Genomic DNA, 57,020 nt, shown 5'->3' on the forward strand with positions numbered 1-57,020 from the left:
CTGCCAGTTCGAGTTCGCCTCGCAGCCGTGGCGGCTCGACCGCGCGACGCCGGGCAGCAGCATGGGTGCAGTCGCGACGACATGGCCTAGCACGCATGCGGTCACGGGTTCGGGCGCGGGCGTCGCGGGAGTCCCGGGAGCCGCGGCGCCGGGCGCTGCCCCCGGCTCGGCGGGCTCGGCCGGCTCAGTCACCCGAACCTCCTGAACCGCTTCCACCGCCTGCGCGGCCGGCAGGCAGCGCGCCACCGGCACGGCGCGCAGATTGCGGTGCCCCGCGGCGGTGAAGCCTTCCAGCAGAAAGCGGAACCAGCCGCGATCGATGGCCGCCACCACCTGGCGGCCGTCGGCCAGGCGCTTGGGATCGAGTGCCAGATGGCAGGTCTGCGCATCCTGGATCAGATGATCCTCGACCACGTTCGGCAGCGCCTGACGCAACCGCGGCCCCTTGAGCGGGGGCACCGTAGCGGCGAGCGTGAGCAGGTCGCGCGCGGCGATCATCAGGATGGTGGCCGAGGCCTTCGGCAGCAGCCCGAGCGCCGAACGGCCCGCGCGTTGCGTGTTGCCCGCCTTGTCGAGCAGCACGAACGGCAGTTCCGGCAGCTGCCATTCCTGCGAGTGGACCGCCGGGTCGCGGGGCGGCATGAGGACGATCAGCGTGCTCAAACGCACCTCTTTTCGATGTTGGTCGGGGACGGATTCATGGTTCGTCGCGAACGCGCACGATGCGCGTCGTATGAGTGAGCGGGTCGCGCCAGACTAGCGTCGTGCGGTCCACCTCGGCGCGCTCGTGCTGCACGCGCCCATGGACGAGAAAATAACTCGTGTTGACGTCGATCTGCGTCGTGTCGATCGAGGCCTGCTTTACGCCTACGCCTTCGAGCGCGAGCTGCACGTCGCTCACGTTGCGGAAAAACACGCTCTGGCGACGCGCGACGAGGGCCTGCGCATTCGACAGGCTCATGCCCGTTACGACGGAGGCGATCACCTCGGCGCTCGCCGTGTTCATGTTCACGGGCGTCACGGTGGGCAGGATCGTCACGAACGGGCGCAGCCGCGCAACGGCGTCGGGCGTGAAGCCGGGCACGTCGAGCAGCGAATCGACGCTCGTCATCAGGAGCGGCGCGACGCCGCTGTTGTTGTCGCTGTCAGAGAGGCCCGGGTTGTCGGTGTAGTTGCCGCCGCCAGTCGAGCCGCCGCCGGCGAGCACCTCGGTTTGCGAGGTGCCGCTCGTCGTGGCGGTTTGCGTCTGGAAGCGCGTTGCGGAGTAGGAGAGGCCCGAGCGCAGGTACACCGCGGTGTTCTTGGCGAGTTGCTGGTCGATGCCGAGAATCTGCAGCAGGCGCGCGAACGCTTCGATTTCGGTCAGGTTCAGCTGCAGCGAGCCCGGCGCGTTGGACGCCACGAGATCGCGCAGATTGAAGCGCGACTGAGCGTCTTCGATCGAGCCCGAGAGCCAGGTGTCCGTGCCCTGTTGCGCGCGCGCCTCGCCGATCTGCCCGAGAAAGTCGGACAGGCGCGTCCTCGCGAGCGGCACGCCCCACGCGCCGCCCAGATACGTGATGCCCGCCGACGTATCCGCTTCGGAGCGCAGCACGAGGCGCGTCCAGTCGAGCGAGGCGCGCGCGATCCATTGCGCCTGCGCGAGCAGACGCTGATTCTCGATGCGGCGCAGCTGCACCTGCTGGCGCCACAACATGCCCGCGACGAGGATCGCCGACAGCGCCACGACGAGCAGCGCGCTGATGATGGCCGCGCCGCGCCGTGCGCGCATAGAGCGGCTGAATCGTCCGGTTCGCCGAGTGGAGGTTCGTTGTGTACGCAACGTCATTCCCCCACCATGAATACGCGGGTCACCGGCCGCTCGAGCGAATGCGAACCCACGCTCACCTGCACGCCCGTCACCGCGCGCGGCAACGGGGCGTTGCCGAGCTGCGGCACCTTGAGATCGTTGTTGTAGCCGCTCACCTGCGAGCGCACGTCCTGCATGTTCGCCGTCCAGCCTGTCTTCGGCACGTACAGGCGCGCGTTGATGACGTCCACGCCGCTCATCATCGGCAACGCGCCCCAGTTGTCGCCTTCGCCGCCGCGCAGCGCGCGCCGCAGCTCGCCGAGATTGGCAAGCGGGGGCGACGCATAGCGCACCACCTGGCCGCCCGACACGCGGTAACGCACCACTTGCATTCGCGGCGCGGCGCCCGGCGGCACCGCGAACGCGCGCACGACCTGCAGCGCGCCGCCGTCGAGCGAGATCGCGACGCCGCCCGCTTCGTCATCGGAGGTCGCTGCGCGCAAGTCGATGCGCATCTGGTCGAACATCTGCGCGAACACGCGTTCCTCAGCCATCGAGCGCGTGATGGTTTCGCGCCCGCGCACGATTTCGTCGAGGCCGCGCCACGAGAGGATCGCGACCACGGCCATGATGGCGATCGCCACGAGCAGCTCGATCAGCGTGAAGCCGCGCGCTGACGCGGCGACGCGCGCGCGGTCACAACGAGCGGTTCGTCTCATTGGCGAGCACCGTGACGAGTTGCGCGAGATTGCCGGAACGGCCGGGCGTCGTCACCGACACCTCCACGCGCCGGAAGACGGGGTTGGGCGTCGTCGCGACCTGCTGCGTGCAGGTCAGCCGCAGATTGCCCTGCGAGCAGTCGAAGCTGCTCTCGCCAAGGTCCGGCCACGCGTGCGCGAGACGCAGCTGCGCAAGCGTGTTGTCCGCACTCCAGCCCGCGAGCAGGCGGTCGTGCAGATCAGCCTCGCTCGCGGCGAGACTGCCCACAGCGCGCAACGACGCGGCCAGCGCAATCGCGATGATTGCGAGCGCAACCAATACCTCGATCATCGTGAAACCGCGCTCGCGCAGCGGGCGAGCCGGACGATTCACGCGGGCACCGTGGCCGCGCTTTCCCCCATGCATCGAGCGCCGCATCTCAGCGCACCTCGAAGCGGCCAGTGCCGGTGCCGACGATCGTCGCCTGGCCGGCTGCCGAAAAGAGCGTGACCTGCACCGGCACGTCCACGGCTTCCGTGCCGAAAATGAGCCGGTTGGCCTGCGTGTCGTCGCTGCCGGGGTAGGTGATCGCCACGCCGGTCACGCCGCCTTCCCAGTTGCGCGGGCCGAGCAGATCGTCGCGCAGCGGACGCCAGCCGTCCTCGGTATGGACGTCGAAGCGAAACCCGCCCGCGAGCGGCTGCCATGCAATGGGCCGGGCACGCACCTGTGCCTCGTCGCCGGCCGATTCGAACAGGAGCGCGAGCCGCTGCGCTTCTTCGTTCAGGTCGGTGCGCGGATTGCGCGTGAGCGTGAGCGAAGCGAGCGAGATGAGAATCCCCGCGATCAGCAGCACCACGAGCATTTCGAGCAGCGTGAAGCCCGCCGCGCGCGAACGCATGCCCGCGCGCGAATTGCGCGCGGTGCGTGTCGATCGGCGGTCCCGGCAAGGGACGAGGCGGCTCGGTTGCATGGCTACGCCGTGGCGGACGACTTACTGCCAGGACCCGACGTCGGCGTCGTTGCCCTCGCCGCCGGGTTTGCCATCGGCGCCGTAGCTGAATACGTCGATCTCGCCGTGCACGCCCGGGTTCAGGTATTGGTACGCGTTGCCCCACGGGTCGTTGGGCAGACGCTCCAGATAGCCGCCGTCCTTCCAGTTGTTCGGCACGGGCTCGGTGGTCGGCTTTTGCACCAGCGCCTGCAGCCCCTGGTCCTGGGTCGGATAGCGGCCGTTGTCGAGGCGATAGAGCTTCATCGCCTGCATGATCGTGCCGATGTCCTGGCGCGCGGCGACGCGGCGCGCTTCATCCGGACGGCTCATGATCTTCGGCACGATCAACGCGGCCAGAATGCCGAGAATCGCGATCACGACCATGATTTCGATGAGCGTGAAGCCGCGTTGGCGGCGCGCGCGCGTGACTTCGATTTCGGCACGGCGTTTGGCCCACATGGACATGAGTTCTTTCCTCCCTCGCTAGATATGGTTGCGGTGCACGCCTGTGCGCCGCGCTTCGTCCCGCCTGCGATCGGACCCGCCGCTTGTATCGGCCGTGTCCTCGCACGCATGACGGGTCATTGTAATGTCACACGATGACGCCTTTCCGACGCCTTGCGGGCATGGCAAACGCGTACATCAAAAATTTCATAAACCTTCGTACAATGAGCGCATGAGCCCACTGCAAATCCGCCTTCTTTCCCTCGCCGCGTTTGCGGTGTTCTGCGCCACGGCCACGTGGTGGACGATCACCCTCGCCACCAACCGCGCGGCGCCGGTGCAGGCCGCCGCCGCCCGGGTGCCGGTTTCGCTCGATCAGGCCGGCACGCTGTTCGGCGGCAGACTCGAGCGCAACCCGGTGCAGGACATTCACCTGTTCGGCATCCTCTCGCTCGCGCAGGGCGCAGCGGCCATCGTCAGCGTGGGCGGCGAACCCCCGCGGGCCATTTCGCTCGGCGGCCCGATCGACCAGAACTCCAAACTCTTCGAAGTGCGCCCCCGCTCGATCCTCATCGACCGCCACGGCGTGCACTCCGAAATCTTCCTGCCGCCCAACGCAGCCGGTCCCACCATCTACGTGCGCTGAGTTCGGCGCGCCTGCCTTCACGCGACTTCGTGTGGTTCGTACGCCTTACTGCACGAGGTTGTTCAGCTCGATGATCGGCAGCATCACCGCGAGCACGATCACGAGCACCACGCCCCCCATCGCGAGGATCAGGAGCGGCTCCAGCAGGCTCGTGAGGAACATCGTGCGCCGCTCGAGTTCGCGCGCCTCGCCTTCGGCCGCGCGGTCGAGCATGGTCGTTACATCGCCGGTCGCCTCGCCCGAGCGGATCAGGTGCACGAGCACGGGCGGAAACGTCTTCGTGTTGCCAAGCGCCCGAGACAGCGACGTGCCTTCGCGCACCCGCACGATGGCTTCGTCGATGTTCGTGCGCATCGCCTTGTTCGAGAGCGTTTCGCCGGCCGCCTGCAGCGCGCGCAGGATCGGCACGCCCGCCGCGCTCAGAATGCCGAGCGTGCTCGCAAAGCGCACCGTGTTGTAGCCGCGCACGAGCTTGCCCGCGAGCGGCGCGGTGAGCATCCAGCGGTCGAATGCGAGACGCGGGCCGGGCCGGCGCAAGGTAGAGCGCACGATCCACGCGACCACGGCCACGGCGATCAGCACCGCCCACCACCACTGCCGCACGAAGCCCGAGAGCGCCATCATCACGATGGTGAGCAAGGGCAGTTGCTGCTTCGTGCTCGCAAACACGTTCACCACCTGCGGCACCACGTAGCTGAGCAGGAACGTGACGATGCCGAACGCGATGATCGTGACGATCGTCGGGTACGTGAAGGCGAGCACGATCTTCTGCTTGAGCGCGTTGCGCTGCTCGATGTAGTCGGCCAGGCGCGACAGCACGATGCCGAGCTTGCCGGTATGCTCGCCCGCGGCCACGAGCGCACGGTAGATGTCCGGGAAGTCGCGCGGGTGCTGCTCGAGGGCGCTGGCGAGCGAATGGCCGCCGAGCACCTCGGCGCGAATGGCCGCCATCAGTTCGCGGATGTAGTCGCGCTCGGACTGCTCGGTGAGCACCGCAAGCGCCTCGCCGAGCGGCAGTCCCGCCACCAGCAGGCTCGCGAGCTGGCGCGTGAGGATCGCCTGCTCGCGCTGCGAGAGCTTGCGCCCGAGCGCGAGCCGTTGCTGGCGCGCGCCGCGGGTGCGGCTCGCGGCGGGTTCGACCACGAGCGGCGTGAGGCCCTGGCCGCGCAGCAGCGCACGCGCGCCGCGTGCACTGTCCGCGTCGAGCACGCCTTTTTGCGCTTTGCCCGTGGCATCGATGGCTTCGAAGCGAAATGCCGGCATGTTGCTGATCGCCCTCGCTTTTATTGAGCGTCCATCTGGTGGTTCATCGTGCGGCCCGTCGTGCGGCGCATTACGCGCCGCCCGTCACGCGCAGCACTTCCTCGAGCGAGGTCCTGCCCGCTTCGACCCAACGCTCGCCGTCTTCACGCAGCGTGCGCATGCCTTGCGCGCGGCCGGCCGCGAAGATCTCCGCATCGGCGGCATTGCGGTGGATGAGGGCGCGAATCGGCTCGTCGATGAGCAGCAGTTCGTACACGCCGCGCCGTCCCGCGTAGCCCGAATGGCCGCAGCGGTCGCATCCCACCGGATGCCAGCGCTTTCTGCCGTCGTCTTCCACGCGTTCTTCCTTGCACACGGGGCAGAGCTGGCGCACGAGTCGCTGCGCGAGCACGCCGAGCAGGGACGACGCGAGCAGATACGGCTCGACGCCCATGTCGGTCAGTCGCGTCACCGCCGAGGCGGCGTCGTTGGTATGGAGCGTGGCGAGCACGAGGTGGCCCGTAAGCGACGCCTGCACGGCGATCTGCGCGGTTTCGAGGTCGCGGATTTCACCGATCATGATGATGTCCGGATCCTGACGCAGGATCGAGCGCAACGCGCGCGCAAACGTCATGCCGATGCGCTCGTTCACCTGGGTTTGTCCGATGCCCGAAAGGTCGTACTCGATCGGGTCTTCCACGGTCATGATGTTGGTCGTAGCCGTTTCGAGCCGCGACATCGAGGCGTAGAGCGTGGTCGTCTTGCCCGAGCCCGTCGGGCCGGTCACGAGCACGATGCCGTGCGGCTTCGCGATCAGCTGGTCGAACTTGCCGAGCGTGTCGCCGGCCATGCCGAGCGCTTCGAGGTTCAGGCGCTGCGCGTCTTTTTCCAGCAGACGCAGCACCGCGCGCTCGCCGTGGCCCGTGGGCAGCGTGGACACGCGCACGTCCACCGGACGCCCGCCCACGCGCAGCGTGATGCGGCCGTCCTGCGGCAGGCGTTTCTCGGCGATGTCGAGCTGCGCCATGATCTTGATACGCGAGATCAGCGCGCCATGCAGCGCCTTCTTCGGGCGCACGACATCGCGCAGCGTGCCGTCCACGCGAAAGCGCACGACCGATGCATTCTCGAACGGCTCGATATGAATGTCCGATGCCTGCTCGCGCGCGGCCTGCGTGAGGAGCGCGTTGATCATGCGGATGATCGGCGCGTCGTCTTCGGACTCGAGCAGGTCTTCCACTTCGGGAATGTCCTGCATGAGGCGCGAGAGATCGACTTCGCCTTCCACTTCGCCCACCACCTGCGCGGCGCTGCCGTCCTGGCGCGCGTACGCCTGGTTGATGGCCTGCGCGAGTTCGTCGGCCGGTACGCGCACGAGCGCGAACGCGCCGAAGTTGCGCGCGACCTCGGCGATGGCGGCCTGCGAGGTGCGCTCGCTGATCCACACTTCGAGGCCTTCGGCGCGCTGCTGGGCGACCAGAATCTGGCCGCTGCGCGCAAAGCCGTACGGCACGAGGCGCGCGGCAAGCGGCGAGGGCGGCTCGCGGTCCGCTCCGCCGTTGGCCGCAGGCGCGTGCGGCGTGCTCACGGCTGCACCCGCGTGGTGGCAGGCGCCGCCTGTTGCACCGGCGTGGTTTCGACCGGCGCCGTTTGCACGGGTGCGGCGGGCTGCATTTGCACGGCGCTTGCCGGATTCGCGGGCGCCGCGGGCTGCACGCCCAGCGCCTGTTGACGCCGCATCTGGTCGAGGTCGAACAGGTTCAGCGCGGAGCCGCCCTGGCTCGGGCCGACCGGCATCGGCGGCACGACCGGGTCGTCGCGATCCTTGATCAGGTTGTTGTCGGACTTGTATGCGCCCGTCACGCCCTGGATATAGTCGTAGCGATTCGACGTGACCGCCTGCGCCGTGTCGCGGTCGTTGATGATCACCGGACGCAGGAACACCATCAGGTTGGTCTTCTCGCGGGTCTTGTTTTCCGAGCGGAACAGCTGGCCGATCCACGGAATGTCGCCGAGCAGCGGCACCTTGCTGTTGGCGACCTGGTAGTTGTCCTGCATCAGGCCACCGAGCACTATGATCTCGCCGTTGTCGGCCAGCACCGTGGACTGGATCGAACGCTTGGTGAATTCGGGGCCGGCGGGATTGGTCGTCGCGTTGGTCGTGCCCGTCACGATCGCCGAGTCTTCCGTGTACAGCTGCAGCTTCAGGATGCCGCCGTCGGTGATCTGCGGCTTGATGTGCAGCGTCAGGCCCACGTCCACACGATCGTAGGTGTTGAACGCCGTGCTCGCCGTGCCGCTCGTGAGGTTCGAATACGACCCCGTCTGGATCGGCACGTTCGTACCGACGACGATCTTCGCTTCCTGGTTGTCGAGCGTAATGAGGTTAGGCGTGGACAGCACGTTGGCGTCGGCGGTTTGCGAGAGCGCCTGCAGCAAGGCGCCGAGACCCCGCACACCGAAGATGTTCTTGATCCAGCCCACGTTCAAGCCCTGCTGGAGGCCGGAAGCCCCGAGCGCGCTTGCAAGGCCGCCGGTGCTGGCGTCGGCGGCCGCAGCGGCCGTCAGGTTGATGATGCTGTTGCCGCTGCCGGTGGAAAGATTGGTGCCGGCGTACAAATTGCCATTCGCCACCTGCCACTGAATGCCCAGGTTGGCGTTGGTGGTCGAGTTCAGTTCGACGATCAGCGCCTCGATATAGACCTGCGCGCGCCGCGCATCGAGCTGGTTGATCACGGCGCGCAGGTTGCGGTACACCGCGTCCGGCGCCGTGATGATCAGCGAGTTGGTCGCCGCGTCGGCCTGGATCATGCCGCCCGGCTGGTTCTCGTCGCCCTTGTCCTTGTCGCCGCCGAGGAACGGGGCTTCGTTGCTGCCGCCACCGCCGCTGCCATACGAACTGCCTCCGCCCAGCGAACTGCCCGACGACGTACCGCCGCTGAGCGAGCTCGACGGCAGCGGCGGCGTGCCGGAGGTGCCGGTCGACATGCCGCCGCCGCCGCCGCTGTTGCCTGCCTGGTTGAAGCCGTTCGCATTGCCGGACGACGACGTATCGTTGCCGCCCTTGCCGAGCATGCCGCGCAGCGTCTTGGCGAGCTGCGTGGCGTCGGCATTGCGCAGCGGCACGACGTGAATGTTGCCCGGCATGCTGGTCGGCGCGTCGAGCTGCTTCGAGAGCTGGACCGCCGAGGCCAGGCGTTGCGCATTCGAGGCGCGCAGCATCAGCGAATTGGTGCGCGGGTCGGCGATGACCGAAACCTTCAGCGACGGGTCCGAGGCGCCGATCGCGCCCGGGTCGAGCATCTTCGCGATTTGCGGCGCGATGTCGAGCGCATTGGCGTTGTGCAGTGGTACCACCTGCACCTGCTGGCCGGCGGCCGAGTCCACACCCGCGATGATCGAGGCGATGCGGCGCACGTTGTCCGCATAATCGGTCACGATGAGCGTGTTGTTGGCCGGGTAGGCGGCGATGGTGTTGTTCGGCGAGATCAGCGGGCGCAGCACCGGCAGCAGGTTGTTCGCCGACTCGTGTCTGAGTGTGAACACCTGGGTTACCACCTGGTCGCCACGCGCGGTCGGCGCGTTGCCCACGTAGGTCGGCACGCCCTGCAGCTTGGCGTCGGCTTCCGGCACGACCTTCAGGACGCCGTGATCCTGCACGAGCGCGAAGCCTTGCATGCGCAGCGCCGACTGCAGGGTCTTGAGCGCCTGGTCTTCAGGTACGGGGTTTTCGGAGACGAGATTGAGCTGCCCCTTCACGCGGGGATCGACGATGATCGTTTTGCCGGTGGCGGCGCCAATTGCCTTCGCCACCTGATCGATGTCGGCGTTGACAAAATTGAGCGTGACCTGCGCATAGGCAAGCTGTGCCGTAATCAGTCCGCTCACGAGCAGCGCCGTGGCGACGCGACGCAAAGCCATACGATTTCTTCTCATGGGTGTCTTATCGAAGCCAGCGGCAGACGCGCGCGGCTATTCGTCCTCGACGTACGGCTGTGGGGCCGATTCGCCTGTGCTTTCCTGACTAGTGCCGACGCCGGCTCTCCTCGGCCCGGACGTCCGTCAGTCAACAAAAGATGAAACAGTAGCAGTTTTTCGTGTCGAATTTGTCACAAAAAATGGCTCTCCGGGGAATTCTTCTAATCGCCGAGCCGCGCCAGCCGGTAATCCCAAGCTGTTTGTAAGCATGCATGCCTCGCGAGCGAGAGCGCGTGGACTTCAATTGGCTCGAAGCGCTGCGCCTTGTCTGAGCAGCCAGCTTGACGCGTCATCAGTGACCGGTATCATACGAGCGGCCCGAAGGATGGCCAACGCGCGTTTCCCCCTGTCTTTATGTGGGAATTCCCGCATTGCGCGCCAGAAATCAGACCGGCTCGCGAGAGATTGCGTCATTCTGCAGGCTGTGCCGTTCGTCTCCGGGCTTGTCCTTTTGCTTGTCTTTTGCTTGCCCTTTTGTCAGTTTCCGCGCGAGTCGCCATGCCTAACGTCTGGTCCGCTACGCTTGCCGCCGCCGTGGTGCTCGTCACCGCGAGCGTCAGCACGCTCGCGCACGCGGATTGTTTCGACGAGGCCGCGCGCTACCAGAAGGTCAATCCGCTGATCCTGCGCGCCATTGCCTGGCAGGAGTCGCACAACCGTCCCGACGCAGTACACAGGAATGCGAACGGTTCGATCGACTACGGCGTCATGCAGATCAATTCGGTGCATCTGCCCGTGCTCTCGCAGTACGGCATTTCGCAAAGCACGCTCATGGAGCCGTGCAAGAACGTCTATATCGCCGCGTGGCATCTGCGCCAGAAGATGAACAAGTACGGCAACACGTGGGCTGCCGTCGGCGCTTACCATTCCGAAACGCCGACGCTGCGCGACCTCTACGCGCAGCAGATCGCCGACATTCTACGCAAGTGGCATCTCATGCAATAGCGCGCTTGAGCGCATGCTGAGCGCTCACAGCATGCTCGCGCCCTGAATGCGGCGGCACGCGTGCCCTGCGTGGCGCGCGCGCATGGTGCAAAATGCTGGCTGACGCCGCACCCTTACGAGGATTTCGATCCTTTCGCGCGGCGCGCCTCCCGACTCACTTTCTGCACCAAACTGCGATGAACCAGCCGCCACTGCCCGTCACCGTGCTCTCGGGTTTTCTGGGCGCGGGCAAGACCACGCTGCTCAACCATATCCTGTCGAACCGCGCAGGCCTGCGCGTGGCGGTGATCGTCAACGACCTCGCCTCGGTGAACATCGACGCCGCGCTCGTGCGTGACGCCTCGGCACTCTCGCGCGTGGAAGAGCGCGTGGTCGAATTGTCGAACGGCTGCATTTGCTGCACGCTGCGCGACGACCTGCTCACCGAGATCCAGCGCCTCGCCGATCCGGCTCGCGCCGGCCAGCGCTTCGACGCCATCGTGATCGAATCGACCGGCGTGGCCGAGCCCATGCCGATCGCGGAAACCTTCACGTTCGCCGGCGACGACGGTATCGCGCTCGATGAATTCGCGCGTCTCGACACGATGGTCACCGTCGTCGACGCATTCAACTTCCTGCGCGACTACGCGAGCGCCGACCTGCTCGCGCAGCGCGGCGTGGCAGCGAGCGAGGAAGACGACCGCGCGATCGTCGAACTGCTCGTCGATCAGGTGGAGTTCTGCGACGTGCTCGTGCTCAACAAGGCCGACCTCGTAAGCGACGACGAACTCGCACGCCTGCAGCACATTCTCGCGCGCATCAATCCGCGCGCGGTGCAGGTGGTGAGCCGCTTCGGCAACGTGCCGCTCGAGGAGGTGATCAACACCGGCCGCTTCGATTTCGATGCGGCATCGAGCGCGCCGGGCTGGCTCGCCTCGCTGCACGAGCATGACCATTGCGAAGACCCGGCGCATTGCCACGATCCGGCGCATACGCCGCGCAGCGAAGCCGATGAATACGGCATCAGCAACTTCGTGTATCGCGCACGCCGCCCGTTTCATCCCGAGCGCTTCTGGGCGCTGCTCAACCAGGAATGGAAGGGTGTGCTGCGCTCGAAGGGTTTCTTCTGGCTCGCCACGCGCAACGACGTGACGGGCACGCTCTCGCAGGCGGGCGGCGTGTGTCGTCACGGTCCCGCGGGCACGTGGTGGGCGGCGCTGCCGCGCGAGGAATGGCCGCAGGACGCCGAACTCGAAAAGGAAATCGCCGCCGACTGGCAAGGCGATCTCGACGACCCGAGCGTCGGCGACCGCCGCCAGGAGTTGGTGATGATCGGCATCGATCTCGAGCGCGACGCGTGGCGCGCGAAGCTCGATGCATGCCTTCTCAACGATGCGGAATACGCGGCAGGACCCGAAGCGTGGCTGGGCTACGCCGACCCGTTCCCGTCGTGGGAGCTCGACGACGACGATCACGATCACGATCATGATCACGGCGATCACGACGAGATCGTCCACCGTCCCGCCTGACCGGAACGACGCGCTCAACGAACAACGGCGCCGCAAAAATGCGGCGCCGTTTGCTTTTTCGCCAGCGATGCATGCACCTCGCAGGCGAAAAAAAACCCGCCAGGGGCGGGTGTCAACTTAAAGCGGCAATGCCTTAGCGCTTGTTGACGGCGTCCTTGAACGCCTTGCCAGCCGTGAACTTGACGGTCTTGGCAGCGGGAATCTTGATGGTTTCGCCGGTCTTCGGGTTACGGCCCGTACGGGCTGCGCGCTTGCCCGAACCGAAGCTGCCGAAGCCGATCAGCTGAACCGCATCACCTTTCGACACAGCCTTCTTGACCACTTCGAGGAGCGTGTCCAGCGTCTCGCCGGTTTGTGCCTTGCTAGCGCCCGTCTGTGCTGCGACGGCGTCGATCAGTTCCTGTTTATTCATTGAGAAGTTCCTTTCTGTGTTTAGGTTGACACGAACAGCGCGAACGCGCCGATTATACGGACGCGTGCCGCGCCGTCGAGCAGCGACGGACCCGGAGCACCCCGGCGTTTTCGCGTTGCGGCGACTAGCGTGTGTCTGATGCCGCAACGTCCGTGCTGCCGCTTCCCTGGGCGGCGCTTGCTATGATAGCGCAGCGCAAACCCAATAACGACAAGGGTTTCGAAGATTTCGCGCGGGAAATGCGGGTTTTTTGGAGCTTGTAGACCTTTTTGGGGTGTCCACCACCGCAAATCCCCCCGCCTGTGACGTTTTTCCCGCCGCACGCGTTGCGCCGCGCCAACGCAGCATGCGCGCAAACGCCGGCCCGGCAAGCGTTTGCGGCAACGCGATCCGCCTTCGTCACACGCTTTTTCCAGCCGCGCTGCTTGTCCGTTTTCTCCTCACCTCTGGCTTCGCGTTCCTCATGACCGCCACCCTGACACCCGCCACGCTCGCCTTCCGGGAAGACGGCACGCCGTTTTCGCCCATCTATGGCGACGTTTATCACAGCACTGCCGGCGCATTCGCACAGGCTCAGGCCGTCTTTCTGAAAGGCAACGCGCTGCCGCAGCGCTGGCAAGACAGGCGGATCTTCACCGTGGTCGAAACCGGCTTCGGCATGGGCGTGAACTTTCTCGCCACGTGGTCGGCATGGCGCGACGACCCGGCGCGCTGCGAACGCCTGCATTTCGTTTCGGTGGAAAAGCATCCGTTCGCGCGCAACGACCTGAAAAGTGCGCTCGACGCAGTCGTTGCACACGCACGCGAAGCGCCGCTCGCGCACGAACTCGTGAACGCCTGGCCGATGCTCGTGCCGGGCACCCATCGCCTCGAATTCGAGGGCGGACGCGTCACGCTCACGCTCGCTTTCGGCGATGCACTCGAGGTATTTCCCAAAATGTGGATGCGCGCCGATGCGATCTACCTCGACGGCTTCGCTCCGGCGAAGAATCCCGACCTCTGGTCGCCGGTCGTTTTCAAGGCGCTCGCGCGCATCGCCGGCGAGGACGCCACCTTCGCGACCTGGAGCAGTTCGGGCGACGTCAAGCGCGCGCTGGAGCAAAACGGCTTCGAATTCCGCAAGGTGGAAGGCTTCAACGGCAAGTGGGCGATGCTGGTCGGACGCTTCGCGCCGCGCTGGCGCGTGCGCCGCTACGAGCCGCCGCTGCCGCTTGCGCTGCGCGAGCGGCACGCCGTCGTCGTGGGAGCGGGACTCGCCGGCTGCGCGCTCGTCGAGCGGCTGGCCGTGCGCGGCTGGCGTGTGACGCTCGTCGAACGCAACGCCGCGCCCGCGCTCGAGGCATCGGGCAATCCAGCCGGCGTGTTTCATCCGCTGATTTCGCGTGACGACAGCAGCGCGTCGCGCATCACGCGCGCCGGGTTTCTCTACGCGCTGCAACGCTGGGCCGCGCTCGAAGCCGCCGGCCACGCGCCCAGGCGCTCGCACGCCGGCTTGCTCCATCTCGCCACTGACGACGAATCGCGCGCCGTCGCCGCCGCGCTGGAATCGTTCGGCTATCCCGAAGAATTCGTGCGCGCCGTCACGCGCGAGCAAGCCCAGGCGCTGGCCGGCGTCGCGCTCAATCAGGGCGGGTGGTTCTATCCGCAGGGCGGCGCAATCGACCCGGCAACGCTCTGCCGCGCCCAATGCGCCTTCGCCGCCGCGCTGCCCAGCGCGCAGGTCGAGACACGTTTCGGTGTGCGTATCGGTCACATCGCACGTGCCGGCGAACAGGAATCCGGTGAATGGCAGGTGTTCGACGACGCCGGACGGCTCGTCGCCCAGGCAGCCGCGGTGATCTTCGCCAACGCCCAGGACGCCTCGCGCGCCGCCGCGCTCGCGCATGCGCCCACCCGCATCGTGCGCGGCCAGCTCACGCTCGTCGATCCCAGCCCGCTCGCGAACCTGCGCGTACCCGTGATCGGCGAGGGCTATGCGGTGCCGCTCGACGGCGGCGTTACGCTCGCGGGCGCCACCTACGAAGTCGACGACGCCGACGACGCGCTGCGCGCCGCCGGCCATACCGAGAACATCGAACGTGTCGCGCACATGCTTCCCGGGCTTGCCGCGGCCCAGCGCGAGGGCGAGCGCGATTTCGCGGGCCGCGTGGCGTTCCGCTGCGTCACCAGCGACCGCATGCCGATGCTCGGCCCGCTCGCCGACGAAGACGCCGCCCGCCGCGACGCCCCGCGTCTGGCCGGCGCATGGCCCCTCGACCTGCCGCGCGCAAGCGGCCTCTACGGCGCGTACGCGTTTGGCTCGCGCGGGCTCGTTTGGGCGGGACTGGGGGCGGAGCTGATCGCGTCCCAGCTGGAAGGCGAGCCCTGGCCGCTGGAGCGGGAACTTGCGGACCAGCTGGATCCGGCGCGCTTCCTCCAGCGCGCCTTGCGCCAGCGCAGTCTTTGATCGCGGGAAAGCGCCGCCCAGGTTATCCACGCCAATCTGTGGATAACCGCGCGAGTTGCCAGCGAATCGAGTGTGGAAGCGGTGTGGACGTAAACGGGGTAACTCAGCACGCCCCGTTCCAGGCCCAAAAGTTACTCTTCGAAGTGCGCATCGACCGCACATGCTTTGCGCGCGGTTGTGCGAACGCCAACTCCCGGATTCCTATCAGTAAACCCCGGTTATCCACAGGAAATCCAGGCCCTTGTTAACTTCTACTACGTATACATACGGTAAACAGTAAACCCCAAGCTAGCGCCGTCGGTGTCGGCAAGGACGATCCAGCCCGGGCTTGAAAAACCAGACGAAAGCCGCCCGGCCAGGCGGTCATTTTTTCCGCATACGTCGCCAAAAGCGCACAATGAGGACGCTATTACCGTCTTTGTCGATGCTTTCGATGCGGTGGGGCAATTGCAAAAAAGCTATGGCACAATCGCCGTTCTTTCCGCGTCAAATGCCGCAGCAGACGGTCGACGCATCCAAGGAACGGTTGCCCCTCATCCTGAATCTGAGTGCTCAGGGTAGACGGCAGCGTTCGTTCATCCAACGCGGGCGCAGCCACACCACACGCAAGCGCCCGTACCGGCTGTTCGCCGCACCACCATGTGCCGGCTGCTTTGTCGCAGCGTTTTGCCGCACGGTTCGTCCGCACTCGCCGCAGGAAGCGCGTATTCGCGCCAGCTCGCCCAATCGTCATATCGTCGGGCCGGCCGGCTGCATCGATTGGCGCAGCGCCAGGCGCAGAGCAAGCCGACAACGGACGGGGAGTAGAGGTGTCGTTCGCCTCGTGCGGCACGCGGCTTGCCTGTTAGCCGGTCGTATGTCGATCCAACGTCGGACAGCCGGATTCGATCCCACGCAAGATGTCGTTGCCAAGGAGAAGCCACCACGATGAAGTCGGCGTTTTCGTTTTTTCCCGCCTGGCCGTTGCAGCTCGACGGAATTTTCTGGGCCGGGCTCGCGCTGCTCGCCGCCGGTTTGTGCGGCGAGCTTTGTTATCGGGCGTGGCGCTTGCCGCGGATCTCGGGCTATGGGGTGATCGGGCTCATTGCCGGATCGGCCGGGTTCGGCGTGATCGACGCCGATGTCGGCACGGCCGCGCGGCCGTTGCTCGACGTCGCGCTCGGCCTGCTGCTGTTCGAACTGGGCAGCCGTCTCGACCTGCGCTGGATCCGCCGCAATCCCTGGCTCATCCTGTCGAGCCTTGCCGAGTCCTCGCTCACCTTCGTGCTCGTGCTCGCGGTGCTGCTGTTCCTTTCCGTGCCGACGATGATCGCGCTCGTCGTGTCGGCGATCGCCATGGCGACGTCGCCTGCCATGGTGATCCAGCTCAAGACTGAGCTGCGCGCAGAAGGCCAGGTCACGCAGCGCCTGCTCACGCTCACGGCGCTCAACAGCATGTATGCGGTGATCGTGGAAAAGCTCGCCTCGACCTGGCTGCATCAGGAGATGTACGGCAACGTGTTCGCGACGATCCTGCAGCCGCTTTATCTGCTGATCGGCTCGCTGATTCTCGCGTTCGTGCTCGCCCGTGCTTGCACGCTGTTTTACCGTCGGCTGAGCCCGCAGGACGAGCACTCGTTCGTCGCGCTCTTCGGCCTCGTGCTGCTGGCGATCGCCATTGCGCACCTGCTCAAGCTCTCGACGATCCTGAGCCTGCTTGCCGCGGGCATCATCGTGAAGAATCTGGAGCCGCGTCCGCAGCTGTGGCCGCAGCATTTCGGCACGGCCGGATGGCTGCTCACGGTGATTCTGTTCGTGCTCACGCTCACCGCCTTCGAGTGGCACGACATTCTCGTGGGCGGCGCGGCGGCGGCGGGGCTGATCGTCGCCCGTGTCGCGGCCAAGCTCGTCGGCGTGCTGATGTTCGCGAAGCCGAGCGGGCTGCACTGGAAGCAGGGTGTGGCGCTCGGCCTTGCCTTGACGCCGATGTCGGCACTCGCGCTGCTGCTCGTCGAGGACACCTACGAGCTCTATCCGACGTTCGATCCGCGCCTGCGCGCGATCATTCTTTGCTCGATCGTCGTGCTGCAGCTCTTCGGACCCTGGGTGGTCTATCGCGCGCTCGCGCTCGTCGGCGAACGCGGCGAAAAATGAATCTCGCGGCGCGCGCGGCCGGCGGCTTGCGCGCGACGCCCCGACAGGAAACGCCATGTCACTTGAAACGTTTGTCGATTCGAAGCCGTTTACGTTCGGCGTCGAACTCGAAATGCAGATCGTCAACACGCACGACTACGATCTGACCAAGGCGGGGAGCGACCTCATGCGCCTCGTCAAAGATCAGGAGATTCCGGGCAACATCACGCCCGAAATCACCGAAAGCATGATCGAACTCTCCACCGGCATCTGCACGAATCACGAGCAGGCTGTGGCCGATCTGCGCAAGATTCGCGACACGCTTGTCGCCGCGGCCGATCGTCTCAACGTCGGCCTGTGCGGCGGCGGTACCCACGCGTTCCAGCAATGGAGCGACCGGCGCATCGTCGATACGCCGCGCTTTCAGTATCTGTCCGAACTGTACGGCTACCTGGCGAAGCAGTTCACGGTGTTCGGCCAGCACGTGCATATCGGCTGCCCGGATGCGGACAGCGCGCTCTTCCTGCTGCACTCGCTTTCGCGCTTCATCCCGCATTTCATCGCGCTCTCGGCGTCGTCGCCCTATGTCCAGGGGGTGGACACCGGATTTCATTCGGCACGACTGAATTCCGTGTTCGCGTTTCCGCTGTCGGGCCGCGCGCCGTTCGTGCTGAGCTGGGAGGAGTTCAAGGAGTACTTCTCGAAGATGGTGCACACGGGCGTTGTCAACAGCATGAAAGACTTCTACTGGGACATCCGCCCGAAACCCGGCTTCGGTACGATCGAGGTGCGCGTGATGGACACGCCGCTTTCGGTGGAGCGCGCCGCCGCGATCGCCTGCTACATCCAGACGCTCGCGCGCCATCTGCTCACCGATCGACCGATCGCGCCGCTCGAGGACGACTACCTCGTGTACACGTTCAACCGATTCCAGGCGTGCCGCTTCGGCCTCGCCGGCACCTGCGTGAATCCGCAAACGGGCGAGCGCCGCACGATTTCCGAAGACATCCTCGAAACGCTGGACCGGATCGCCCCGCACGGCGAAGTGCTCGGCTCGACGCGCGCGCTCACCGAAATCGGCACGATCGCCCGTGCGCAGAACAACGACGCCACGTGGCTGCGCAGCGTGGTGGCCGAGGAAAAATCGCTGCATGAAGCGGTGCGCCAGCAGTGCCTGCGCTGGCGCGCCTGATGGGAATCGAAAAGAGGGAGCCGGCGGACAGACAGGACCACTGACCGATTTTTGCGGGGGGCAGGAGGTGTCGGAAGCACGCCCCGCGCCGGCAAAACAGGATGCAAGGGCAGCTTTCGGGCTGCCCTTCCTGCTTTGGGGGACCGGAAAACCGGTAGGCAGCGTGTGAAAAGCGGGCCAAAAAAGGGTTGCGTTGGTTCCGCACGCCACTTTTTTCGAGGTGCACGAAAATTTTTTTGCCGCCTTCGAGGTACCTGGGGGTTCTTATTTTTTTGACCTGGGTCCCGACATGGTCCATATTCAAGGACAAATAGCCCAGGCCTTTGTGGGTAACCTTCGTTTTCCCTGCAAACTCAATGGACTACGTAATGATTGGTTAGGCCCGATCGGGCAGATTCCAGTTGCGTTCGAGACAGAAATCCGCGATAACCTGCATGGGTCGCGGGGCGACGACGGCGAGCAGCGAGGAACCTGTACACAAGGCAATAGCGTGCTTATCAACGGGTTATCCACAATTCACGTTGGATAAGTTAGCTGTGCGATTTGCCGCTCTCGCATAGAATGTCGGTTTGCTGCACTGGCGTCGGGACTTGAAGGATGTTTTCGGGGCCTGCGGCAAGAAACATGACAGTGCAACGCATACGATGACGTATGCGAAGCAGGATTTTTTGAGATGGTGCGGCGCTCGGGGAACCGGGCGCCAGCGTTCCCACAGGCCGTCGGTCAAAGCGGCGGCTGACGATGCAGCGCAAGCTGCCAATAACCAGCGAAAGACTATGAGCGAAGGCGTATACGGAGAGCAGGCAGCCGGGCGGGTGACCCATAGCCTGCTGCGACTTAGCACGGCAATGCGGAGCCAGGCGTGGGACTGGGCCGAAGGGGCAGGCCTCACGCCTACCCAGGGCGAAATTCTCGTGCTGCTGATGCAGCGTAAGGGGCCGATGCGCCTCGGCGAGATCGCGCGTGAAACGGCCCTCACGGCCGCGACCACCAGCGATGCGGTGAGCACGCTCGAAACCAAGGGGCTCGTCGAAAAGCGCCGTGCGCTCGACGACGGCCGCGCGCTCGCGGTGCGTCTCACCTCGCGCGGCCGCACGGCGGCGAAAAAGGCCTCGCAGTGGCCCGACTTCCTGTCGAAGGCGGTCGGCACGCTGAAGGCGGACGAGCAGTCCACGCTGTATCGCTCGCTGCTCAAGACGGTTTATCTGCTCGAATCGCAGGAAACCAGCCCGCAGCACCGCATGTGCCTGACCTGCTCGCATTTCGAGCCGAGCAAGAACCCGAAGAAGACGCCGCATCACTGCCAGCTCCTGAATATCGACATGGCTGACACGGATCTGCGTCTCGATTGCTCGGTCTACGAACAGGCCGACGTGACGACCCAGAAGAAAAACTGGAAGATCTTCGCGGTTTAAGGCCGAAGCTGCGCCGCCGCCCCCATGCGGGCGGCGCGCGCAACGCATGTAATGCACGGTAATGCAAAGCACCGCGCGGTCGTTGGCGTGCGGACTTTGCGTGCATCAAACGCGTGCATGGCAATTTGCGTAGTTCTCGCAAGTATTTGCCACAAGTTTTTGTCACGACCGTTGGCGCAAACGTTCGCAGGCGCCGTGAAAAAGCGGTGACGTGCATGCCGTCCACAGCCGACCCGGGAATGTGCCGATGAATCGCGAAGTATTGGCTGTGCGCCATGTCTATTTCGAGGACCTCGGCAGCTTCGAGCGCGTGCTCGGCGACCGCGGCCGCCCCGTGCGCTACGTCGATGTCGGCTTCGCCCGCGTCGGCGCGCTCAATCCCTTGTCGGCGTCGCTCATGGTCGTGCTCGGTGGGCCGATCAACGCGTGCGACGATGCGCGCTATCCCACCCTCGTTCCCCTTGCCGCGATGATCGAAAAGCGCATCGCGGCGGGTCTGCCTACGCTCGGCATCTGCCTCGGCGCGCAGCTCATTGCGCGCGTGCTCGGGGCGCGCGTGTATGCGGGACCCCAGCCCGAGATCGGCTGGACGCCGCTCACGCTCACCGACGCCGGCCGCGCCTCGCCGCTGCAGCACCTCGACGGCGCGGCGACCTCCATGCTGCACTGGCATGGCGATACCTTCGATCTGCCGCAGGGCGCCACGCGGCTCGCTTCCACGCCGCTCTGCGAGAACCAGGCGTTTGCCTGGAGCGATAACGTGCTCGGCCTGCAATGCCACCCCGAAGTGCGCGCCGACCGCTTCGAGCCCTGGCTGATCGGTCATGCCGCCGAAATCGCCGGCGCGGGCGTGGACGTGAACGCGCTGCGCGACGACACGGCGCGCCACGGGCCGCTCCTCGAAGCGCAGGCGAGCCGCATGTTCGGCGAATGGCTCGATGCCGTCGACGCCCAGATGGCCGCGCGCCAACCCTGACGCGCGCCTGAACCGAGCCTGATCCACTTCGCGCCGGCGCACGCGTCGTGTGCCTTGTCGAACGCGTGAAAAAAGCGCGTGCTATTCTCGGACGCTTCTGCCAACCGTCCGGGGACCTCCCATGAGCAAGCTCTTCAGTCCGCTCGAACTGCGTGGCGTGACGCTCCCCAATCGCATCGTCGTTTCGCCGATGTGCCAGTACTCCGCCGAGCGCGGCGAAGCCAACGACTGGCACATGATCCATCTCGGCCACCTGGCGCTTTCGGGCGCCGCGATGCTCTGCATCGAAGCGACGGCCGTCGAACCGGACGGCCGCATCACGCCGGGCTGTCTCGGCCTGTGGGACGACGTGACCGAAGCCGCACTCGAGCCCGTGATCGCCGCTATCCGCCGCCACTCGCCGATCCGCATCGCCATGCAGATCTCGCACGCGGGTCGCAAGGCGTCGAGTCATGTGCCCTGGGAGGGCGGCCAGCTGATTCCGGTCGCCGACGGCGGGTGGCTGCCGCACGCGCCTTCGGCGCTCGCGCACAAGGAAGGCGAGGCGCCGCCGCTCGCACTCGACGTCGCGGGTCTGAATCGCGTGCGCGATGCGTTCGTGGCCACGGCGCGCCGCGCTGCGCGTCTTGGCATCGACGCCCTCGAAATCCACGCGGCGCACGGCTATTTGCTGCACCAATTTCTCTCGCCGATCGCGAACCAGCGCAGCGACGAATACGGCGGCTCGCGCGAAAACCGCATGCGCTTTCCGCTCGAAGTGTTCGACGCGGTGCGCGCCGAATTTCCTGCCGATCGCCCGATCGGCGTGCGCGTTTCGGCAACGGATTGGGTCGATGGCGGCTGGACTCCCGAGGACACCGTCGTCCTCGCGCAGGCGCTCAAGGCGCGCGGCGCGGACTGGATCGACGTGTCGTCGGGCGGCGTGTCGCCGCTGCAGAAGATTCCGCTCGAGCCCGGCTATCAGGTGCCGTTCGCGCGCAAGGTGAAGGCCGAAACGGGCATGACGACGATTGCGGTGGGCCTCATCACCGACGCTCTGCAGGCCAATCAGATCATCGAAGACGGCGAAGCCGACATGATCGCGATGGCGCGCGCGATGCTCTACGATCCGCGCTGGCCATGGCACGCCGCGGCGCAGCTCGGCGCGAGCGTAAGCGCGCCGCCGCAATACTGGCGCTCGCAACCGCGCGAGTTGAAGAAGCTGTTCGGCGAGACGACGCTCGGCCAGCGCTGAGACACGCTGCGCGTGGCGGTTTCACACGGCGCATATGGGTTGAACGAAAGAGGCGCGAGCGTGTACGATGCCGTCTGTGGCGCGCCGGGCGTCGCATGAGCGCGGCGCCCAATCGGCGCCGCGTTTGCGTACGGAGCGCGACGAGCCGGGATGCAAGGGCCGATGCAAGGCCAGGCAGACCGCCAGGCACGGCTTCATGAGAGAGCCGCGGGCGGCGCGCGGAGGGACAGGTTCCACGCCGCCTGTCATGACCGGGACAGTCTCCCCCAGTACTTCACAAGGATTCATTCAATGAGTGAACGCAGGATCGTCGTGCGCCAGTCGGGCGTGCACGGCAAGGGCGTGTTTGCGGCGGTCCCCATTGCGACCGGCGAACGACTGATCGAATACAAGGGCGAGCGCATCTCCTGGAAGGAAGCGCTGCGGCGTCATCCGCATAATCCTGACGAACCGAATCACACGTTCTATTTCGCGCTGGACGACGGTGACGTGATCGACGGCAAGGTGAAGGGCAACAGCGCGCGCTGGATCAATCATTCGTGCGCGCCGAATTGCGAAGCCGAGGAAATCGAAGGACACGTCTATATTCATGCACTGCGCGATATCGCTGAAGGCGAGGAGCTTTTCTACGACTACGGCCTCGTGATCGACGCGAAGCAGACGAAGAAGCTCAAACGCGAATACGAATGCCGATGCGGCGCCCGCAAGTGTCGCGGCACGATGCTCGCGCCGCCCGACGACGACAAGTCCGGGAAGGGCGCGAAAGCGTCGAAAGGCAAGAGCAAAAAGAAGAAGTAAACGGCGCAGCGCGCGTCGCACCGTATCAAGCATAAGGGCCGCATGAGCGGCCCTTGTCGTTTTCCCGGCACCTGGAGCGTCAGAGATCGATGCTCGCCTGGTGGCTCGGTTTCTTCTCGCGCGGCGCCTCGCCGGCCTCGACCGTATGCAGGTGGGCGGCCTCGAAGGCGGCGGCCTCCTTGCTGTCACTGCGGTCTTTGGCGTCCTTGCCGCCAGGGATGCCGCGATGCGCGAGCGGCACACGCACGATGAAACGCGCGCCGCCTTCGGGGGCATCTTCGTAATGCACACTTCCCCGGTGCAGCGTCATGATGTCGTGCACGATCGCGAGGCCCAAGCCCGCGCCGCTATCGACACCGCTTTCGCTCTGACCGTCGCCGCGGAAGAAGCGCTTGAAGAGATCCGCCTGCTGCGAAGCGGGCACGCCGCCGCCGTTGTCTTCCACGACGATCTCGGCCATCGGCACGCCGTCCGCGGAGGACTGCGAAACGGTGACGGTGATGCGCGCGCCTTCGAGACGCACGGGCGGCAAATACTTGAGCGCGTTGTCGAGCAGATTCGCGATGACCTCGTGCAGCAGCACGGGGTTGCCGCGCACCATCAACGGCGTGTCGTTTTCGGGATCGTCGAGGCGCTGGAAGCCGAGGTCGACGTGGCTCGCCAGCGCCCGCGGCACCCACTCGGCGCCTGTTTCGAAGGCGAGCGCGGCCATGTCGATATCGACGAAGCGCGCAGCCTGTTCACCCGGCTCCGCACGCGCGAGCGAAAGCAGTTGATTGGACAGACGCACCGCGCGGTCGGCGGCCGCACGCAGCTCGCGCACCGCGTCGGTGACCTTCTGCGGCTCGCGCGCGTTCACGGCCTGCTCGGCGTGCAGCTTCACCGCCGTGAGCGGCGTACGCAGCTGATGGGCGGCGTCGGCGATGAACTTGCGCTGCGCGTCGAGCGCGGTCTTCAGGCGTCCGAGCAGCGCGTTCAGCGCGCCCGTGAGCGGACGGATCTCGACGGGCACGTAGGTCTCGTCCACCGGTTCGAGGGACGTGTGAGTCTGGCGGTTGAGCGAGTCGGCGAGCGCGGTGAGCGGGTTGAGCTGCTGGTTGACCACGCGCCACACGATGACCCAGCCGGCGAGCAGCAGAAGCAGCAACGGCATCATGATCGCGACGAGAAACTCGGCCGCGATGCGAAAGCGATGGTGCACCGGCTGACCGACTTCCACGACGATCGGATTGCCATGCGCCTGCGGCACGCGCACCTGGGCGACACGCACGGTTACGCCCTGATAGATCGTTTCGAACACGTACGCATAGTGCATGCGGCGCACGTTGGTGCCCTGCAGCGGCAGGTCATGGTCGCCCGCGATTTCCGTTTCGCCGTTGCTGATGCGATAGACGAGGTCCTCGACGGGGTCGGAAAACATCGCCTGGGCGAGCGGTGGGACGATATTGGCAGCATCGTCGCCGGCGATCTGGATCTGCCGGGAGATGGCCGTGGCGAGGTCCGCGAGTGAGCGGTCGACCACGTGCTGCGTGTACTGCCAGGCGAGCCAATAGGCGATCAGGCCGCTCATCAGCGCGAGCAGCGAAAGCGGGGCGGCGAGGCGCCGTAGCAGCGTGCGCCGCAGGCTCGTTGCGGCAGGTGAGGGCATGATGGCTTCGGGGCGAATGATGAATCGTAGGTGCGGCGGCGTGCGCGGCACGGGACCGATCCATTGTACGCGGGCCGCGGGCGTGGCGGCTGATGCGCCAGTGAGACGCCAGAAGCCGGCGCTTACAAGCGCAAACGGCGGCGGATTGCTCCGCCGCCGCTGGCTGCCCAGGAAAACGAGGCGGATCAGGCCGCCTGGCGGATTTCCTGCAGCAGATAGCCGAAGCCGCGCACCGTGACGATCTCGACACGGCAGTTCTCCAGCTTCTTGCGCACCCGGTGCACGTAGACTTCGATCGCGGTGTCGCCGAGGTCGCCGCCGAAGTGCGTGAGGTGGTCCTGCAGCTGCGCCTTGCTCACCACGCGGCCGTGACGCAGCAGCAGCATTTCGAGCACCGCGAACTCACGCGGCGAGAGTTCGAGCGGCTTGTCGTCGTTGAAGATGCGGCGATCGACGCCCGACAGGCGCACGCCGCCGAGCGACACTTCGGGGCGCGGCACGTCGCCGTGCGGCCCGCTGCGGCGCATCACGGCGCGAATGCGCGCTTCGAGCTCGGCCGGTTCGAACGGCTTGAGCATGTAGTCGTCGGCGCCGGAATTCAGGCCCTGGACGCGGTCGTTCAGTTCGTCGCGCGCGGTGAGCACGATCACGGGCGTATGCCGGTTGCTCTGGCGAAAGCGCGAAAGCAGCGTCATGCCGTCGATGCCCGGCAGCCCCAGATCGAGGATCACGAGCTCATGGCGATTTTGCGTGAGGGCCTGTTCGGCGAAGATGCCGTCGTGGACCATGTCGACCGTAAAGCCGGCTTGTTCGAGGCTGGACTGGATACCGCGTGCGATAGGGCGGTCGTCTTCGATCAGAAGGAGTCGCATGGGATTCGCTCAAGTACAATGGGTTTAGCGTTCAGGCACGCAGTTCGCGAAGCGTCGCTTGCTGGTCTCGAGGCACAGCCCGACGGTTGCGCGATCACGATCCACATGTCCGATATTTCAATCACCGAACTCGAAGCCGCGATCAACTTCTGGCGCAACCGCTCGCCTTCGATTGGCGATGAACTCGCGTTGTGCCAGGAGGCAAGTGCGCTCTCCAAGCCTTATGCGCTGCTGATTGTACAGCGTCAGAACACCATATCACCGGAACGTTTAGACCCGATTGCCCGCGCTGCCTGGGAGTCTTACGTATCCATCAAGAATAGCCTTCAAAGCTGAAGGTTTGAAGGCCCCGCACCCTGCATTATGCTTTCACGGCGCGCTGTGCGCTCGCTGTGTGCACTCGCCGTGCGCACAGCGTACGCATGATTAGTACCGCTGCTTATGCGCTGAGCGGCCCCGGCGCGATCGAGTCGATGAAGCGCGCGAGTTCGATGTCGCGCGAGGTGAGGCCGTCGGCTTCGTGGGTGGAAAGCGTGATCTCCACACGGTTGTAGACGTTGAACCACTCGGGGTGGTGGTTCATCTCCTGCGCCTTGATGGCGACGCGCGTCATGAAGCCGAACGCTTCGTTGAAGTCGGCGAAGCGGAAATGGCGCTGGATCGCATCGCGGCCGGCGACGGCCTGCCAGCCGCGCAGGTCGGCGAGTTCGGATGCGCGCTCTTCGGATGTGAGTCGGTTGATCATCATTGCACCTGTATTGAGCTTGAGGCCGGGCGTGCGCCGTGAGCCGATCAGCCATTTTTTCACGTATGGGGCACGCGTGCGAGCGCTCGCATCAAGGAACGCGCGCGTGCTGCGGCGCAAAGCCCGCATGTCGTTCAGACGTCGCCGTCGTCGAGCCAGCCCTCGCGCGTGCCGCGCGTGATGATCGTGTCGCTTTGCAGCACGTCGCCGGCTGCGTGCGGCTGCACCGCGATGAGCGCCGCCGGATCAGCCAGACGCGAAGCAATGCCCGCGCCCAGCGCGTCGAAAAGCTGCGCGAACGAGTCGATCACGAAGTAGGTCTTCTGGAACGTGTCGATGCGATAGCGCGTGCGCAGCACGCGGTCGAGGTCGAACGCGAGCCGGTTGGGCGCCGCGCTCTCCACGCTGTATAGCGTCTCGCCCTTGCTCGAGACGATGCCGGCGCCGTAGATCTTCACGCCGTAGGGTGCACTCGGGTCGCGCATCAAGCCGAACTCCACCGTGTACCAGTAGAGCCGCGCGAGCAACGGCAACGCGCGCTCCTCCACGGCGAGCGCAGCGCGGCCATAGGCGTGAATCGCATCGGCGAAAGTGGGGTCGGTGAGCAGAGGGACATGGCCGAACAGGTCGTGGAAGCAGTCGGGTTCCTCCAGATAGTCGAGCTGGTCGGGACGGCGCATCCACCAGGTGACCGGAAAGCGCCGGTTCGCCAGATGCTCGAAGAAGATGCGCTCGGGCACGAGACCCGGCACGGCCACGATGCGCCATCCGGTTGCAGCCATCAGGCGCTCGCTCACCTGCGCGAAGGACGGAACGTGGGCAACGTTCAGGCCGATGCGCAACGCGCCTTCCATGAAGGCGTCGCAGGCGCGGCCTTCGAGCAGGGCGCGCTGGCGCCGGTAGAGCTGGTCCCAGACGGCGTGATCGGCCGCGCCGTAGCGCTCGCGCGGCTGTTCGATCGTGAAATCGGGACGGGTGGTGAGACCCGCGTCGAACTGCTCCTGCAGTTTCGCGGTGGCGGCGACCATGTTCGTAACGCTCCACTAAAAAGGCTTGCTGTCATGCAAGTCTAGAGCGGATGGCGCGCGGCATGTGCGCGTACTCCATGGGTTACGGCTGGCGTATGCAATAATCGAGCGCAATACAGTCAATTAATGCGGACTCCATTCATGCTTGAACTCGACCATTTCGATCTGGCGCTGCTCGACGTGCTGCAGCGCTTTGGCCGCGCCACGCATCAGCAGCTTGGCGAGCAGGTGCCGCTCTCGCCCTCGCAGATCGGCAGGCGGCTGCAGCGCCTCGAGGCGTCAGGGGTGATCGACGGCTATCGCGTGGTGCTGCGGCCCGAAAAACTGGGGCTGGGCGTGACCGCGTTCACGAGCCTCAAGCTCAAGCATCATGGGGATTCGATCATCGAGCAGTTCCAGCAGCAGATCGACGTGCTGCCCGAAGTGCTCGAATGCCATGCCGTGGTGGGGGACGCCGATTATTTGCTGCGCATCGTCGCGCCCGATCTGAACGCGCTCTCGACCTTCGTCATGAAGAAGCTCATGCGCGTGCCCGGCGTGGACAGCGTGCGCTCGAACATCGTGCTCACCACGTTCAAGCGCAACGGGCCGCTGCCGCTCGGGCATCTGGAGCCGGGCGCGCCGGCGGCATGAGTGGCGTGGGAGGGAAGGCGTAGCAGGCCGCAAGGGCCCGCTATGCCAATTGCAGATGTCAGGCCGCGTTGGCCGTATTGAGCAGATCCACGTAAGCCACCGCGACGAGATCGCTTTCGTCCACACCGAGCTTCGCGAACACCGCGTGCGCTTCGGCTTCGCCGCCTTGCTCGTCGTCCTCGGGGCCGAGCACCACCTCCAGTTCGACGAAGTCGCCCAGACCATCCACGCGGTCTAGATGGATGCGCGTGCGGCCCGCCAGATACACGTGGCGCTCCTTCGAGACGATGCCGCGCGTGGTGAGCGCCGTGGCGAGCAGCGAGTGCATGGCCTCGGCATTGGTGACGGGGCTGCGCGTGTAGTACGAGGCCTTTGGGCCGTCGCGGTCGTCGCGCTGATAGAAGATCAGCTCGGGCGGGGTGCCGTCGTCGAACTGACGCAGCTTCAGGCGGCCGCGCGGTACGTCATAGAAGAAGTCCTGCTGGCGAAAGATCAGCGGCGCTTCGGTGGCGAGCTGGGAAGCGCGGTCGCGCAAGGCGTCGAATTGACGGGCGCGGGCTTTGATTTCGATGTTGCGGGCCATGCAAGGCTCCTGTCGAACGAAGAGAACAAGGGGAACGATGGGAGAAGCGGGGAAACGCGCCGCGCAGGGTGAACACACCCGTGGGCGTGCCGAAAACGCGGAGCGGATTCCCAATCTATCAAAACTTGGGCGACAGCGCTGTTACGCGACCAGGCCTGCGCTTACGTCAGACTGAACGGGGCGCGCGCGTCTTCATGAGCGCGGCTCATATCGCCCACTGCGTTTCGATCGACTTCAGTGCCGCCGCGATGGTGGGCTCGTCGCGCCGCGCGGCGAGCGTGATGAAGGTGAGTTCCGTGGGCACCGTCACGCCTTCGACGATGGTGAGCCCGTGCGCGTGGGCTTCGGCGAGGGCCGTGGAATCGCGTGCGAGCGTGAGGCCCACGCCCGACTTCACGAGATCGAGCATCGACGGCTCCTGGTCCACCTCCGCCACCTTCACCGGCTTGGCGTGCGCGGCCTCGAACAGCGTGGTCAGCAGGCGATTGTGCGCGGAGGCGGGCGGAGTCCAGATCCATGGCAGCGCGGCAAGTGCGCGCCAGTCGCGCGCATCCTTCACGCGGTCTTTCCAGCCTGCCGGCGCGAGCACGCGGTACTGGAAGCGCGTGAGCGTGATGGCGTGGAAGGTGTCGGGGTCGGGCACGGGCTGGCCGATGTAGTAGCCCACGTCGAGTTCGCGCGAGCGCACCTGGTCGAGCACCCAGCCCGACATACCGTGGCGCAGCGCCGTTTCGATCTGCGGCCAGGTTTCGACGAGCTGGCGCAGAAAGCCGCCGAGGCGCAGGAACGCCGGATCGAGAATGGTGCCGATGCGCAAGCGCCCGCGGACTTCGTGCCGCAGCGCAGCAGCGGCGCGCTGGACGTCGCCGGCGGCGGCGAGCGCGCGTTCGGCGTGCGGCAGCAGCGCCTGGCCGTCGCGCGTGAGCGCGAGCCCGTGCGAGGTGCGAGTGAAGAGCGCGATGCCCAGCGCCTCCTGCAAATGCTTGATCTGCAGGCTCACGGCCGGCTGCGTGAGATGCAAATGGGTGGCCGCGCGCGTGAGGTTGCCCTCGCGCGCAACCGTGACAAACGCTCGGAGCAAGGTCAGGTCCATATCCTGATATTAAACCGCCTTATATCGCTGATGAGCATTAATCATTGGATCGCGCCCCAGCCTCGCGATTACGCTAGTTGGATCGAGGCTTCACGACAAAAGAGGCACACCCATGGGCGAGACACATCGAAACGAAGCCGGCGTCCGCATGCTGACCCACTTCGTCAACGGCAAGCCGCTGGCGGGAACGAGCGAGCGTCATGGCGACGTTTTCAATCCGGCGTTCGGCAAAGTGAGCGCGCGCGTGCCGCTCGCCACCGTGGCGGAGGTCGACGCCGCCGTTGCCGCCGCGCAGGCAGCCTTTCCCGCGTGGGCGGAAATGGCGCCCATCAAGCGCGCGCGCATTCTCTTCAAGTTCAAGGATCTGCTCGACCAGCATCACGACGAACTCGCCGAACTCATTACGCGCGAACACGGCAAGGTGTTCTCCGACGCCAAGGGCGAGGTGATGCGCGGCATCGAGGTGGTCGAGTTCGCGTGCGGCATTCCCAATCTGCTGAAGACCGATTTCACCGACCAGATCGGCGGGGGCATCGACAACTGGAATCTGCGCCAGCCGCTGGGCGTCGTCGCCGGCATCACGCCGTTCAACTTCCCGATGATGGTGCCGTGCTGGATGTTCCCGATCGCGCTCGCTTGCGGCAACACGTTCGTGCTGAAGCCTTCGGAGCGCGATCCTTCCGCTTCGGTGCGGCTTGCCGAACTGCTCAAGGAAGCGGGGCTGCCCGACGGCGTGTTCAACGTCGTGCATGGCGACAAGGTGGCCGTGGACGCGCTGCTTGCGCATCCGGACGTCACCGCGCTGTCGTTCGTCGGCTCGACGCCGATCGCGGAGTACATCTACACGGAAGGCACGAGACACGGCAAGCGTGTGCAGGCGCTGGGCGGCGCGAAGAATCACCTCGTCGTGATGCCCGACGCGGACCTCGACCAGGCCGTCGACGCGCTGATCGGTGCGGCCTATGGCTCGGCCGGCGAGCGCTGCATGGCGATTTCGGTGGCGGTGGCCGTGGGCCATATCGCCGACGAACTCGTCGAGCGGCTCACGCCGCGCGTGAAGGCGCTGCAGATCGGCAGCGGCATGGACGGCGCCTCGGAAATGGGGCCGCTCGTCACGGGCGTACATCGCGCGAAAGTGCAGGGCTATATCGAGGCCGGCGTGGCGGCGGGCGCGAAGCTCGTCGTGGACGGGCGCGGCCACAAGGTGGATGGTCATGAGGAGGGCTTCTTCCTCGGCGGCACGCTGTTCGACGACGTGAAGACCGACATGACGATCTACAAGGAAGAGATCTTCGGTCCGGTGCTGTCGGTCGTGCGCGTGCCCGATTTCGCGAGCGCCGTCGAGTTGATCAACGCACACGAATTCGCCAACGGCGTGTCGTGCTACACCTCGGACGGCGGCGTCGCGCGCGCCTTCTCGCGCCAGATCAAGGTGGGCATGGTCGGCATCAACGTGCCGATTCCGGTGCCGATGGCGTGGCACTCGTTCGGCGGCTGGAAGCGCTCGCTGTTCGGCGACCACCATGCCTACGGCGAGGAAGGCGTGCGCTTCTACACGCGCTACAAGAGCATCATGCAACGCTGGCCCGACAGCATCGCCAAGGGCGCGGAGTTCACCATGCCGGTGGCGAAGTAGGCGGCCGGGAGCCGGGCGGTTCGAAAGGAATCCGAAGCGTTCGATGCCGTCCGGCGCAGTAATCGCAGTCCAAAAATACAACATAAAGAGAGCAGTCATCGCTGGAGACACATCATGCCTGCACCGAGCGAAGCTCAGGCCGCGCGCCGCCTCGAAGGCGAATTCGACTACGTGATCGTTGGCGCGGGCACCGCGGGCTGCGTGCTCGCCAATCGCCTGACCGAAGACGCGGACGTTTCCGTCCTGCTCATCGAGGCGGGCGGCGCGGACGACTATCACTGGATCCACATTCCCGTGGGCTACCTGTATTGCATCGGCAATCCGCGCACGGACTGGCTCTACAAGACCGCCGCCGAAAAAGGCCTCAACGGCCGCTCGCTTTCGTACCCGCGCGGGCGCGTGCTGGGCGGTTCGTCGTCGATCAACGGCATGATCTACATGCGCGGCCAGCGCGAAGACTACGACAACTGGGCGCGCGAGACCGGCGATTCCGGCTGGTCGTGGGACAGCGTGCTGCCCGTGTTCCGTCGCAGCGAAGATCATCACGGCGGCGCGAGCGAGTTTCACGGCGCGGGCGGCCAATGGCGCGTGGAGAAGCAGCGTCTGCACTGGCAGATTCTCGAATCGTTCGCGCGCGCCGCGCAGGAGCAGGGCATTGCCGCCACCGACGACTTCAATCGCGGCGACAACAGCGGCGTGGGCTATTTCGAAGTGAACCAGAAGCGCGGCGTGCGCTGGAATGCGTCGAAGGCGTTCTTGCGCGCGGCGATGAAGCGGCCCAACCTCACGGTCGTCACCGGCGCGCTCACGCAGCGGGTGATCTTCGAAGGCAAGCGCTGCGTGGGCGTGGAGTATCGCGGCGACGTCGACTACGTCGCGCGGGCACGTTGTGAAGTGATCCTCAGCGCCGGTGCCGTGAATTCGCCGCAATTGCTCGAGCTTTCCGGCATCGGCGACGCTGCCCGGCTCGCGCAGCTCGGCATTGGCGTCGTGCACGATCTGCGCGGTGTGGGCGAGAACCTTCAGGACCATCTGCAATTGCGCATGGCGTTTCGCGTGAACGGCGTGCGTACGCTCAACACGGCCTCCGCGCACTGGTGGGGCAAGCTGATGATCGGCATGCAGTACGCGTTCTTCCAGAGCGGGCCCATGTCGATGGCGCCCTCGCAGCTCGGTGCATTCGCGAAATCGGACCCGAGCGATCCCACGCTCACGCGGCCCGACCTCCAGTATCACGTGCAGCCGCTTTCGCTCGACCGCTTCGGCGAGCCGCTGCATCGCTTCAACGCGTTCACCGCCTCGGTGTGCAACCTGCGGCCCACGTCGCGCGGCAGCATCCACGCCGTGTCGGCGGACCCGTCGCAGCCGCCTGCGATCGCGCCCAATTATCTGTCGACCGATCGCGACCTGCGCGTGGCGGCCAACGCGATACGGCTCACGCGGCGCATCGCGGCTTCGGGCGCGCTCGCGCGCTACCAGCCGCATGAGATTCTGCCGGGGCTCGCGTTCCAGACTGAGGAGCAGCTGCGCGAGGCGGCGGGCAATGTCGGCACGACGATTTTTCATCCCGTCGGCACCTGCCGCATGGGCCGCGCCGACGACCCCGACGCCGTGGTCGACGCGCGCCTGCGTGTGCGCGGCGTGGAGGGCCTGCGTGTGGTGGACGCCTCGGTCATGCCGACCATTACCTCGGGAAACACGAATTCGCCGACGCTGATGATCGCGGAGCGCGCCGCCGAGATGCTGCGCGCCGACCGCCGCGAGGGTGCGCGTGCGCAAACGGAGGCCGCCGCCGGTGTCACGCTGACGACCGCCTGAGGGCATGGAGCGACGCGCAAGATGGCGTCGATTCGAAGACTATGTGGGACGAGAGCGCAAGCGCTTCCGCTCGCGTGCTTTTGTACGTCTGTGAGTTTCGGGTTTGCGGTGATCGTGCGCCTAACATGTGGGCATCTTTCTTCGTACTGTCGTCAACTTCCGGTTGTAATGTTCGCTGTCCTTGTGGCGCTCCCTTAAGTGCAAATCCCAATGATTGCGCTGCATCATTGGCGAGACAATGACGCGAAAGTCGGCAGGCGCGCGTTGCGCGCATCGGGAGGCGCGCCGCCACGTCCGCGCCGGACCTCACCGTGCACCACGAGTCACGGACGGTCTGCAGTGTTACGCCTTACCACGCTCGGAAGGGGACATGATTCTCGGCGACACGATTCTGGAGACGCGCGACCTCACGAAACAGTTCAAGGGCTTTACGGCCGTGAACGGCGTGAACCTGCGCGTGTGCCGCGGCTCGATCCATGCACTGATCGGACCGAACGGCGCAGGCAAGACCACCTGCTTCAATCTCCTCACCAAATTCCTCGTGCCCAGCGCGGGGCGCATCGTTTTCAACGGCATCGACATTACGCATGAGCGGCCCGCGCAGATCGCGCGGCGCGGCATCATCCGCTCGTTCCAGATTTCGGCCGTATTTCCGCACCTCACGGCGCTCCAGAACGTGCGCGTGGGGCTGCAGCGCTCGCTCGGCACCGCCTACCACTTCTGGAAGAGCGAACGCACGCTCGCTGAGCTCAACGATCGCGCGATGGATCTGCTCACGCAGGTGGGCCTCACCGATTTCGCCGATGTGCCCACGGTGGAGCTCGCCTATGGCCGCAAGCGCGCGTTGGAAATCGCCACGACGCTCGCGATGGAGCCCGAGCTGATGCTGCTCGACGAACCGACCCAGGGCATGGGCCACGAAGACGTGGACCGCGTGACGGCGCTCATCAAGAAAGTATCGAGCGGGCGCACGATCCTCATGGTCGAGCACAACATGAACGTGATTGCCGGCATCTCCGACACCATCACGGTGCTTCAGCGCGGCGAGGTGCTCGCCGAAGGCAGCTACGCCGAAGTCTCGAAGAACCCGCTCGTCGCCGAGGCCTATATGGGCAGTGCGGACGCTGCCCTTACGGGGGCGCACGCATGAATACGGTCACCGAACGCGAAACGACTGCGGCCGCCGGCGCGACCGAGAGCGCGAAGGCGCTGGAGATTACGGGGCTGCAGGCGTGGTATGGCGAGTCGCACATCCTGCACGGCGTGGATCTGTCCGTCGGGCGCGGCGAGGTCGTGACACTGCTCGGGCGCAACGGCGCGGGGCGCACGACGACGCTGCGCGCCATCATGGGGCTCACCGGCCGGCGCACGGGCTCGATCCGGATTGGCGGGCGCGAGACCATCCAGATGCCCACCTATCGCATCGCGCACTGCGGCGTGGGGTATTGCCCCGAGGAACGCGGCATTTTCGCGAGTCTCTCGTGCGAAGAGAATCTGCTCCTGCCGCCGCACATCGGCACGAAAGGGGCGAAGTTGGCGCAGGGCATGTCGCTCGACGAGATCTACGCGATGTTTCCCAATCTCGCCGAACGGCGCAACAGCCAGGGCACACGGCTTTCCGGTGGCGAGCAGCAGATGCTCGCCGTGGCGCGCATCCTGCGCACGGGCGCGAACCTGCTGCTGCTCGACGAGATATCCGAAGGGCTGGCGCCGGTGATCGTTCAAACGCTCGCGCGCATGATCCTCACGCTGAAGTCGCGCGGCTACACGATCGTGATGGTCGAGCAGAACTTCCGCTTTGCGGCGCCGCTCGCGGACCGCTTTTACGTGATGGAGCACGGGCGTATCGTCGAGCACTTCGGCACTGCCGAACTCGAGGGAAAGATGCCGGTGCTGCACGACCTGCTGGGCGTTTAATTTTTTGGTCTGGTTTTGCGCGCGACGTGAGCGTGAGATGAGCGCCGCGCGAATCGCTTTGCCTCCGATGTTCATGGAGTATTCCTGATAATTATGCAACCAAGGAAGGAGACTGCAATGAAGAAAACCACGTTCGCGCGGCTCGCGGGCCTTTTTGCCGCCTCGGCAGCTGCGATGGCGTTCAGCGCGGGGAGCGCGCAGGCCGCCGACGACGCGGTGAAGATCGGCTTCATCACGGACATGTCCGGCCTTTACGCCGACGACGACGGCCAGGGCGGCCTCACGGCGATCAAGATGGCGGTCGCGGACTTCGGCGGCAAGGTGCTCGGCAAGCCGATCCAGATCGAGTACGCCGATCACCAGAACAAGGCCGATATCGCCGCTTCGAAGGCGCGCGAATGGTTCGACCGTGACGGGCTCACCATGCTGCTCGGCGGCACGAACTCGGCGACGGCGCTGGCGATGAACCAGGTCGCGCAAGAGAAGAAGAAGGTGTACTTCAACACGGGCGCGGGCACGGACGCCCTGACGAACGAGCAGTGCACGCCGTACACGGTCCACTACGGCTATGACACGGTCGCGCTCGCGAAGGGCACGGGCCTCGCGGTGCTCAAGCAGGGCGGCAAGAGCTGGTTCTTCCTGACCGCAGACTACGCGTTCGGCAAGTCGCTCGAGAAGAACACCGCGGACGTCGTGAAGGCGAACGGCGGTCAGGTGCTCGGCGAAGTACGCCATCCGCTTTCGGCGTCGGACTTCTCGTCGTTCCTGCTGCAGGCGCAAGCCTCGAAGGCGCAGATCCTCGGCCTCGCGAACGCGGGTGGCGACACGGTCAACGCGATCAAGGCCGCGAAGGAATTCGGCATCAACAAGACGATGAAGACCGCGGCGCTGCTGATGTTCCTGCCCGACGTGCACAGCCTTGGGCTCGACACCACGCAGGGCCTCGTGCTGACGACCGGCTGGTACTGGGACCAGAACGACGACACGCGCAAGTGGGCGCAGCGCTACTTCGACCAGACGAAGAAGATGCCGTCCGAACTGCAGGCGGCTGACTATTCGGCGGTGACGAACTATCTGAAGGCGGTGCAGGCGGCCGGCACGACGGACTCCGACAAGGTCATGGAGCAGCTCAAGAAGACCAAGGTCAACGACTTCTATACCAAGGGCGGCTACATCCGCCAGGACGGCGTGCTGATCCACGACATGTATCTCGTCGAAGTGAAGAAGCCGTCGGAGTCGAAGAAGCCGTGGGACTACTACAAGGTGCTGCAGACGATCCCGGGCGAGCAGGCCTATACGACGAAGCAGGAGAGCAAGTGCGCGCTGTGGAAGTAAGCGCGAGCGCGTAAATGCTGCAGTCGGATGCCGCGCCCGGCGCCCCGAGGTGGGTGCGCCGGGCGCGGCATGATTGCGTAATCCGTTAATGCATTCATGGCGGCTCTCATGACGATTTTTGGCATTCCGCTTCCGGCAATGCTGAGCCAGTTGCTGCTCGGGCTCGTGAACGGCTCGTTCTACGCGATCTTGAGCCTCGGTCTCGCAGTGATCTTCGGCATGCTCAACGTGATCAACTTCGCCCACGGCGCGTTGTTCATGCTGGGCGCGATGCTCACGTGGATGGGGCTCGCGTACTTCGATCTGCCGTACTGGGCGATGCTCGTCGTCGCTCCACTCGTGGTCGGCCTCTTCGGCGTCGTGATCGAGCGCTCCATGCTGCGCTGGCTTTATAAGCTCGATCATCTGTACGGACTCCTGCTCACTTTCGGCCTCACGCTCGTGGTGGAGGGCGTGTTCCGCTCGATCTACGGCTCGTCGGGGCAGCCCTATGATGTGCCCGGCCTGCTCGCCGGCGCGACCAATCTCGGCTTCATGTATTTGCCCAACTACCGCGCCTGGGTGGTGGTGGCTTCGCTTGCCGTGTGTTTCGCGACCTGGTTCGTGATCGAAAAGACACGCCTTGGCGCGTATCTGCGCGCGGGCACGGAGAACCCCAAGCTCGTCGAGGCGTTCGGCATCAACGTGCCGCTCATGATCACGCTCACCTACGGCTTCGGCGTCGCACTCGCGGCGTTTGCGGGCGTGCTCGCCGCGCCCGTGATCCAGGTCTCGCCGCTCATGGGCCAGCCGATGATCATCACTGTATTCGCCGTGGTCGTGATCGGCGGCATGGGCTCGATCATGGGCTCGATCCTCACCGGCCTCATGCTCGGCGTGATCGAAGGCTTCACACGGGTCTTCTGGCCCGAGGCCTCTGCGACCGTGGTGTTCGTAATCATGGCGATCGTGCTGCTGATTCGCCCCGCTGGTCTCTTCGGCAAGGAACGATGATGCAAAGAAAAGCGCTCTATGGTTTGTTGCTGATCGGGCTGATCGTCGCGCCGTTCGCCGGCGCCTATCCGCTCTTCGTGATGAAGGTGCTCTGCTTCGCCCTGTTCGCCGCGGCGTTCAACCTGCTGATCGGCTACACGGGCCTGCTTTCGTTCGGCCATGCGATGTTTCTCGCGAGCGCGGGCTACACGGCTGGCTATGCGATCCAGTCGCTCAACTTCACGCCCGAGGTGGGCGTGCTCGCGGGCACGGCGGTGGCCACCGTCCTCGGGCTCGTGGTAGGCATTTTCGCGATTCGCCGGCAGGGCATCTACTTCTCCATGGTCACGCTCGCGCTCGCGCAAATGGTCTACTTCGTGTTCCTGCAGGCGCCGTTCACGCACGGCGAAGACGGTCTGCAAGGCGTGCCGCGCGGCAAGCTGTTCGGCGTGCTTTCGCTCGGTTCCGATCTCTCGCTCTACTACGTCGTGCTCGTCGTGATGGTGCTCGCGTTCGGTCTGATCGTGCGCATCGTGCATTCGCCGTTCGGGCAGGTACTCGTGGCGATCAAGGAGAACGAGCCGCGCGCCGTCTCGCTCGGCTACGACACCGACCGCTTCAAGCTGCTCGCGTTCGTGTTGTCGGCGGGGCTCGCGGGTCTGGCCGGCGCGCTCAAGGTGCTCGTACTCGGCTTCGAGACGCTCGGCGACGCGTACTGGACCATGTCCGGCCTCGTGATCCTCATGACGCTCGTGGGCGGCATGGGCACGCTGTTCGGGCCGCTGCTCGGCGCGACGCTGATCGTCGCGCTGGAGGACCGGCTGGGCGACATCGGCACGGCGCTCGCGAGAGGGACGGGCGTGGAGTGGTTCCGCTCACTCGGTGAGTCCACAACGATCGTCACGGGCATCATCTTCATTGCCTGCGTGCTGGCGTTCCGGCGCGGCATAGTCGGCGAGGTCGTGGCGCGCGTGCGGCCCTTGCGCGCTTGACGAACTGGCGTGCCAGGACTGCTCTGCACTGCGATAGAATGATCGCCGGTCGGCGCGAGCTGGCATAGCCCGCGCAAGGACGTCGCGCTGCGGCATCCCGCAGCGCCCCGTTGTGCGACAAACCTGTGGCGCCACGCCCCATTTCGGTGCCGCACTGCACCACTAGGGTAAATGCTAGTTGCTGCAGAGGGGGGTGAAGTTTAAAGTTGCGCTTAGTTCTGATGCACCGAATTTGCAGGTGGAGAACGAGGAGACAACTGAGGCACCAAGTGCCCGGACAAGGAAGCGCTGTTGGATGAGAGTCCAACAGCGCTTTTTATATTTCTACGCCTGTTTTCAACGGCGAGCCGATTATCTTTTTTCCGTTGCGAGGCATGCGACTTACGCTGCTTCGTACGCACCGATTATCCCTTCCCGTATTACGCAAACCAGCCGCGCGGCAGTACTTTGCCCACTGCACAAGCGTTTGCGCATTACGCAAAAGGCGCGCGCAATCCTGCTCATTGTAAGCAGATGGAAAGCGCTTGCCATCCGAATACGCAGACCGCTACACTCGCCAATCACCGACCATGCGGTCAGCATTTTTGCGTTGATTTCCCGCAGACGATTATCGGTTGGACTATGAGGTGATCGGCCGCGGTGCGCCACAAATCCGTAGCAATAAAGAAAACGAATATAGAAGGAGTGGAGATGCAGTTGGTTTTGCGTTGGATGGGGGCGGCTTGCGTCGCGACCGGGGTGCTCGCGGCGACGGCCGGCGGGGCGTATGCAGATGTGAAGATCGGAGTGACGCTGTCGGCGACGGGGCCGGCTGCCTCGCTCGGGATTCCGGAAAAGAACACGGTTGCGCTGCTGCCGAAGGAAATCGCGGGCCAGAAAGTCGATTACATCGTGCTCGACGACGCCACCGATTCCACGCAGGCGGTGAAGAACGCGCGCAAGCTCACAAGCGAAGATCACGTCGACGCCTTGATCGGCTCGACTGTCGTGCCGAACTCGCTCGCCATGATCGACGTGGCCGCGGAAACGTCCACGCCGATGATCTCGATGGCCGCAGCGGCATCCATCGTCGAACCGATGGATGCCAAGCGCTCATGGGTCTTCAAGACGCCGCAGAACGACGCGCTGATGGCCGGCGCCATCGCGCAGCACATGGCCGCGCACGGCGTGAAGACGGTGGCCTTCATCGGCTTCGCAGACGCCTATGGCGAGAGCTGGTACAAGGAATTCAGCGCGGCCGCTTCGAAACAGAACATCAAGGTCGTCGCGAACGAACGCTTCGCGCGTAACGATGCCTCGGTCACGGGCCAGGTGCTCAAGATGATCTCGCAGCACCCCGACGCGGTGCTCATCGCGGGTGCGGGCACGCCGGCCGCGCTGCCGCAGAAAACGCTCAAGGAGCGCGGCTACGCGGGCAAGTACTACCAGACCCACGGCGTGGCCAACAACGACTTCCTGCGCGTGTGCGGCAAGGACTGCGACGGCACATACCTACCGGCAGGGCCGCTGCTTGTCGCCGATCAATTGCCTGACTCGAATCCCGTGAAGCAATCGGCGCTTGCGTACAAGGCCGCGTATGAAAAGGCCTATGGCGCAGGCTCGATTTCGACGTTCGGCGGTCACGCGTGGGACGCGGGCCTCCTGCTCCAGCACGCGATTCCGGTCGCGCTGAAAGCGGGTCAGCCGGGCTCGAAGGCCTTCCGCGAAGCGCTGCGCGCCGCGCTTGAAAACTCGCACGACGTGGCAGGCGCGCACGGCATCTTCACCATGAGCGCGACGGATCACGCGGGTCTCGACCAGCGTGCCCGCGTGATGGTGGAGATCGTCGGCGGCAAGTGGAAACTCGCCGGCGATTGAGCGCCGGTTGAATGACGCACGAAACACGAAAAAGGCACGCTCGATCGAGGTGCCTTTTTTGTTGCCGTGACAACGGCTTTGCAGCAGTAGGGGAGCAGGCGACAAAGCGGAGAGCGCCCCCTGGCGCGCGGCGGCTTGTGCGGCGCCGCAGGCAGGGAAAACCATGCATTACACGCGCGATCCCGATTACTACACTCAAAGGCCGGCGCCGATTCACGAACATCCTAGTAATCGGCGCAGGATCAATCGACAACACGCAGACCAAGCGTTTGGAGACGCGCAATGAAAACGAAGAAGTGGGTATTGAGCTCGATTAGTGCCGGACTCGCAGCGGCGCTGATGGGCACGGCGGGCATCGCCGCCGCGCAGGTGAAGATTGGTGTGACGCTCTCGGCAACGGGGCCGGCCGCGTCGCTCGGCATTCCCGAGAAGAACACCATCGCGCTGCTGCCCAAGGAGATCGCGGGCAAGAGCGTGCAGTACATCGTGCTCGACGACGCCTCGGACACGAGCAAGGCCGTGCAGAACACGCACAAGCTGATCGACGAAGACCACGTGGACGCCATCATCGGCTCGTCGGTCACGCCGAACTCGCTCGCCATGCTCGACGTCGTCGCGCAGGGCAAGACGCCGATGATTTCGCTCGCCGCATCCGCCGCGATCGTCGAGCCGATCGACGCGAAGCGTCAGTGGGCCTTCAAGACGCCGCAGAACGACAGCCTGATGGCCGACGCGCTCGCGAGCTACATGGAGAAGCAGGGCGTGAAGACGGTGGGCTTCATCGGCTTCACCGACGCCTACGGCGACAGCTGGCTCAAGGAGTTCACCAGCGCGGCCGGCAAGCACAACCTCAGGATCGTGGCGAATGAGCGCTACAACCGCACCGACTCGTCGGTGACGGGCCAGGCGCTCAAGCTGATGTCGGCGAACCCCGATGCGATTCTGATCGCAGGTTCCGGTACGCCCGCGGCGCTGCCCGCGACCACGCTCAAGGATCGCGGCTACAAGGGCAAGATCTATCAGACGCACGGCGTGGCGAATAACGACTTCCTGCGCGTCTGCGGCAAGGATTGCGAAGGCGAGCTGCTGCCCGCAGGCCCGATTCTCGTGGCCGACCAGTTGCCCGATTCGAACCCCGTGAAGAAGTCGGCACTGGCCTACAAGACGGCCTATGAGAAGGCCTATGGCGTTGGCACAGTGGCGACCTTCGGCGGTCATGCATGGGACGCCGGCCAGTTGCTCCAGCGCGCGATTCCGGTCGCGCTGAAGGCGGGCCAGCCGGGCACCGAGGCGTTCCGCGTGGCGCTGCGCGCCGCGCTCGAAAACTCGCAGGACGCGGCGGGCGCGCACGGCATCTTCAACATGAGCTCGACGGATCATGCGGGCCTCGACCAGCGCGCACGCGTGATCGTCGAGATCGTCAACAACAAGTGGAAGCTGCAGAGCGAATAACGTGCGGCGCACGGGAAAGCGCAGTGCGTTTTCCCGTGGAACACGCGCGCGCGTTACAGCGTCATTCTGGCCACTGAGAATCACGTACGAGCATGACCGGTGCGCAGCTCCGTTGCTGCGCACCGGCTTTTCACAGCCGAAGGCCGAACCGCGCCTTCGGCGGTTCTTTCCCGCATTGCCGTTTTTCGACGCCGCTGTTTTTCCAGGTTCCAGAAGGTTTCAGGAAGAGGGGAGTATGGATTTATCGATCGCCGCGATCCTCGCGCAGGACGGCATCACCACCGGTGCGATCTATGCGCTGCTAGCGCTCGCCCTGGTGCTGGTGTTTTCCGTGACGCGGGTGATCTTCATTCCGCAGGGCGAATTCGTTTCATTTGGCGCGCTCACGCTCGCCGCGCTGCAATCGCAGAAGTTTCCGGCCACCTGCTGGCTGCTCGTCGCGCTCGGTGCGGCGTGCTTCCTGGTCGAGACCGCCGGGCTCGTGCGTCACGCCGAACGGCGGCGCCACGCGGCGCGCACGCTCGTGACGCTTGCCGGCAAGTATCTGCTCTTTCCCATCGCGCTCTATGCGGTCACGCGCGGCGTAGCGAGCCAGCAGTTGCCGATGCTCGTACAGATCGCGCTCACGCTTGCGATCGTGGTGCCGATGGGGCCGTTCATCTATCGCCTCGCCTATGAGCCCATCGCCGAGGCGACCACGCTGCTGCTGCTGATCGTAGCGGTGGCCGTGCACTTCGCGATGGTGGGCCTCGGGCTCGTGATGTTCGGCGCGGAAGGCTCGCGCACGAACGCGTTCTCCGACGCCACGTTCAACATCGGCAGCCTGTCGATCTCGGGCCAAAGCCTCTGGGTGATCGGCACGGCCGCCGTGTTGATCGTCGCGCTGTATCTCTATTTCGATCGCACGATCTCGGGCAAGGCGCTGCGCGCGACCTCGGTGAACCGGCTCGGCGCGCGGCTCGTCGGCATCGGCACCACGCAGGCCGGGCGGCTCGCGTTCACGCTCGCCGCGGGCCTCGGTGCGCTGTGCGGCATTCTCGTCTCGCCGCTCACCACCATCTACTACGACTCGGGCTTTCTGATCGGCCTCAAGGGCTTCGTAGGCGCCATTATCGGCGGCCTGGTGAGCTATCCGCTGGCTGCGGCAGGGTCCGTGCTCGTGGGCCTGCTGGAGTCTTACTCGTCGTTCTGGGCGAGCTCTTACAAGGAAGTGATCGTGTTCACGCTGATCATCCCGGTGCTGCTGTGGCGCTCGCTCTCGACGCCGCACGCCGAAGAGGAAGAGGAGTGACGCGATGAAACGATTCGTCATGCACAACCGCTTCTTCTGGCTGTTCCTCGTGGTGATGTTCGCGTTGCCGGTGCTGCCGCATCCGGTGCACGTGCCCGAGTACTGGATCACGCTGCTCAACTACATCGGCCTGTATTCGATCGTCGCGATCGGGCTCGTGCTGCTCACCGGCATCGGCGGGATGACGAGCTTCGGGCAGGCCGCGTTCGTCGGGCTCGGGGCTTACGCGACTGCTTATCTGACGACGCAGTACGGCGTTTCGCCCTGGTTGGCACTCATCGTCGGCGTGGTGATCACGGCGCTCGTGGCGCTCGTTCTGGGGCTCGTCACGATGCGTCTGTCGGGCCACTTCCTGCCGCTCGGCACGATCGCCTGGGGCCTCGCGCTGTTCTTCCTGTTCGGCAACCTCGACATGCTCGGCAAGTACGATGGCATCAACGGCATTCCCGTGCTGAACGTGCTGGGCATCGACCTCGAATCGGGCCGCCATATCTACTACCTGATCTGGGTCGTGGTGCTTGCGTCCGTGGTGTCCGTTCAGAATCTGCTTAATAGCCGCATGGGGCGCGCGATTCGCGCGCTGCGCGGCGGCGGCATGATGGCCGAGGCCATGGGCGTGAACACCGGCTGGATGCGTGTGGTGATCTTCGTCTATGCGGCCGTGCTCGCAGCCGTTTCGGGCTTCCTGTACGCGCACTTGCAGCGCGCGGTGAACCCGACGCCGTTCGGTCTGAATCACGGCATCGAATATCTCTTCATGGCCGTGGTGGGCGGCGTGGCGCACGTCTGGGGCGCAGTGCTGGGCGCGGCGATTCTCACCGTGCTGCAGGACTGGCTGCAAACCCTGCTGCCGAAGCTGCTTGGCGAGAACGGCAACTTCGAGATCATCGTGTTCGGCATTCTGATGGTGCTGCTGCTGCAATACGCGCGGCGCGGCGTCTGGCCATTCGTGGCCCGCTTCTTCCCGCGTGGTCCGCAGGCGCATGTGCCCGAGCATGCCGAGGCTTTGCCGCAGCGCAGCAAGCCGGCAACGGGAGAAATGCTGCTGACGGTGAACAAGGCGCGCAAGCAGTTCGGCGGTCTCGTGGCGGTGAACGACGTGAGCTTCGAAGTGAAGGCGGGGCAGATCATCGGCCTGATCGGTCCCAACGGTGCGGGCAAGTCGACGACCTTCAATCTCGTGACCGGCGTGCTTCAGCCGACCAGCGGCGAGATCACGTTCCGCGGCGGGCGCATTGATCGCCTCACTTCACGTGAAATCGTCGCGCGCGGTATTGGCCGCACGTTCCAGCACGTCAAGTTGCTGCCGACGATGACGGTGCTCGAGAACGTCGCCATCGGTGCGCATCTGCGGGGTCACGCAGGCGTGCTGCGCAGCGTGGCCAAACTCAATGCCACGGAAGAGGGCAGGCTCATGAGCGAGGCCGCAAAGCAGATCCGTCGCGTGGGCCTCGAACAGCATATGTATGACGAAGCGGGCAGCCTCGCGCTCGGTCAGCAACGCATCCTCGAGATCGCCCGCGCGCTGTGCTGCGATCCGACCTTGCTGCTGCTCGACGAGCCTGCGGCTGGCCTGCGTTACAAGGAAAAGCAACAGTTGGCGGCATTGCTGCGCAAGCTGAGAGAAGAGGGGATGAGCGTGCTGCTGGTCGAACACGACATGGATTTCGTGATGAATCTCACCGACCGCCTCGTGGTGATGGAGTTCGGCACGCGTATCGCGGAAGGTTTGCCGCAAGAGGTGCAGAAGGATCCGGCCGTTCTGGAAGCGTATCTGGGCGGGGTGGAATGATGACGGCACCCGTTCTGGAAGTTTCCGGACTCGCCGTTCGCTACGGCAAGATCGAGGCGCTGCACAAGGCGGCGATCAGGGTGGGCGCGGGGCAGATCGTCTCCGTGATCGGTCCCAACGGCGCGGGCAAGTCCACGCTGCTCAACGCCATCATGGGCGCGCTGCCCGTGACGGGACATGCGAGCGGCCGCATCGCTTATATGGGCGAGGAGATCGGCGCGCTGCCGATCGAGCGGCGCGTGGCGCGCGGCATGTGTCTCGTGCCGGAAAAGCGCGAGTTGTTCGCCTCGATGACGGTGGAGGACAACCTCGTGCTCGGCGCGTATCGCCGCAAGCGCGCCGGTGAGCGTAATTTCCTCGACCAGCTCGAACCCGTTTTCACGCTGTTTCCGCGCTTGAAAGAACGCCGCACACAGGCGGCAGGTACGCTTTCGGGCGGCGAGCGCCAGATGCTCGCAGTCGGCCGCGCCTTGATGGGCAAGCCCGATCTGCTGATGCTCGACGAGCCGAGCCTCGGTCTCGCACCGCTGATCGTGAAGGAAATCTTCCACATCATCAGCGCGCTGCGGCAAACGGGCGTCGCGACGCTGCTCATCGAGCAGAACGCGCGCGCTGCACTGCAGATTTCCGACTACGGCTACGTGCTGGAAACTGGCGACCTGGCGCTAGAAGGACCGGCGGGGGAGTTGGCGCAGAACCCGCGCGTGATCGAAACGTATCTCGGGTTGGCGAAGAAACCGGTCTGACTTCGTCTATCGCTGTAGAAATGAGCGGCGTGTTTCACGTGAAACACGGCGCTTTTTTTTGTTCAACGCCGGCGCGTCTGGGGAACAAAATTCGGGTGTGAACGGCCGAAAACCCGAAACCGTTATAATTCGCGCATACCACTTTTTCCGAGAAGGCTCACGCGGTCGTTTCGTCCTTGCGTGAGGTCCCGCCATGCTTTATCCCACAGAGTTTGACGTAATCGTCGTCGGCGGCGGTCACGCCGGAACCGAGGCTGCGCTTGCCGCCGCCCGCATGGGCGTCAAGACGCTCCTGCTCACGCACAACATCGAAACGCTGGGCCAGATGAGCTGCAATCCGTCGATTGGCGGCATTGGCAAGGGCCATCTGGTCAAGGAAGTCGATGCACTCGGCGGCGCCATGGCCGCTGCGACGGACGAGGGCGGGATCCAGTTCCGCATTCTCAATTCGTCCAAGGGCCCGGCGGTTCGGGCGACGCGCGCGCAGGCCGACCGCATTCTTTATAAGGCGGCGATCCGGCGACGTCTCGAGAATCAGCCGAATCTGTGGCTGTTCCAGCAGGCCGTGGAAGACCTGATGGTCGAAGGCGACCGCGTCGTAGGCGCCGTCACGCAGGTGGGCATCCGCTTCCGCAGTCGTGCAGTCGTGCTGACGGCGGGGACTTTCCTCGACGGCAAGATCCACGTGGGCCTGAACAACTACACGGGCGGCCGCGCTGGCGATCCCGCTGCCGTGACGCTCTCGTCGCGCCTGAAGGAGCTGAAGCTGCCGCAGGGCCGTCTCAAGACGGGCACGCCGCCGCGTATCGATGGCCGCACGATCGACTTTTCGGTGCTCGAAGAGCAGCCCGGCGACCTCGATCCGGTGCCGGTGTTCTCGTTTCTCGGCCGCGCGGAGCAGCATCCGCGCCAGATTCCGTGCTGGGTCACGCATACGAATGAGCGCACCCACGACATCATTCGCGGCGGTCTCGACCGCTCGCCGATGTACACGGGCGTGATCGAAGGGGTAGGGCCACGCTATTGCCCGTCCATCGAGGACAAGATTCATCGCTTCGCGTCCAAGGAATCGCACCAGATCTTCCTCGAACCGGAAGGCCTGACGACGAACGAGTTCTACCCCAACGGCATCTCCACGAGCCTGCCGTTCGATGTGCAGCTCGAGCTCGTGCACTCGATGCGCGGCCTCGAGCACGCGCACATCCTGCGTCCGGGCTACGCGATCGAATACGACTATTTCGACCCGCGCGGCCTCAAGGCTTCGCTCGAAACCAAGGTGATCAACGGCCTGTTTTTTGCGGGCCAGATCAACGGCACGACGGGCTATGAAGAAGCGGCAGCACAAGGCTTGCTCGCCGGCATGAACGCAGGCCTCCAGGTGCAGGGCAAGGACGCATGGTGCCCGCGCCGCGATCAGGCGTACCTCGGCGTGCTGGTCGACGATCTGGTGACGCGTGGCGTTTCCGAGCCGTATCGCATGTTCACGAGCCGAGCCGAATACCGCTTGAGCCTGCGTGAAGACAATGCGGATATGCGCCTGACGGAGATCGGCCGCGAACTGGGCGTGATTGACGACGTCCGTTGGGACGCCTTCTCCCGTAAGCGTGATGCTGTTTCACGTGAAACAGAGCGTCTGAAGTCGACGTGGGTGAACCCCAAGACGCTTTCGGCCGAAGAAGCGACGGCATTGCTCGGCAAGTCGATCGACCGCGAATACAACCTCGCGGACCTGCTGCGCCGCCCTGGTGTGAGCTATGACGGCGTTTGCGGTCTGCGCGAAGGCGCTTGTGCGCCGGAAACCCCGCTCGCCGACGACGAGGTTCTGCTAGCCCAGATCAAGGAACAGATCGAAATCGGCATCAAATATCAGGGCTATATCGATCGCCAAGCCGACGAGATCGAACGCAACGGCGCGCAGGAAAATACCCGTCTGCCTGAAGGCATCGATTACGCGGAAGTGCGTGGCCTGTCGTTCGAGGCGCGCCAGAAGCTGAGCCAGTTCCGCCCTGAAACGATCGGCCAGGCGTCGCGCATTTCGGGCATTACGCCCGCCGCGATTTCGTTGCTGATGGTTCACCTCAAGCGTGGCCTTGGCCGCCGTCGCCAGAATCCGGGTGCTGCAGACGAAAGCGGCATCGACTCGACGCCGGTGGCGCAATGACGGGGCGCTCGAGGCAACCCGGCATTGCGGACCGCGACGCGCTCGCTCGTCTGCTGAAAGAGGGCGCTCAGGCGCTTGGCGTCGAACTCACCGAGCGGCAGCACGAGCAGTTGCTCGACTACGTTGCGCTGCTCGCGAAGTGGAACGCCGTGTACAACCTCACGGCGATTCGCGATCCGCGCCAGATGCTGATCCAGCACATTCTCGATTCGCTCTCGATCGTGCCGCACCTGCCCGCGCGCGCCGACGCAACGGTGCTCGATGTCGGCTCCGGCGGCGGACTGCCGGGCATCGTGCTCGCGATCGTGCGTCCGGACTGGCAGGTCACGCTCAACGATATCGTGCAGAAGAAGTCGGCGTTCCAGTCGCAGGCGAAGGCTGAACTCGGACTCGCGAACCTCTCGGTGGTGACAGGTCGGGTCGAATCGCTGCGTCCCGGCATCGAAGTATCGAAAAAATTCGATTTGATCGTGTCTCGGGCATTCGCGGATCTCGCCGATTTCGTTACACTGGCCCGTCATCTCGTTGCCGAGGGTGGCGCGATCTGGGCCATGAAGGGTGTGCACCCCGAAGGCGAGATCGAGCGTCTGCCGGCCGGCACCCGGGCGCTGAACACGATCCGCCTGAGCGTGCCGATGCTCGATGCGGAGCGCCACTTGATCGAAGTGTCGGTTGAGTCGGTCGCCGGGGCCTGAGCCGATCCGGCGATGGCCAATCGGCCGAAAGGTGCGCGAAGCAGTTGCGTAATAACGTAAGCAAACTTCTTAAGGCAGTAAAAGGGACACACAAAAGATGGCAAAAATCTTCTGCGTTGCGAACCAGAAGGGCGGCGTCGGCAAGACGACGACAACGGTCAATCTCGCCGCGAGCCTCGCATCGCAGGGACAACGTGTCCTTCTCATCGACCTCGACCCGCAGGGCAACGCCACGATGGGCAGCGGCATCGACAAGGCCGCGTGCGAGAACACGGTCTACGAGGTGCTCGTCGACGGTGTCACGGTGAACGCCGCGCGCACGCGACCGGAACAGGTCGGCTACGACGTCCTGCCGGCCAACCGCGAGCTGGCCGGCGCCGAGGTCGAACTCGTGACGGTCGAGCAGCGCGAGCGGCGCCTGAAGGCCGCGCTCGCCGAAGTCGACGCCGATTACGACTTCGTCCTCATCGATTGCCCGCCGGCGCTTTCGCTGCTCACGCTCAACGGCCTGTGCGCCGCCCATGGCGTGGTGATCCCGATGCAGTGCGAATACTTCGCGCTCGAAGGTCTTTCGGATCTCATCAATACGATCAAGCAGGTCCACGCGAACATGAATCGCGACCTGAAAGTGATCGGCCTTCTGCGCGTGATGTTCGATCCGCGCATTACGCTGCAGCAGCAGGTTTCCGAGCAGTTGAAAGAGCACTTCGGCGACAAGGTCTTCGATGCCGTGATCCCGCGCAACGTCCGCCTCGCTGAAGCGCCGAGCTACGGCTTGCCGGGCGTGGTGTTCGATCGCGCCTCGCGCGGCGCACAGGCCTATGTGCAGTTCGGCGCGGAAATGATCGAGCGCGTGCGCGCACTCTGACGAGAGACTGGGGAAGCACGATGAATGCAGTAGCACGGAAGAAGGGGCTGGGCCGGGGGCTGGAAGCATTGCTCGGCGGCAGCGCGGACATCACCGAGGCGGTGAAGATCGACGGCGCGCCTAACACGCTGCCGCTCACGCAGATGCAGGCCGGCAAGTATCAGCCGCGCACGCGCATGGACGAGGGCGCGCTCCAGGAGCTGGCCGCGAGCATTCGCGCGCAGGGTCTGATGCAGCCGATTCTCGTGCGCCCGGTTGCGACGGGGCGCTACGAAATCATCGCGGGCGAGCGGCGCTTCCGTGCTGCGCACATCGCTGGCCTCACCGAAGTGCCGGTGCTCGTGAAGGATGTGCCCGACCAGGCCGCCGCCGCGATGGCACTGATCGAGAACATCCAGCGCGAGGACCTGAATCCGCTGGAAGAGGCGCAGGGCATCCAGCGCCTGCTCGACGAGTTCAGCTTCACGCACGAGCAGGCGGCCGAGTCGGTGGGACGCTCGCGCAGCGCGGTGTCGAACCTGCTGCGTTTGCTCAATCTCGCGGCGCCCGTGCAGACCATGCTGCTGGCCGGCGACCTCGACATGGGCCACGCCCGTGCGCTGCTCGCCGTGGACGCGGCCACGCAGATCACGCTGGCGAACCAGGTGGTCAACAAGCGGATGTCGGTGCGTGAAACGGAGAAGCTCGTTTCGGCCACCACGAAGGCCGCACCGGCAGTCAAGGCGAAGGCCGCGCACGATGGCGGGCGCGACACGCGCCGCCTCGAAGAGGAATTGTCGGACCTGCTCGCCGCATCGGTGAAGATCAAGCTCGGCCGACGCGGGCGAGGGCAGCTCACGGTCGACTTCGGCGACCTCGACGCGCTTGACGGCATCCTGCTGCGCCTGCGCGGCGAGACGGCAGCGTGATGGGCACGATGCGCGCCGCCGCGGCTAACGCGCGCGCCGGCGCATAAAGCCGGTGCGCGAATCGGAGCAGGGGGCGCCTGAGCCCTTGAGCCTGTTGCGCCGCATCGGCGCATTCGCCGTTTCGGAGCCGGTGCTCGCGATCCTCATCGTGGCGTTCGTGGCGTTGCAGATTTACGCACCTCGTCCCATCGCCTCGCTGCCCGCACTTGTCGACTGGCAAACGGTGATGACCCTCGCGGGTCTGCTCATTCTGACGAAGGGTATCGAATATTCAGGACTGCTGACCTGGCTCGCGCACAAGCTCGTCCACTACATTCACTCGGAGCGCGGGCTCGCGTTGCTGCTCGTCGCGCTGGCCGCGGTGCTGGCGATGATCGTGACCAACGATGTGGCGCTTTTCGTCGTGGTGCCGCTCGTGCTGTCGCTGCACAAGCTCACGCCGCTGCCGCTCAAGCGCCTCGTGATCGTCATCGCGCTTGCCGTGAACGCGGGGTCGGTGCTCACGCCGCTCGGCAACCCGCAGAACCTGTTTCTCTGGCAGGTGAGCGGGGTATCGTTCGGACGCTTCGTCGTGGGGCTCGCACCGCTTTGCGCGTTGCTCATGGCGATGCTCATCCTGCTCACGGCGTTTCTTTTCAAGACCGTACCGCTCGATCTCTCGAAAGACGCCGCGCCGCAGCGCGTCGACCGGGCGCTTGCGAGCGTGGCGGCTGTGCTCTTCGTCGCGTTCGTGCTGCTCGCCGATGCGCACCACGCAGGCGTTGCACTTGCCGCCGTCGCCGCGGGCTTTGTGATCTGGCGCATTCGCATCGTGCTCAAGATCGACTGGCTGCTGCTGCTGATCTTCGTGCTGATGTTCATCGTCCTGCGCAGCGTGGCCGCGCTGCCCGCCATCCATCACGCGCTGACGTCACTGTCGCTGCAAACGCCGATGCGCGCTTTTGCCGCAGGGGCGGTGCTGTCGCAAGTGATTAGCAATGTTCCGGCCGCCATTGTGCTCGCGGGTTTCACGCATGACTGGCGCGCGCTCGCGTTCGGCGTGAGCGTGGGGGGCTTCGGGGTGGCCATCGGCTCGCTGGCGAACCTCATCGCCGTGCGTCTGTCCGGCCAGCGCGGCGTGTGGTTGCTGTTTCACCTGGTCGCCGTGCCGTTCTGGATCGCGGCCTTTTTGGGCGGCGCGCTGCTGCTGCATCTGTTCTGACGGCACCCCGTCCCACATCCTGGCGCATAGCCCGGATTGCGCGCCAGATGGGCTCGAAATTACCTGGTCATCCTGATGATTGCGCGTTGCCTGCTGCATCCCTTACAGTTACCGGTCACACCCTCGCGGCGCTGAGTTTTCCGCATCATGAAGTCGCATTTCACGGGTGTTATTGAAGGGCCTAAAGTCTTGAATTGCCTGCAACTATCGCTTACAATCGCCCGGATTTATTTGGTTGGCGATGCCGTAAGTACGCTGTAATAAAACGCGTGCAAGGCGAATTTCCGGAATAAAGCGATGGTGGGTCAGAGGCCAGACGAAGCGCCACAGGCGCATGAAGGGCCCGATGTACCGCCGGGCGCAGCCGGAGCATCCAGCCGGGGGCAGGATGCAGCGGCAAGAACTTCCGGACGCGTTGTTTCCAAAGCGGATCACAACGCGCGCTGGGATGAACTGGACGCCAGCCAGCAAGATAACAACGACATCGTTCCGCTCACCCGGGCCGAAGCCGAGCAAATTTTCGGCGCACAGGTGAGTCGCCCATCGCGCGTCACGCCGTTTCGTGTCGTCGCGGCGCAAGTGGTTTTGTCCCTGGTTGCAACGTTGGCGTGGTGGCTGTTTTATAAGCCGCCGGGCAGTGCTGCGTTGTCGGCCTTCCTGGGCGGAGCGATCTGCTGGTTACCCGGTGCGCTGTTCGCGGCGCGCCTGAAGCAGTTGAGCAGGGCGGGCACCGTATTTAACTGGATGCTCGGTGAAGCCTTCAAGATGGGGGCGACGATTGCGATGTTCGTCGCCATCGCGTTCTGGTATCACGACGTGCTGTGGATTCCGCTGCTCGTCACGTACCTGATCGCACTAAAGACATACTGGATCGCGCTCGCGTGGCGCTGACCCGCCAACATCGCGCCGCCTCAAATCAGGGCGTCGAAGCGATGACGGTGGAAGTTAGCTGGCCGATGCGAAGCAGATAAGACACGATCCACGGCGGCGTGTTCCCGCAATACAGTATTGCGGCGGGAACGGCCGAAAACGATTTTCGACAATTTGGGTGGCTCTAACGATATGGCAGCTAGCGAAGGAACGAGCGGACCGGGTCCGTCCGAGTACATTGCTCACCACTTGCAGAACTTTGCGACCTCGCACCAGACGTCGATCGTCGACTTCAGCGTCTGGAACATCGACACGCTGTTCTGGTCGATTCTGTGCGGCGTCGTGACGATCCTCATCCTGCGCCTCGCTGCGCGCAAGGCGACCCCGGGCGTACCGGGCCGCTTCCAGTGCGCCATCGAAATGCTGGTCGAGATGGTCGAGGACCAGTCCAAGTCCATCGTCCATGGCAACCGCGCATTCATCGCACCGCTCGCGCTGACCGTGTTCATCTGGGTCGCGCTCATGAACTCGCTCGACTTCATTCCCGTCGACCTGCCCACGCGCGTGATCGGCTGGCTCGGCCTGTCCGAAGCACTGCCGCACCAGCGCATCGTCCCGACTGCCGACCTCAACGGCACGTTCGGCATCGCGCTCGGCGTGTTCGTGCTGATGATTTACTACAACCTCAAGATCAAGGGTCCTGGCGGCTTCGCACACGAGCTGCTCTCGGCCCCGTTCGGCGCGCATCCGCTGCTGTGGATCCCGAACCTTGCACTGAACATCATCGAGTTCGTCGCCAAGACGGTTTCGCTCGCCCTGCGGTTGTTCGGCAACATGTATGCAGGCGAGCTGCTGTTCCTGCTGATCGCGCTGCTGGGCGGTCTGTGGAGCTTCGGCGCGGACACGACGGTGCTTGGCTTCATCGGCCACGTGATTGCGGGCAGCGTCTGGGCGATCTTCCACATCCTGATCGTTCTGCTGCAGGCGTTCATTTTCATGATGCTGACGCTGGTGTACATCGGCCAGGCACACGACAAGCACTAAGTGCTCGTCAAACCAGATTTGCAGTTTTAAATCCCCAGTTCCAGAAAATCTCAATAAGGAGTGATCATGCAAGCTTTCATCGCCAACATCCAGGGTTTCACGGCCATCGGTATCGGCATCATCATCGGCCTGGGTGCAATCGGCGCCTGTATCGGTATCGGCCTGATGGGCGGCAAGTACATCGAAGCCTGCGCACGTCAGCCTGAACTGATGAACCCGCTGCAGACGAAGATGTTCCTGCTGGCTGGTCTGATCGATGCAGCGTTCCTGATTGGCGTTGGTGTTGCAATGCTGTTCGCGTTCGCTAACCCGCTGCTCTCGAAGCTCGCGGGCTAAGTTCCCTGGAAGGTTGCGCCTGACCTATAACGGGTAGTGGGCGCATGGCGGAACGGGAGACGAGGCGCTGATCGAGTTTCACAACCGATGAGCGCCTTGCCGTTTCAATTCCCCGGAATAGCAACGATTAAGGAAACACCGTGAATCTCAACGCAACCCTGTTTGCGCAAATGGTCGTGTTCCTGATCCTCGCGTGGTTCACGATGAAGTTCGTGTGGCCGCCGTTGATCAACGCCCTCGACGAGCGCTCGAAGAAGATCGCAGACGGCCTCGCCGCTGCGGAAAAGGGCAAGGCGGAACTCGAAGCGGCGCACAAGCGCGTCGGCGAAGAGCTCGCTACGGCCCGTAACGAGGGTCAAAGCCGTATCGCCGACGCTGAAAAGCGCGCACTGGCGGTCGCAGAAGAAATCAAGGCCCAGGCACACGCCGAAGCGGCACGCATCATCGCTCAGGCGAAGGCCGACGCCGACCAGCAGGTGGTCAAGGCACGCGAAGCCCTGCGCGCCGAAGTCGCCGCCCTCGCCGTGCAAGGCGCCGAGCAGATCCTGAAGCGCGAAGTCGATCAGTCGGCCCACGCCGAACTGCTGAATCAACTGAAAGCCGAGCTCTGATCATGGCCGAACTTGCAACCATCGCCCGCCCGTACGCAGAAGCATTGTTTGGCGTGGCCGAAGCTGGTGACACCGCCGCCTGGTCCACGCTCGTTTCGGAGCTGGCACAGGTTGCGGCCTTGCCCGAGGTGCAGTCGGTCGCGACGAGCCCGAAGGTGAGCCATGCCCAGGTCGCCGAGCTGCTGCTCGCGGCGGTGAAGTCGCCGGTCAAGGAATCGGCCGAGGTGAAGAACCTCGTGCAGATGCTGATCGAGAATCATCGCCTGGCGCTGCTGCCGGAAATCCAGACGCAGTTCGAAGCGCTCAAGAACGCCAAGGCAGGTGCTGCTGACGCAGTGATCGTCAGCGCGTTCCCGCTCGAAGGCGCCCAGTTGAACGACCTCGTCGCCAGCCTCGAACGCAAGTTCAAATGCAAGCTGAAGCCGACCGTCGAGATCGACAACTCGCTCATCGGCGGCGTGCGCGTCACGGTCGGCGACGAAGTGCTCGATACCTCGGTCCGCGCGCGGCTCGCCAGCATGCAGGCGGCGTTGACCGCCTGAGCGCCTCGATTGCAGAAATCGGGCGCGGCGGCTGGCACGCAACAGAATTGAACATCAGGAGCGAATAATGCAACTCAATCCCTCTGAGATCAGCGAGCTGATCAAGAGCCGGATCCAGGGCCTTGAAGCGAGCGCAGACGTTCGCAATCAGGGCACCGTGATCTCCGTGACCGACGGTATCGTGCGTATCCACGGCCTGTCGGACGTGATGCAGGGCGAAATGCTCGAATTCCCGGGCAATACCTTCGGCCTCGCGCTGAACCTCGAGCGCGACTCGGTCGGCGCCGTGATTCTGGGTGAGTACGAGCACATCTCGGAAGGCGACATCGTCAAGACGACGGGCCGCATTCTCGAAGTGCCGGTTGGCCCCGAACTGATCGGCCGCGTGGTCGACCCGCTCGGCAACCCGATCGACGGCAAGGGCCCGGTCAACGCGAAGATGACCGACGCGATCGAAAAGATCGCTCCGGGCGTGATCTGGCGTGAAGGCGTGTCGCAGCCGGTGCAAACGGGTCTGAAGTCGATCGACTCGATGGTGCCGATCGGCCGTGGCCAGCGTGAGCTGATCATCGGCGACCGTCAGTGCGGCAAGACCGCGGTGGCCGTCGACACGATCATCAATCAGAAGGGCAAGGACCTCATCTGTATCTACGTCGCCATCGGTCAGAAGGCTTCGTCGATCCAGAACGTGCTGCGCAAGCTCGAAGAAACGGGCGCGATCGAATACACGATCGTCGTTGCCGCTTCGGCTTCGGAATCGGCCGCGCTGCAGTACCTCGCGCCGTACGCCGGCTGCACGATGGGCGAATACTTCCGCGACCGCGGTCAAGACGCCCTGATCATCTATGACGACTTGACCAAGCAAGCCTGGGCATACCGTCAGATCTCGCTGCTGCTGCGCCGCCCGCCGGGCCGTGAAGCTTACCCCGGCGACGTGTTCTACCTCCACTCGCGTCTGCTCGAGCGCGCCGCGCGCGTGTCGGCCGATTACGTCGAGAAGTTCACGAACGGCGAAGTGAAGGGCAAGACGGGTTCGCTCACCGCACTGCCGATCATCGAAACGCAAGCCGGCGACGTGACCGCATTCGTTCCGACGAACGTGATCTCGATTACCGACGGCCAGATCTTCCTGGAAACCGACCTCTTCAACGCGGGCATCCGCCCGGCAATCAACGCCGGCGTGTCGGTGTCGCGTGTGGGTGGTGCGGCTCAAACGAAGGTCGTGAAGAAGCTGTCGGGCGGTATCCGTACCGACCTCGCGCAGTACCGTGAACTGGCTGCATTCGCCCAGTTCGCATCGGACCTCGACGAAGCGACCCGCAAGCAGCTCGAGCGCGGCCGCCGCGTGACGGAACTGCTCAAGCAGCCGCAGTATCAGCCGCTGCAAGTGTGGGAACTGGCTGTTGCGCTGTTCTCGGCGAACAACGGCTACCTCGACGACATCGACGTCAAGGACGTCCTGCCGTTCGAAAAGGGCCTGCGCGAATACCTGAAGTCGAAGCACGCTGACCTCGTCGCGCGCATCGAGGACAAGAAGGACCTGTCGAAGGACGACGAGAACGCGCTCCACGCGGCTCTCAAGGACTTCAAGAAGTCCGGCGCATATTGATCCGTCCGGGAATCAAACACGATAAACGGACTGGGACCCGGGTAAGTGCTGAATGAAGCGCTGACCCGGGTCGACAAAGGAGCAAAGCAATGGCTGGAATGAAGGAAATTCGCGGCAAGATCAAGAGCGTGCAAAACACGCGCAAGATCACCAAGGCGATGGAAATGGTCGCGGCGTCGAAAATGCGCCGTGCCCAGGAGCGCATGCGCGCCGCCCGCCCGTATGCCGACAAGGTCCGCGACATCGCTGCGCACATGAGCCGTGCGAACCCCGAGTACCGCCACCCGTTCATGGTGGAAAACACCGGTGCGAAGGTCGCAGGCGTGATTCTCGTCACGACCGACAAGGGTCTGTGCGGCGGGATGAACACCAACGTGCTGCGCGCGACGCTGCAGAAGTTCAAGGAGCTGGAAGCATCCGGCACGACGATCGAAGCAACTGCGATCGGCAGCAAGGGCCTCGGTTTCCTGAATCGTCTGCGCGCGAAGGTCGTCTCGAACGTTGTGCAACTCGGCGACACGCCGCACCTCGAAAAGCTGATCGGCGCGATCAAGGTGCAGCTCGACCAGTACTCGGAAGGCAAGCTTTCCGCCGTGTACCTCGCGTACACGCGCTTCGTCAACACGATGAAGCAGGAGCCTGTAATCGAGCAACTGCTGCCGCTGTCGGCCGAGCGTCTGGAAGCGGATGACGACGGCACGACGCCGAAGTCGGCGTGGGACTACATCTACGAGCCGGACGCGCAAACCGTCGTGGACGAACTGCTGGTGCGCTATGTCGAAGCTCTGGTCTATCAGGCCGTGGCGGAAAACATGGCTTCGGAGCAGTCGGCCCGTATGGTGGCGATGAAGGCGGCGTCGGACAACGCGAAGACGGTCATCAACGAACTGCAGCTCTCGTACAACAAGAGCCGCCAGGCCGCGATTACGAAGGAA

General features: G+C 64.8%; 52 protein-coding genes (1 of these 52 running past the window's edge). 36 read left to right on the forward strand and 16 right to left on the reverse strand.

The window, feature by feature from the left end:
• The 6 genes from gspL to gspG all read right to left on the reverse strand — a co-directional run.
• Positions 1-663 (reverse strand): type II secretion system protein GspL (gspL, locus tag AB4Y43_RS04695; RefSeq protein ID WP_368727195.1); only part of this gene is annotated, 663 nt, incomplete at its 3' end.
• A gap of 34 nt (positions 664-697) precedes the next feature.
• Complete coding sequence (gene gspK / locus AB4Y43_RS04700) at positions 698-1,771, reverse strand: type II secretion system minor pseudopilin GspK (protein ID WP_368727134.1); 1,074 nt, start codon at positions 1,769-1,771, stop codon at positions 698-700.
• A 53-nt stretch (positions 1,772-1,824) separates the two neighbouring features.
• Positions 1,825-2,508 carry a type II secretion system protein J gene (locus tag AB4Y43_RS04705; RefSeq protein WP_368727135.1) on the reverse strand — a complete coding sequence of 228 codons (684 nt, stop codon included), beginning with the start codon at positions 2,506-2,508 and terminating at the stop codon, positions 1,825-1,827.
• Complete coding sequence (gene gspI, locus AB4Y43_RS04710) at positions 2,486-2,914, reverse strand: type II secretion system minor pseudopilin GspI (RefSeq protein WP_342949250.1); 429 nt, start codon at positions 2,912-2,914, stop codon at positions 2,486-2,488. The genes AB4Y43_RS04705 and gspI overlap by 23 nt, the downstream gene beginning before the upstream one ends.
• 13 nt (positions 2,915-2,927) lie before the next feature.
• Entirely contained in the window at positions 2,928-3,461 is a 534-nt protein-coding gene (locus tag AB4Y43_RS04715) for a GspH/FimT family pseudopilin (protein ID WP_083245239.1), read from the reverse strand.
• Between the two features lie 21 nt (positions 3,462-3,482).
• Positions 3,483-3,947, reverse strand: a complete 465-nt coding sequence (gene gspG, locus AB4Y43_RS04720; protein WP_069264508.1) for a type II secretion system major pseudopilin GspG — start codon at positions 3,945-3,947, stop codon at positions 3,483-3,485.
• Positions 3,948-4,158: 211 nt separating this feature from the next.
• Here gspG and AB4Y43_RS04725 point away from each other — a divergent pair, with 211 nt between their 5' ends.
• Positions 4,159-4,572 carry a hypothetical protein gene (locus AB4Y43_RS04725; RefSeq protein ID WP_342949153.1) on the forward strand — a complete coding sequence of 138 codons (414 nt, stop codon included), beginning with the start codon at positions 4,159-4,161 and terminating at the stop codon, positions 4,570-4,572.
• Positions 4,573-4,617: 45 nt separating this feature from the next.
• Here AB4Y43_RS04725 and gspF read toward each other — a convergent pair whose 3' ends face one another.
• The 3 genes from gspF to gspD form a co-directional block, all read right to left on the reverse strand.
• Positions 4,618-5,835 (reverse strand): type II secretion system inner membrane protein GspF, encoded by a 1,218-nt coding sequence (gene gspF / locus AB4Y43_RS04730; RefSeq protein WP_028203270.1) that lies wholly within the window; start codon positions 5,833-5,835, stop codon positions 4,618-4,620.
• Between the two features lie 70 nt (positions 5,836-5,905).
• Positions 5,906-7,402 (reverse strand): type II secretion system ATPase GspE, encoded by a 1,497-nt coding sequence (gspE, locus tag AB4Y43_RS04735; RefSeq protein ID WP_368603739.1) that lies wholly within the window; start codon positions 7,400-7,402, stop codon positions 5,906-5,908.
• Positions 7,399-9,735: a type II secretion system secretin GspD gene (gene gspD / locus AB4Y43_RS04740; RefSeq protein ID WP_368727136.1), complete on the reverse strand. Its 2,337-nt coding sequence runs from the start codon at positions 9,733-9,735 to the stop codon at positions 7,399-7,401. The genes gspE and gspD overlap by 4 nt, the downstream gene beginning before the upstream one ends.
• Before the next feature lie 555 nt (positions 9,736-10,290).
• Here gspD and AB4Y43_RS04745 point away from each other — a divergent pair.
• Both AB4Y43_RS04745 and AB4Y43_RS04750 read left to right on the forward strand, forming a co-directional pair.
• The gene (locus AB4Y43_RS04745) at positions 10,291-10,737 is read left to right on the forward strand and encodes a lytic transglycosylase domain-containing protein (protein ID WP_069264500.1); all 447 of its coding nucleotides are present in this window, start codon (positions 10,291-10,293) and stop codon (positions 10,735-10,737) included.
• 176 nt (positions 10,738-10,913) lie between these two features.
• Complete coding sequence (locus tag AB4Y43_RS04750) at positions 10,914-12,245, forward strand: GTP-binding protein (RefSeq protein ID WP_368727137.1); 1,332 nt, start codon at positions 10,914-10,916, stop codon at positions 12,243-12,245.
• A 133-nt stretch (positions 12,246-12,378) separates the two neighbouring features.
• On the opposite strand, the gene AB4Y43_RS04755 is transcribed toward AB4Y43_RS04750, so the two are convergent.
• Positions 12,379-12,657, reverse strand: coding sequence for an HU family DNA-binding protein (locus AB4Y43_RS04755; RefSeq protein WP_027815965.1), 279 nt, complete (start codon positions 12,655-12,657; stop codon positions 12,379-12,381).
• 463 nt (positions 12,658-13,120) lie between these two features.
• Here AB4Y43_RS04755 and mnmC point away from each other — a divergent pair, with 463 nt between their 5' ends.
• The 7 genes from mnmC to AB4Y43_RS04790 all read left to right on the forward strand — a co-directional run bounded on the left by mnmC (position 13,121) and on the right by AB4Y43_RS04790 (position 22,830).
• On the forward strand, positions 13,121-15,103 hold the full coding sequence (gene mnmC / locus AB4Y43_RS04760; RefSeq protein WP_368727138.1) for a bifunctional tRNA (5-methylaminomethyl-2-thiouridine)(34)-methyltransferase MnmD/FAD-dependent 5-carboxymethylaminomethyl-2-thiouridine(34) oxidoreductase MnmC: 1,983 nt from the start codon (positions 13,121-13,123) through the stop codon (positions 15,101-15,103).
• A 927-nt stretch (positions 15,104-16,030) separates the two neighbouring features.
• Positions 16,031-17,236, forward strand: coding sequence for a cation:proton antiporter (locus tag AB4Y43_RS04765; RefSeq protein WP_069264496.1), 1,206 nt, complete (start codon positions 16,031-16,033; stop codon positions 17,234-17,236).
• A 55-nt stretch (positions 17,237-17,291) separates the two neighbouring features.
• A complete protein-coding gene (locus AB4Y43_RS04770; protein WP_069264494.1) occupies positions 17,292-18,407 on the forward strand; it encodes a YbdK family carboxylate-amine ligase in 1,116 nt (371 codons plus the stop codon).
• A 776-nt stretch (positions 18,408-19,183) separates the two neighbouring features.
• Positions 19,184-19,822: a MarR family winged helix-turn-helix transcriptional regulator gene (locus AB4Y43_RS04775; protein WP_069264492.1), complete on the forward strand. Its 639-nt coding sequence runs from the start codon at positions 19,184-19,186 to the stop codon at positions 19,820-19,822.
• Between the two features lie 247 nt (positions 19,823-20,069).
• On the forward strand, positions 20,070-20,798 hold the full coding sequence (locus AB4Y43_RS04780) for a glutamine amidotransferase (protein WP_342949157.1): 729 nt from the start codon (positions 20,070-20,072) through the stop codon (positions 20,796-20,798).
• 121 nt (positions 20,799-20,919) lie between these two features.
• The gene (locus tag AB4Y43_RS04785) at positions 20,920-22,032 is read left to right on the forward strand and encodes an NADH:flavin oxidoreductase/NADH oxidase (RefSeq protein ID WP_368727139.1); all 1,113 of its coding nucleotides are present in this window, start codon (positions 20,920-20,922) and stop codon (positions 22,030-22,032) included.
• Positions 22,033-22,323: 291 nt separating this feature from the next.
• Complete coding sequence (locus tag AB4Y43_RS04790; RefSeq protein WP_069264486.1) at positions 22,324-22,830, forward strand: SET domain-containing protein; 507 nt, start codon at positions 22,324-22,326, stop codon at positions 22,828-22,830.
• A gap of 79 nt (positions 22,831-22,909) precedes the next feature.
• Here the strand turns inward: AB4Y43_RS04790 and AB4Y43_RS04795 are convergent, their stop codons facing one another.
• Together AB4Y43_RS04795 and AB4Y43_RS04800 are read right to left on the reverse strand one after the other, a co-directional pair.
• Positions 22,910-24,478, reverse strand: coding sequence for a sensor histidine kinase N-terminal domain-containing protein (locus tag AB4Y43_RS04795; RefSeq protein ID WP_342949159.1), 1,569 nt, complete (start codon positions 24,476-24,478; stop codon positions 22,910-22,912).
• 185 nt (positions 24,479-24,663) lie between these two features.
• Positions 24,664-25,350 (reverse strand): response regulator transcription factor, encoded by a 687-nt coding sequence (locus AB4Y43_RS04800; RefSeq protein ID WP_027815974.1) that lies wholly within the window; start codon positions 25,348-25,350, stop codon positions 24,664-24,666.
• A gap of 105 nt (positions 25,351-25,455) precedes the next feature.
• On the opposite strand from AB4Y43_RS04800, the gene AB4Y43_RS04805 reads away from it, so the two are divergent.
• On the forward strand, positions 25,456-25,686 hold the full coding sequence (locus AB4Y43_RS04805; RefSeq protein ID WP_069264749.1) for a DUF3717 domain-containing protein: 231 nt from the start codon (positions 25,456-25,458) through the stop codon (positions 25,684-25,686).
• Positions 25,687-25,789: 103 nt separating this feature from the next.
• Here the strand turns inward: AB4Y43_RS04805 and AB4Y43_RS04810 are convergent, their stop codons facing one another.
• Complete coding sequence (locus AB4Y43_RS04810) at positions 25,790-26,143, reverse strand: 4a-hydroxytetrahydrobiopterin dehydratase (protein WP_256094713.1); 354 nt, start codon at positions 26,141-26,143, stop codon at positions 25,790-25,792.
• An 86-nt stretch (positions 26,144-26,229) separates the two neighbouring features.
• On the reverse strand, positions 26,230-27,123 hold the full coding sequence (phhA, locus tag AB4Y43_RS04815) for a phenylalanine 4-monooxygenase (RefSeq protein WP_368727140.1): 894 nt from the start codon (positions 27,121-27,123) through the stop codon (positions 26,230-26,232).
• 141 nt (positions 27,124-27,264) lie between these two features.
• Between phhA and AB4Y43_RS04820 the strand changes: the two genes are divergently transcribed.
• Complete coding sequence (locus AB4Y43_RS04820) at positions 27,265-27,756, forward strand: Lrp/AsnC family transcriptional regulator (protein WP_028203286.1); 492 nt, start codon at positions 27,265-27,267, stop codon at positions 27,754-27,756.
• Between the two features lie 58 nt (positions 27,757-27,814).
• Here AB4Y43_RS04820 and AB4Y43_RS04825 read toward each other — a convergent pair whose 3' ends face one another.
• Both AB4Y43_RS04825 and AB4Y43_RS04830 read right to left on the reverse strand, forming a co-directional pair.
• Complete coding sequence (locus AB4Y43_RS04825; RefSeq protein ID WP_069264482.1) at positions 27,815-28,339, reverse strand: class IV adenylate cyclase; 525 nt, start codon at positions 28,337-28,339, stop codon at positions 27,815-27,817.
• 205 nt (positions 28,340-28,544) lie between these two features.
• Positions 28,545-29,432, reverse strand: a complete 888-nt coding sequence (locus tag AB4Y43_RS04830; RefSeq protein ID WP_368603732.1) for a LysR family transcriptional regulator — start codon at positions 29,430-29,432, stop codon at positions 28,545-28,547.
• A 112-nt stretch (positions 29,433-29,544) separates the two neighbouring features.
• On the opposite strand from AB4Y43_RS04830, the gene AB4Y43_RS04835 reads away from it, so the two are divergent.
• From AB4Y43_RS04835 to atpG, 24 genes are all read left to right on the forward strand, one after another.
• Positions 29,545-31,068 (forward strand): CoA-acylating methylmalonate-semialdehyde dehydrogenase, encoded by a 1,524-nt coding sequence (locus AB4Y43_RS04835; RefSeq protein ID WP_368727141.1) that lies wholly within the window; start codon positions 29,545-29,547, stop codon positions 31,066-31,068.
• A gap of 114 nt (positions 31,069-31,182) precedes the next feature.
• Positions 31,183-32,886, forward strand: a complete 1,704-nt coding sequence (locus AB4Y43_RS04840) for a GMC family oxidoreductase (protein WP_368727142.1) — start codon at positions 31,183-31,185, stop codon at positions 32,884-32,886.
• Between the two features lie 370 nt (positions 32,887-33,256).
• Entirely contained in the window at positions 33,257-34,036 is a 780-nt protein-coding gene (locus tag AB4Y43_RS04845) for an ABC transporter ATP-binding protein (RefSeq protein WP_028203291.1), read from the forward strand.
• Positions 34,033-34,803, forward strand: coding sequence for an ABC transporter ATP-binding protein (locus AB4Y43_RS04850; protein ID WP_368618557.1), 771 nt, complete (start codon positions 34,033-34,035; stop codon positions 34,801-34,803). Before AB4Y43_RS04845 ends, AB4Y43_RS04850 begins: the two co-directional genes overlap by 4 nt.
• A 117-nt stretch (positions 34,804-34,920) precedes the next feature.
• The gene (locus tag AB4Y43_RS04855; protein WP_069264469.1) at positions 34,921-36,138 is read left to right on the forward strand and encodes an ABC transporter substrate-binding protein; all 1,218 of its coding nucleotides are present in this window, start codon (positions 34,921-34,923) and stop codon (positions 36,136-36,138) included.
• Positions 36,139-36,246: 108 nt separating this feature from the next.
• Positions 36,247-37,131, forward strand: a complete 885-nt coding sequence (locus AB4Y43_RS04860; protein WP_368603729.1) for a branched-chain amino acid ABC transporter permease — start codon at positions 36,247-36,249, stop codon at positions 37,129-37,131.
• Positions 37,131-38,102 carry a branched-chain amino acid ABC transporter permease gene (locus AB4Y43_RS04865; RefSeq protein WP_069264465.1) on the forward strand — a complete coding sequence of 324 codons (972 nt, stop codon included), beginning with the start codon at positions 37,131-37,133 and terminating at the stop codon, positions 38,100-38,102. The genes AB4Y43_RS04860 and AB4Y43_RS04865 overlap by 1 nt, the downstream gene beginning before the upstream one ends.
• 690 nt (positions 38,103-38,792) lie before the next feature.
• The gene (locus AB4Y43_RS04870) at positions 38,793-39,959 is read left to right on the forward strand and encodes an ABC transporter substrate-binding protein (protein WP_368727143.1); all 1,167 of its coding nucleotides are present in this window, start codon (positions 38,793-38,795) and stop codon (positions 39,957-39,959) included.
• A 282-nt stretch (positions 39,960-40,241) separates the two neighbouring features.
• Positions 40,242-41,411: an ABC transporter substrate-binding protein gene (locus AB4Y43_RS04875; protein WP_368727144.1), complete on the forward strand. Its 1,170-nt coding sequence runs from the start codon at positions 40,242-40,244 to the stop codon at positions 41,409-41,411.
• A gap of 235 nt (positions 41,412-41,646) precedes the next feature.
• Positions 41,647-42,702: a branched-chain amino acid ABC transporter permease gene (locus AB4Y43_RS04880; protein WP_368727145.1), complete on the forward strand. Its 1,056-nt coding sequence runs from the start codon at positions 41,647-41,649 to the stop codon at positions 42,700-42,702.
• Between the two features lie 4 nt (positions 42,703-42,706).
• Entirely contained in the window at positions 42,707-44,494 is a 1,788-nt protein-coding gene (locus AB4Y43_RS04885) for an ATP-binding cassette domain-containing protein (RefSeq protein ID WP_368727146.1), read from the forward strand.
• Entirely contained in the window at positions 44,491-45,240 is a 750-nt protein-coding gene (locus AB4Y43_RS04890) for an ABC transporter ATP-binding protein (RefSeq protein WP_368727147.1), read from the forward strand. Before AB4Y43_RS04885 ends, AB4Y43_RS04890 begins: the two co-directional genes overlap by 4 nt.
• A 193-nt stretch (positions 45,241-45,433) precedes the next feature.
• Positions 45,434-47,401 (forward strand): tRNA uridine-5-carboxymethylaminomethyl(34) synthesis enzyme MnmG, encoded by a 1,968-nt coding sequence (gene mnmG, locus AB4Y43_RS04895; RefSeq protein WP_342949167.1) that lies wholly within the window; start codon positions 45,434-45,436, stop codon positions 47,399-47,401.
• A complete protein-coding gene (rsmG, locus tag AB4Y43_RS04900; RefSeq protein WP_368727148.1) occupies positions 47,398-48,096 on the forward strand; it encodes a 16S rRNA (guanine(527)-N(7))-methyltransferase RsmG in 699 nt (232 codons plus the stop codon). Before mnmG ends, rsmG begins: the two co-directional genes overlap by 4 nt.
• 97 nt (positions 48,097-48,193) lie before the next feature.
• On the forward strand, positions 48,194-48,964 hold the full coding sequence (locus AB4Y43_RS04905; RefSeq protein WP_069264452.1) for a ParA family protein: 771 nt from the start codon (positions 48,194-48,196) through the stop codon (positions 48,962-48,964).
• A 20-nt stretch (positions 48,965-48,984) separates the two neighbouring features.
• Positions 48,985-49,872 (forward strand): ParB/RepB/Spo0J family partition protein, encoded by an 888-nt coding sequence (locus AB4Y43_RS04910; RefSeq protein ID WP_042265990.1) that lies wholly within the window; start codon positions 48,985-48,987, stop codon positions 49,870-49,872.
• Between the two features lie 85 nt (positions 49,873-49,957).
• A complete protein-coding gene (locus tag AB4Y43_RS04915; RefSeq protein WP_256094702.1) occupies positions 49,958-51,073 on the forward strand; it encodes an SLC13 family permease in 1,116 nt (371 codons plus the stop codon).
• A 297-nt stretch (positions 51,074-51,370) separates the two neighbouring features.
• Positions 51,371-51,964 (forward strand): ATP synthase subunit I, encoded by a 594-nt coding sequence (locus AB4Y43_RS04920; protein WP_083245236.1) that lies wholly within the window; start codon positions 51,371-51,373, stop codon positions 51,962-51,964.
• A gap of 171 nt (positions 51,965-52,135) precedes the next feature.
• On the forward strand, positions 52,136-52,987 hold the full coding sequence (gene atpB / locus AB4Y43_RS04925; protein ID WP_069264450.1) for a F0F1 ATP synthase subunit A: 852 nt from the start codon (positions 52,136-52,138) through the stop codon (positions 52,985-52,987).
• 66 nt (positions 52,988-53,053) lie between these two features.
• The gene (gene atpE / locus AB4Y43_RS04930; protein ID WP_028203308.1) at positions 53,054-53,323 is read left to right on the forward strand and encodes a F0F1 ATP synthase subunit C; all 270 of its coding nucleotides are present in this window, start codon (positions 53,054-53,056) and stop codon (positions 53,321-53,323) included.
• 140 nt (positions 53,324-53,463) lie between these two features.
• Positions 53,464-53,934: a F0F1 ATP synthase subunit B gene (locus tag AB4Y43_RS04935; RefSeq protein WP_028213229.1), complete on the forward strand. Its 471-nt coding sequence runs from the start codon at positions 53,464-53,466 to the stop codon at positions 53,932-53,934.
• Positions 53,935-53,936: 2 nt separating this feature from the next.
• Complete coding sequence (locus AB4Y43_RS04940) at positions 53,937-54,476, forward strand: F0F1 ATP synthase subunit delta (RefSeq protein WP_028203310.1); 540 nt, start codon at positions 53,937-53,939, stop codon at positions 54,474-54,476.
• Between the two features lie 67 nt (positions 54,477-54,543).
• The gene (gene atpA, locus AB4Y43_RS04945) at positions 54,544-56,085 is read left to right on the forward strand and encodes a F0F1 ATP synthase subunit alpha (protein ID WP_069264448.1); all 1,542 of its coding nucleotides are present in this window, start codon (positions 54,544-54,546) and stop codon (positions 56,083-56,085) included.
• Between the two features lie 89 nt (positions 56,086-56,174).
• A protein-coding gene (gene atpG / locus AB4Y43_RS04950) for a F0F1 ATP synthase subunit gamma (protein ID WP_069264446.1) crosses the window boundary here: on the forward strand, positions 56,175-57,020 show its 5' portion. The gene runs 36 nt beyond the window's last position; only the first 846 of its 882 coding nucleotides appear in the window; it begins with the start codon at positions 56,175-56,177; its stop codon lies off the right edge, out of view.

Origin of the sequence: Paraburkholderia sp. BR10872 (genome assembly GCF_040965835.1) — a bacterium.
Taxonomy (GTDB): Bacteria; Pseudomonadota; Gammaproteobacteria; order Burkholderiales; family Burkholderiaceae; genus Paraburkholderia; species Paraburkholderia nodosa_A.

Coding starts and splice junctions, on each gene's coding strand:
- gspK (WP_368727134.1), bottom strand. CDS start 1,771: ATGCGCGCACGGCGCGGCGCGGCCATCATCAGCGCGCTGCTCGTCGTG.
- AB4Y43_RS04705 (WP_368727135.1), bottom strand. CDS start 2,508: ATGAGACGAACCGCTCGTTGTGACCGCGCGCGCGTCGCCGCGTCAGCG.
- gspI (WP_342949250.1), bottom strand. CDS start 2,914: ATGCATGGGGGAAAGCGCGGCCACGGTGCCCGCGTGAATCGTCCGGCT.
- AB4Y43_RS04715 (WP_083245239.1), bottom strand. CDS start 3,461: ATGCAACCGAGCCGCCTCGTCCCTTGCCGGGACCGCCGATCGACACGC.
- gspG (WP_069264508.1), bottom strand. CDS start 3,947: ATGTCCATGTGGGCCAAACGCCGTGCCGAAATCGAAGTCACGCGCGCG.
- AB4Y43_RS04725 (WP_342949153.1), top strand. CDS start 4,159: ATGAGCCCACTGCAAATCCGCCTTCTTTCCCTCGCCGCGTTTGCGGTG.
- gspF (WP_028203270.1), bottom strand. CDS start 5,835: ATGCCGGCATTTCGCTTCGAAGCCATCGATGCCACGGGCAAAGCGCAA.
- gspD (WP_368727136.1), bottom strand. CDS start 9,735: ATGGCTTTGCGTCGCGTCGCCACGGCGCTGCTCGTGAGCGGACTGATT.
- AB4Y43_RS04745 (WP_069264500.1), top strand. CDS start 10,291: ATGCCTAACGTCTGGTCCGCTACGCTTGCCGCCGCCGTGGTGCTCGTC.
- AB4Y43_RS04750 (WP_368727137.1), top strand. CDS start 10,914: ATGAACCAGCCGCCACTGCCCGTCACCGTGCTCTCGGGTTTTCTGGGC.
- AB4Y43_RS04755 (WP_027815965.1), bottom strand. CDS start 12,657: ATGAATAAACAGGAACTGATCGACGCCGTCGCAGCACAGACGGGCGCT.
- mnmC (WP_368727138.1), top strand. CDS start 13,121: ATGACCGCCACCCTGACACCCGCCACGCTCGCCTTCCGGGAAGACGGC.
- AB4Y43_RS04765 (WP_069264496.1), top strand. CDS start 16,031: ATGAAGTCGGCGTTTTCGTTTTTTCCCGCCTGGCCGTTGCAGCTCGAC.
- AB4Y43_RS04770 (WP_069264494.1), top strand. CDS start 17,292: ATGTCACTTGAAACGTTTGTCGATTCGAAGCCGTTTACGTTCGGCGTC.
- AB4Y43_RS04775 (WP_069264492.1), top strand. CDS start 19,184: ATGAGCGAAGGCGTATACGGAGAGCAGGCAGCCGGGCGGGTGACCCAT.
- AB4Y43_RS04780 (WP_342949157.1), top strand. CDS start 20,070: ATGAATCGCGAAGTATTGGCTGTGCGCCATGTCTATTTCGAGGACCTC.
- AB4Y43_RS04785 (WP_368727139.1), top strand. CDS start 20,920: ATGAGCAAGCTCTTCAGTCCGCTCGAACTGCGTGGCGTGACGCTCCCC.
- AB4Y43_RS04790 (WP_069264486.1), top strand. CDS start 22,324: ATGAGTGAACGCAGGATCGTCGTGCGCCAGTCGGGCGTGCACGGCAAG.
- AB4Y43_RS04795 (WP_342949159.1), bottom strand. CDS start 24,478: ATGCCCTCACCTGCCGCAACGAGCCTGCGGCGCACGCTGCTACGGCGC.
- AB4Y43_RS04800 (WP_027815974.1), bottom strand. CDS start 25,350: ATGCGACTCCTTCTGATCGAAGACGACCGCCCTATCGCACGCGGTATC.
- AB4Y43_RS04805 (WP_069264749.1), top strand. CDS start 25,456: ATGTCCGATATTTCAATCACCGAACTCGAAGCCGCGATCAACTTCTGG.
- phhA (WP_368727140.1), bottom strand. CDS start 27,123: ATGGTCGCCGCCACCGCGAAACTGCAGGAGCAGTTCGACGCGGGTCTC.
- AB4Y43_RS04820 (WP_028203286.1), top strand. CDS start 27,265: ATGCTTGAACTCGACCATTTCGATCTGGCGCTGCTCGACGTGCTGCAG.
- AB4Y43_RS04825 (WP_069264482.1), bottom strand. CDS start 28,339: ATGGCCCGCAACATCGAAATCAAAGCCCGCGCCCGTCAATTCGACGCC.
- AB4Y43_RS04830 (WP_368603732.1), bottom strand. CDS start 29,432: ATGGACCTGACCTTGCTCCGAGCGTTTGTCACGGTTGCGCGCGAGGGC.
- AB4Y43_RS04835 (WP_368727141.1), top strand. CDS start 29,545: ATGGGCGAGACACATCGAAACGAAGCCGGCGTCCGCATGCTGACCCAC.
- AB4Y43_RS04840 (WP_368727142.1), top strand. CDS start 31,183: ATGCCTGCACCGAGCGAAGCTCAGGCCGCGCGCCGCCTCGAAGGCGAA.
- AB4Y43_RS04845 (WP_028203291.1), top strand. CDS start 33,257: ATGATTCTCGGCGACACGATTCTGGAGACGCGCGACCTCACGAAACAG.
- AB4Y43_RS04850 (WP_368618557.1), top strand. CDS start 34,033: ATGAATACGGTCACCGAACGCGAAACGACTGCGGCCGCCGGCGCGACC.
- AB4Y43_RS04855 (WP_069264469.1), top strand. CDS start 34,921: ATGAAGAAAACCACGTTCGCGCGGCTCGCGGGCCTTTTTGCCGCCTCG.
- AB4Y43_RS04860 (WP_368603729.1), top strand. CDS start 36,247: ATGACGATTTTTGGCATTCCGCTTCCGGCAATGCTGAGCCAGTTGCTG.
- AB4Y43_RS04865 (WP_069264465.1), top strand. CDS start 37,131: ATGCAAAGAAAAGCGCTCTATGGTTTGTTGCTGATCGGGCTGATCGTC.
- AB4Y43_RS04870 (WP_368727143.1), top strand. CDS start 38,793: ATGCAGTTGGTTTTGCGTTGGATGGGGGCGGCTTGCGTCGCGACCGGG.
- AB4Y43_RS04875 (WP_368727144.1), top strand. CDS start 40,242: ATGAAAACGAAGAAGTGGGTATTGAGCTCGATTAGTGCCGGACTCGCA.
- AB4Y43_RS04880 (WP_368727145.1), top strand. CDS start 41,647: ATGGATTTATCGATCGCCGCGATCCTCGCGCAGGACGGCATCACCACC.
- AB4Y43_RS04885 (WP_368727146.1), top strand. CDS start 42,707: ATGAAACGATTCGTCATGCACAACCGCTTCTTCTGGCTGTTCCTCGTG.
- AB4Y43_RS04890 (WP_368727147.1), top strand. CDS start 44,491: ATGATGACGGCACCCGTTCTGGAAGTTTCCGGACTCGCCGTTCGCTAC.
- mnmG (WP_342949167.1), top strand. CDS start 45,434: ATGCTTTATCCCACAGAGTTTGACGTAATCGTCGTCGGCGGCGGTCAC.
- rsmG (WP_368727148.1), top strand. CDS start 47,398: ATGACGGGGCGCTCGAGGCAACCCGGCATTGCGGACCGCGACGCGCTC.
- AB4Y43_RS04905 (WP_069264452.1), top strand. CDS start 48,194: ATGGCAAAAATCTTCTGCGTTGCGAACCAGAAGGGCGGCGTCGGCAAG.
- AB4Y43_RS04910 (WP_042265990.1), top strand. CDS start 48,985: ATGAATGCAGTAGCACGGAAGAAGGGGCTGGGCCGGGGGCTGGAAGCA.
- AB4Y43_RS04920 (WP_083245236.1), top strand. CDS start 51,371: ATGGTGGGTCAGAGGCCAGACGAAGCGCCACAGGCGCATGAAGGGCCC.
- atpB (WP_069264450.1), top strand. CDS start 52,136: ATGGCAGCTAGCGAAGGAACGAGCGGACCGGGTCCGTCCGAGTACATT.
- atpE (WP_028203308.1), top strand. CDS start 53,054: ATGCAAGCTTTCATCGCCAACATCCAGGGTTTCACGGCCATCGGTATC.
- AB4Y43_RS04940 (WP_028203310.1), top strand. CDS start 53,937: ATGGCCGAACTTGCAACCATCGCCCGCCCGTACGCAGAAGCATTGTTT.
- atpA (WP_069264448.1), top strand. CDS start 54,544: ATGCAACTCAATCCCTCTGAGATCAGCGAGCTGATCAAGAGCCGGATC.